51 protein-coding genes, 1 tRNA gene and 1 pseudogene (1 of these 53 only partly in view) are annotated in these 45,039 nt (G+C 67.8%); 9 read left to right on the top strand and 44 right to left on the bottom strand.

Going from position 1 to position 45,039, the window contains the following annotated elements:
- On the top strand, positions 1-346 hold a 346-nt coding region (locus Q8W71_RS17830; RefSeq protein WP_305526737.1), incomplete at its 5' end, for an IS66 family transposase.
- Between the two features lie 1,464 nt (positions 347-1,810).
- Here Q8W71_RS17830 and Q8W71_RS17825 read toward each other — a convergent pair.
- From Q8W71_RS17825 to Q8W71_RS17800, 6 genes and pseudogenes are all read right to left on the bottom strand, one after another.
- Positions 1,811-2,125, bottom strand: a pseudogene (locus tag Q8W71_RS17825) (ATP-binding protein); the annotation flags it as partial.
- On the bottom strand, positions 2,125-3,474 hold the full coding sequence (locus tag Q8W71_RS17820; RefSeq protein WP_305526731.1) for an Eco57I restriction-modification methylase domain-containing protein: 1,350 nt from the start codon (positions 3,472-3,474) through the stop codon (positions 2,125-2,127). The gene Q8W71_RS17820 and the pseudogene Q8W71_RS17825, both read right to left, overlap by 1 nt.
- The gene (locus tag Q8W71_RS17815; RefSeq protein WP_305526730.1) at positions 3,471-4,193 is read right to left on the bottom strand and encodes a DNA adenine methylase; all 723 of its coding nucleotides are present in this window, start codon (positions 4,191-4,193) and stop codon (positions 3,471-3,473) included. Before Q8W71_RS17815 ends, Q8W71_RS17820 begins: the two co-directional genes overlap by 4 nt.
- Positions 4,194-4,244: 51 nt before the next feature.
- Positions 4,245-4,445 (bottom strand): hypothetical protein, encoded by a 201-nt coding sequence (locus Q8W71_RS17810; RefSeq protein ID WP_305526729.1) that lies wholly within the window; start codon positions 4,443-4,445, stop codon positions 4,245-4,247.
- 128 nt (positions 4,446-4,573) lie between these two features.
- Positions 4,574-4,650: transfer RNA gene (locus tag Q8W71_RS17805), tRNA-Arg, on the bottom strand.
- A 107-nt stretch (positions 4,651-4,757) separates the two neighbouring features.
- The gene (locus tag Q8W71_RS17800; RefSeq protein ID WP_305526728.1) at positions 4,758-5,762 is read right to left on the bottom strand and encodes an alginate O-acetyltransferase AlgX-related protein; all 1,005 of its coding nucleotides are present in this window, start codon (positions 5,760-5,762) and stop codon (positions 4,758-4,760) included.
- Between the two features lie 718 nt (positions 5,763-6,480).
- Between Q8W71_RS17800 and Q8W71_RS17795 the strand changes: the two genes are divergently transcribed.
- The 3 genes from Q8W71_RS17795 (at position 6,481) to Q8W71_RS17785 (ending at position 9,159) form a co-directional block, all read left to right on the top strand.
- Entirely contained in the window at positions 6,481-7,455 is a 975-nt protein-coding gene (locus Q8W71_RS17795; protein ID WP_305526727.1) for an alginate O-acetyltransferase AlgX-related protein, read from the top strand.
- Positions 7,456-7,556: 101 nt separating this feature from the next.
- On the top strand, positions 7,557-8,156 hold the full coding sequence (locus Q8W71_RS17790; protein WP_370875445.1) for a LemA family protein: 600 nt from the start codon (positions 7,557-7,559) through the stop codon (positions 8,154-8,156).
- Positions 8,157-8,175: 19 nt separating this feature from the next.
- A complete protein-coding gene (locus Q8W71_RS17785; protein WP_305526725.1) occupies positions 8,176-9,159 on the top strand; it encodes a M48 family metallopeptidase in 984 nt (327 codons plus the stop codon).
- Positions 9,160-9,295: 136 nt separating this feature from the next.
- Here the strand turns inward: Q8W71_RS17785 and Q8W71_RS17780 are convergent, their stop codons facing one another.
- Positions 9,296-9,550: a hypothetical protein gene (locus tag Q8W71_RS17780; protein ID WP_305526724.1), complete on the bottom strand. Its 255-nt coding sequence runs from the start codon at positions 9,548-9,550 to the stop codon at positions 9,296-9,298.
- Between the two features lie 157 nt (positions 9,551-9,707).
- Between Q8W71_RS17780 and Q8W71_RS17775 the strand changes: the two genes are divergently transcribed.
- On the top strand, positions 9,708-10,463 hold the full coding sequence (locus Q8W71_RS17775) for an IS5 family transposase (RefSeq protein ID WP_305526723.1): 756 nt from the start codon (positions 9,708-9,710) through the stop codon (positions 10,461-10,463).
- 982 nt (positions 10,464-11,445) lie between these two features.
- Here Q8W71_RS17775 and Q8W71_RS17770 read toward each other — a convergent pair.
- The 37 genes from Q8W71_RS17770 to Q8W71_RS17590 all read right to left on the bottom strand — a co-directional run bounded on the left by Q8W71_RS17770 (position 11,446) and on the right by Q8W71_RS17590 (position 41,469).
- A complete protein-coding gene (locus tag Q8W71_RS17770; RefSeq protein ID WP_305526722.1) occupies positions 11,446-11,643 on the bottom strand; it encodes a hypothetical protein in 198 nt (65 codons plus the stop codon).
- A 476-nt stretch (positions 11,644-12,119) separates the two neighbouring features.
- Positions 12,120-12,245 (bottom strand): hypothetical protein, encoded by a 126-nt coding sequence (locus tag Q8W71_RS17765; protein WP_305526721.1) that lies wholly within the window; start codon positions 12,243-12,245, stop codon positions 12,120-12,122.
- Between the two features lie 284 nt (positions 12,246-12,529).
- Positions 12,530-12,811, bottom strand: a complete 282-nt coding sequence (locus tag Q8W71_RS17760; RefSeq protein WP_305526720.1) for a hypothetical protein — start codon at positions 12,809-12,811, stop codon at positions 12,530-12,532.
- Positions 12,808-13,167 (bottom strand): hypothetical protein, encoded by a 360-nt coding sequence (locus tag Q8W71_RS17755; RefSeq protein ID WP_305526719.1) that lies wholly within the window; start codon positions 13,165-13,167, stop codon positions 12,808-12,810. Before Q8W71_RS17755 ends, Q8W71_RS17760 begins: the two co-directional genes overlap by 4 nt.
- 1 nt (position 13,168) lies before the next feature.
- Entirely contained in the window at positions 13,169-13,549 is a 381-nt protein-coding gene (locus Q8W71_RS17750) for a hypothetical protein (protein ID WP_305526718.1), read from the bottom strand.
- Positions 13,546-14,040 (bottom strand): hypothetical protein, encoded by a 495-nt coding sequence (locus Q8W71_RS17745; protein ID WP_305526717.1) that lies wholly within the window; start codon positions 14,038-14,040, stop codon positions 13,546-13,548. Before Q8W71_RS17745 ends, Q8W71_RS17750 begins: the two co-directional genes overlap by 4 nt.
- 2 nt (positions 14,041-14,042) lie before the next feature.
- Positions 14,043-14,522 (bottom strand): 3TM-type holin, encoded by a 480-nt coding sequence (locus Q8W71_RS17740; protein WP_305526716.1) that lies wholly within the window; start codon positions 14,520-14,522, stop codon positions 14,043-14,045.
- A gap of 3 nt (positions 14,523-14,525) precedes the next feature.
- Entirely contained in the window at positions 14,526-15,206 is a 681-nt protein-coding gene (locus tag Q8W71_RS17735; RefSeq protein WP_305526715.1) for a phage tail tip lysozyme, read from the bottom strand.
- A gap of 53 nt (positions 15,207-15,259) precedes the next feature.
- Positions 15,260-15,604 (bottom strand): hypothetical protein, encoded by a 345-nt coding sequence (locus tag Q8W71_RS17730; protein ID WP_305526714.1) that lies wholly within the window; start codon positions 15,602-15,604, stop codon positions 15,260-15,262.
- Position 15,605: 1 nt separating this feature from the next.
- On the bottom strand, positions 15,606-16,964 hold the full coding sequence (locus Q8W71_RS17725; RefSeq protein ID WP_305526713.1) for a hypothetical protein: 1,359 nt from the start codon (positions 16,962-16,964) through the stop codon (positions 15,606-15,608).
- 113 nt (positions 16,965-17,077) lie between these two features.
- Positions 17,078-17,962 carry a hypothetical protein gene (locus Q8W71_RS17720; RefSeq protein ID WP_305526712.1) on the bottom strand — a complete coding sequence of 295 codons (885 nt, stop codon included), beginning with the start codon at positions 17,960-17,962 and terminating at the stop codon, positions 17,078-17,080.
- A gap of 3 nt (positions 17,963-17,965) precedes the next feature.
- A complete protein-coding gene (locus Q8W71_RS17715; RefSeq protein ID WP_305526711.1) occupies positions 17,966-19,561 on the bottom strand; it encodes a hypothetical protein in 1,596 nt (531 codons plus the stop codon).
- Positions 19,558-24,075 carry a coiled-coil domain-containing protein gene (locus Q8W71_RS17710; protein ID WP_305526710.1) on the bottom strand — a complete coding sequence of 1,506 codons (4,518 nt, stop codon included), beginning with the start codon at positions 24,073-24,075 and terminating at the stop codon, positions 19,558-19,560. Before Q8W71_RS17710 ends, Q8W71_RS17715 begins: the two co-directional genes overlap by 4 nt.
- 4 nt (positions 24,076-24,079) lie before the next feature.
- Positions 24,080-24,403: a phage tail assembly chaperone gene (locus tag Q8W71_RS17705; RefSeq protein WP_305526709.1), complete on the bottom strand. Its 324-nt coding sequence runs from the start codon at positions 24,401-24,403 to the stop codon at positions 24,080-24,082.
- Positions 24,404-24,423: 20 nt separating this feature from the next.
- A complete protein-coding gene (locus Q8W71_RS17700; RefSeq protein WP_305526708.1) occupies positions 24,424-24,837 on the bottom strand; it encodes a hypothetical protein in 414 nt (137 codons plus the stop codon).
- Positions 24,834-25,055, bottom strand: a complete 222-nt coding sequence (locus Q8W71_RS17695; RefSeq protein WP_305526707.1) for a hypothetical protein — start codon at positions 25,053-25,055, stop codon at positions 24,834-24,836. Before Q8W71_RS17695 ends, Q8W71_RS17700 begins: the two co-directional genes overlap by 4 nt.
- Positions 25,056-25,066: 11 nt before the next feature.
- Positions 25,067-25,996 (bottom strand): phage tail tube protein, encoded by a 930-nt coding sequence (locus Q8W71_RS17690; protein WP_370875444.1) that lies wholly within the window; start codon positions 25,994-25,996, stop codon positions 25,067-25,069.
- Positions 25,997-26,030: 34 nt separating this feature from the next.
- A complete protein-coding gene (locus Q8W71_RS17685; protein ID WP_305526706.1) occupies positions 26,031-26,444 on the bottom strand; it encodes a phage tail terminator-like protein in 414 nt (137 codons plus the stop codon).
- A 2-nt stretch (positions 26,445-26,446) separates the two neighbouring features.
- Positions 26,447-27,097, bottom strand: coding sequence for a hypothetical protein (locus Q8W71_RS17680; protein WP_305526705.1), 651 nt, complete (start codon positions 27,095-27,097; stop codon positions 26,447-26,449).
- A gap of 4 nt (positions 27,098-27,101) precedes the next feature.
- Positions 27,102-27,446, bottom strand: coding sequence for a hypothetical protein (locus Q8W71_RS17675; RefSeq protein WP_305526704.1), 345 nt, complete (start codon positions 27,444-27,446; stop codon positions 27,102-27,104).
- Positions 27,443-28,072 (bottom strand): hypothetical protein, encoded by a 630-nt coding sequence (locus Q8W71_RS17670; RefSeq protein WP_305526703.1) that lies wholly within the window; start codon positions 28,070-28,072, stop codon positions 27,443-27,445. The genes Q8W71_RS17675 and Q8W71_RS17670 overlap by 4 nt, the downstream gene beginning before the upstream one ends.
- 9 nt (positions 28,073-28,081) lie before the next feature.
- The gene (locus Q8W71_RS17665) at positions 28,082-28,420 is read right to left on the bottom strand and encodes a hypothetical protein (RefSeq protein WP_305526702.1); all 339 of its coding nucleotides are present in this window, start codon (positions 28,418-28,420) and stop codon (positions 28,082-28,084) included.
- A gap of 67 nt (positions 28,421-28,487) precedes the next feature.
- Entirely contained in the window at positions 28,488-29,684 is a 1,197-nt protein-coding gene (locus tag Q8W71_RS17660) for a phage major capsid protein (RefSeq protein WP_305526701.1), read from the bottom strand.
- Positions 29,685-29,717: 33 nt separating this feature from the next.
- Positions 29,718-30,386: an HK97 family phage prohead protease gene (locus Q8W71_RS17655; RefSeq protein WP_305526700.1), complete on the bottom strand. Its 669-nt coding sequence runs from the start codon at positions 30,384-30,386 to the stop codon at positions 29,718-29,720.
- Between the two features lie 9 nt (positions 30,387-30,395).
- Positions 30,396-31,691 carry a phage portal protein gene (locus Q8W71_RS17650; RefSeq protein ID WP_305526699.1) on the bottom strand — a complete coding sequence of 432 codons (1,296 nt, stop codon included), beginning with the start codon at positions 31,689-31,691 and terminating at the stop codon, positions 30,396-30,398.
- The gene (locus Q8W71_RS17645; protein WP_305526735.1) at positions 31,688-33,175 is read right to left on the bottom strand and encodes a terminase large subunit; all 1,488 of its coding nucleotides are present in this window, start codon (positions 33,173-33,175) and stop codon (positions 31,688-31,690) included. The genes Q8W71_RS17650 and Q8W71_RS17645 overlap by 4 nt, the downstream gene beginning before the upstream one ends.
- 38 nt (positions 33,176-33,213) lie before the next feature.
- A complete protein-coding gene (locus Q8W71_RS17640; protein WP_305526698.1) occupies positions 33,214-33,702 on the bottom strand; it encodes a P27 family phage terminase small subunit in 489 nt (162 codons plus the stop codon).
- A 90-nt stretch (positions 33,703-33,792) separates the two neighbouring features.
- Entirely contained in the window at positions 33,793-34,041 is a 249-nt protein-coding gene (locus Q8W71_RS17635; RefSeq protein WP_305526697.1) for a hypothetical protein, read from the bottom strand.
- A 12-nt stretch (positions 34,042-34,053) separates the two neighbouring features.
- Positions 34,054-34,383, bottom strand: coding sequence for an HNH endonuclease (locus tag Q8W71_RS17630; RefSeq protein WP_305526696.1), 330 nt, complete (start codon positions 34,381-34,383; stop codon positions 34,054-34,056).
- Positions 34,380-34,652 carry a hypothetical protein gene (locus tag Q8W71_RS17625; protein WP_305526695.1) on the bottom strand — a complete coding sequence of 91 codons (273 nt, stop codon included), beginning with the start codon at positions 34,650-34,652 and terminating at the stop codon, positions 34,380-34,382. The genes Q8W71_RS17630 and Q8W71_RS17625 overlap by 4 nt, the downstream gene beginning before the upstream one ends.
- Positions 34,653-34,850: 198 nt before the next feature.
- On the bottom strand, positions 34,851-35,549 hold the full coding sequence (gene nusG, locus Q8W71_RS17620; RefSeq protein ID WP_305526694.1) for a transcription termination/antitermination protein NusG: 699 nt from the start codon (positions 35,547-35,549) through the stop codon (positions 34,851-34,853).
- Entirely contained in the window at positions 35,549-35,917 is a 369-nt protein-coding gene (locus tag Q8W71_RS17615; RefSeq protein WP_305526693.1) for a hypothetical protein, read from the bottom strand. The genes nusG and Q8W71_RS17615 overlap by 1 nt, the downstream gene beginning before the upstream one ends.
- A 10-nt stretch (positions 35,918-35,927) precedes the next feature.
- A complete protein-coding gene (locus Q8W71_RS17610; RefSeq protein WP_305526692.1) occupies positions 35,928-36,188 on the bottom strand; it encodes a hypothetical protein in 261 nt (86 codons plus the stop codon).
- Positions 36,185-36,922: a hypothetical protein gene (locus Q8W71_RS17605; protein ID WP_305526691.1), complete on the bottom strand. Its 738-nt coding sequence runs from the start codon at positions 36,920-36,922 to the stop codon at positions 36,185-36,187. The genes Q8W71_RS17610 and Q8W71_RS17605 overlap by 4 nt, the downstream gene beginning before the upstream one ends.
- Positions 36,922-39,906: a DUF927 domain-containing protein gene (locus Q8W71_RS17600; RefSeq protein WP_305526690.1), complete on the bottom strand. Its 2,985-nt coding sequence runs from the start codon at positions 39,904-39,906 to the stop codon at positions 36,922-36,924. Before Q8W71_RS17600 ends, Q8W71_RS17605 begins: the two co-directional genes overlap by 1 nt.
- Positions 39,903-41,021, bottom strand: a complete 1,119-nt coding sequence (locus tag Q8W71_RS17595) for an ATP-dependent DNA helicase (protein ID WP_305526689.1) — start codon at positions 41,019-41,021, stop codon at positions 39,903-39,905. Before Q8W71_RS17595 ends, Q8W71_RS17600 begins: the two co-directional genes overlap by 4 nt.
- A 70-nt stretch (positions 41,022-41,091) precedes the next feature.
- Positions 41,092-41,469 carry a hypothetical protein gene (locus Q8W71_RS17590; protein WP_305526688.1) on the bottom strand — a complete coding sequence of 126 codons (378 nt, stop codon included), beginning with the start codon at positions 41,467-41,469 and terminating at the stop codon, positions 41,092-41,094.
- A gap of 377 nt (positions 41,470-41,846) precedes the next feature.
- Between Q8W71_RS17590 and Q8W71_RS17585 the strand changes: the two genes are divergently transcribed.
- From Q8W71_RS17585 to Q8W71_RS17570, 4 genes are all read left to right on the top strand, one after another.
- Complete coding sequence (locus Q8W71_RS17585; RefSeq protein WP_305526687.1) at positions 41,847-42,146, top strand: hypothetical protein; 300 nt, start codon at positions 41,847-41,849, stop codon at positions 42,144-42,146.
- A 338-nt stretch (positions 42,147-42,484) separates the two neighbouring features.
- On the top strand, positions 42,485-43,207 hold the full coding sequence (locus Q8W71_RS17580) for a helix-turn-helix transcriptional regulator (RefSeq protein ID WP_305526686.1): 723 nt from the start codon (positions 42,485-42,487) through the stop codon (positions 43,205-43,207).
- Positions 43,208-43,435: 228 nt separating this feature from the next.
- The gene (locus Q8W71_RS17575; protein ID WP_305526685.1) at positions 43,436-44,218 is read left to right on the top strand and encodes a phage antirepressor N-terminal domain-containing protein; all 783 of its coding nucleotides are present in this window, start codon (positions 43,436-43,438) and stop codon (positions 44,216-44,218) included.
- Positions 44,219-44,220: 2 nt separating this feature from the next.
- On the top strand, positions 44,221-45,039 hold the 5' portion of the coding sequence (locus Q8W71_RS17570; protein ID WP_305526684.1) for a KilA-N domain-containing protein. The gene runs 24 nt beyond the window's last position; the window shows 819 of its 843 coding nt (coding positions 1-819); its start codon is at positions 44,221-44,223; the stop codon falls past the right edge of the window.

Below are 45,039 nucleotides of genomic sequence, written 5' to 3'. Positions count from 1 at the left end.
TCGATCCGACCTGGCCAAGGCGTTGCGCTACATGCTGGCGCGCTGGACCGCGCTCACGCGCGCCTTCGACGACGGGCGCATCGCGCTCGACAACAACGCGGCCGAGCGGGCGCTGCGCGGCGTGGCGGTGGGGCGCAAGAACTACCTGTTCGCCGGCTCGGAGCGCGGGGCCGAGCGCGCTGCCGCCTTCTACACCCTGATCGAGAGCGCCAAGCTGAACGGGCTCGACAGCGAGGCGTACCTGCGCGACGTGCTCACCCGCATCGCCGACCATCCGGCAAAGCGGCTGGCCGACCTGCTCCCCTGGAACTGGACGCCGGCCCCGCCCGTCGCTCACGCTGCCTGACCGGAAGGCCCGCCGCCGAGCGCTTACCGTTAGACGAGGCCGGGCAGGGTAGGGCTTAGCGGGCGAGCCGCGCGCCCCGCGCACGTAGAGCTCCGAGTAAGCAACGAACGCCTCGAGCCGTGCGATGTGCTTGACGAACCGGTCCGCCTTGGCTTGGAAAGTCTGGTTTTCAGCGGCCAACTTCAGAAGTTCCTTACGGGCCTCCCGCAGCTCGGCAATGGCCGTCCCGAACTCGTGCGTCATGAACCCGCCGACCACGCCGAGAAGGCTCATGACCTCCAGCTGTTGCTCCCTCTCGCGGCTGCCAATCTCCTGCTTCTCCAGCCGCGCCTGGCTCTCCGCCAGCATCGCAACGACGCGTTCCTTCTGTGGCCGCGAGAGCGTGGGGTCCGCAATGATCTCGTCGATGCCAGTCCGCGTCTCCCGCCGGCCGGCTTCCACGAACTCTCTCTGCTTGCGAGCGTCTTCGTCCTGCTGAAGTTGCCGGTCCGCGACCGCAATCATCTCGACCGCGCCCCGGACTATGTCGATCAGTTGCCCGAATGCCTCGTTGGCCACGAACCCTTCGCGGTCCGCCGCTGCCACCAGCCCACGTTGCGCGCCGGTCCTGTGTCGCCGTCCCCTTACCTCGACCACGCCGATGAGCTGTGCGGACTCGGGTAACCGCAGCATCCAGTTCAGCTTCGGGGTAGCTTGGACCTCCCGGCTCATTGCAAAATGCGTCGCCGTGACGGTCGATTGCGGATGGCGCTCGTTCCGGGCCGCGTCTCTAACAAGGTTGAGCCAATCGTCGCCTTCCTCACCGTAAGGTTGTACTTGGAATCCTCGATCGAATACTTTTACGCCACTATTCTCGCGTACCCAAGTGTATGCCGTACGCCCATCGACCGGCGCCCCCTGGAATGTGCCAGGCCTTCGCGGGAAGAAGCGGATGTCCGCGCGGACCCTGCCGGCATCCTGCTCGTACGCATCGTTCATAAATAGACAGTGTCGCCGCTCTCCCTGCTTGAACACCCTGATGACGAGGCGTTTCCCGTCTGCCCGTACCTTTGCGCGTAAGACGTGCTTACTCAGCAATTCGTGGGAGAGATTGCTGTCGTCCTTCTGTCGCTCACCTTCCCGCCTGGATAGGAGCTCAAAACCCGGATCCTGTCCGTACCGCCCATCGTCGCGCCGTGAAAGGAGCGTTCGAACAGCAGAGACAACACCGATGCTGCCGGTCCTAACCTTCTTCCAGTTGAGCGAGCGAGCGCCGGCACGGAGCTCCGTGATGCGCAGTGTCGTGCCGGTGGGCACGCGATCGCCGACGGCCGAGAGTGTAAACGGAACTTTGATCGTTCCAAGGTCCGAGGCCTCGTCGAAGGACTTCCAATTGAAGCTCGCCACGAGGCAAGTGCGTCCCCGGCTGGCGTCATCGTCGGCGACCGTAGTCAGTTCCAATCCCTGCCCCAAGAACCTGACTGCCAAGCGCCCGATACCTTTTTCTCCCGTTATATCGCGTCCGTAGAGGGGCGACGTATCCTCCCGCTCCTTCGAACTCGTGCCGATCCGCATCCAGGCGGAGGTGAAGGTGAGGAAGGTCATCCCCGAGCCGTCGTCGCTCACCGTGATCCCGTCGTCAGCCTCTTCGATCGTGCAGCGACGGGCGTCAGCGTCATAGGCGTTCTTAATGAGTTCGAGCAGGGCGACTTCCGGCTGACGGACCAAGCGCTCGCCTAGCTCGCGCAGGATACGGCTCTCGATCGAGAAGGAGACCTCTCCCTTAGTAACTCCCTGCATCATGTGGAGGCCAGTAGGGCGTTCAGCTGGTTGATCTCGATCTTCCGGAGGCCTTTCGCGTGGGCCACCACCCTGTCGCTGAGATCGCGCTCGGCCATCATTGTCATGAAGCGGTGCCGCCGATCTGGGTCGAGGCCGAATATACCGGCCACGCCGCCGACCGCCTTCGCGCCCGCAGAGTTGGCGCACACCTTCGGGCGGAATCCCTTGAAACTGGTAGCCACGAGCAGACTCGGCGTTGCGGGCATCTTGAACTTCCACCATACTGGGCGGCCTAGGCAAGTGCTGGTTGCGTAATCGTCCTTGGAAAAGGTGCTGAGGTAGGCCAGCACGCGGTCGCTCGGCGAGGCGTCGCTACGGATCAGCCAGCAAGCTTGCCCGGACGCCCGGAAGAATCGGTAGAATGCGTCCTGATCCAGGTCGCTCGTCGCTTCGGGGAGTAGACGGAGACTAGTGACGCAGGGGACGACGTCCTCGCCGATAAGTAGTCCCATGCGGGCCCGCTCCGGCTCCGTCAACGTGAAGATGCGTTGCGTACCGGGGCTCAGCCCCCTCATGGCACGGGCGCTGTCGCTGCCTGATGCAGGCTCAAAGGGGATAAGACCTTCATCCGAACCACTTTCCGAACGCAACGCTCGGAAGTCGCCCGCGCCGTTGTCCGAGAAGTACCGCCAGCGCCCGTTGCGGCTCCGCTTGTCTACCAGCGTGATGGACGAGGTTGTAAGGACGCCTCCGAACGTCGAGTCCGCTACGCGGTAGACGTCAACGTCCCATCGGGCGGCCAGGATAAAGCGGCGTATCCCCGCGGCTGACGGACGCGAGACCCACTCGTACGGGATAACCAGGGCGCACAGCCCATCCGGTGCTAGGCTGACTAGGGAGAGGAGAAAGAAGTACTGCCAAGCGTTCGCCAAGCCGGACAGCCGCACGCCCGACCGGGCCTCGAGCCGCTCGGCCACCTTCTTACGCCAGCCCGCCGGCAGATCCTGATTACGGACGAACGGGGGGTTTCCAATGCAGACGTCGGCGTCATTGATTTGCTCGGAGAACGCGCAGCGATGGACGATGGTCGCCCGTTTTGATGGAGCGCCGTCCCCGCAGCGGCGCCAGTCGATCTCGTAGCCTACATAAGCAGAATAGTTTCCGCCCCTCGCGAAGCGGCCATCGCCCGCGCCGAAGTCGACGACCTTGCCGATTGCCTCGCGCCGGGCGGCGACCTCGCGCCAAGTCAGGGCTACCAAGTCGTCAGGCGTGTCGACCTGACACCGGCCGAGGTAGAGCGAGAGATCCTCTCCCCTCCAGTCTTGGCTGATCGCACCGGCCTCCGCCACGCCGCCGTACGGGATCATGAATGCACCCGTTCAGCGGCGGCGAGCACAGCGCTCGGCCGCGTCTCGGCGAGAACGGCGAGCGCGGCGTTCAACTCGGTATCGTCGGCGCGCCGCAGGCGTTCGGCCAAGGCAGAACTGCGCCGCCGGAAGCGCTCGCGACCGCGAAACGTGCCGCCGACGAAGCGATAATCGTGGAGCAGCGATCCGGGCGTGAAATTGGTCCACGCCGATTCCGTCACCATGCCGCTGTGCGTAGACGCGACGTAATCGGTGCGTATCCAGTTCGCGAGCAGGTCGTCGTAGAGTTCGCAGCGATAACCGCTAACGATGACCATCGCGTCCAGACTGAGCAGGAGGTGGAGGAGTTTGCGATGATCCTCCTCGTTGTAGTCATGCCGATAAAGGCGGGCGGTGCGTCGCAACGCCGGCAGGTACGGGGGATCGGCGTATATGAGGTCGTGAGGGCTTGGATTCAACCTCGGCAGGACGTCTAGGACGCAGCCTTCGACAATGGCAACAGTGGCAGGCCGGCGGGAGCGCCATCGCGCGATCACCCGTGCGTCGACATCGATGCCGACGTTCTCGCGGGCCGGCAACTTCCGCCTCATCACGGCGCCGCCACCGAGGTGGGTCTCGATGTATCGTTCGTGCGGCGGCATCAGGCTGATGAGCTGCCGGAACGAATGGCCCTTGCCGCCCGCGAAATGTTCGACATCGTGCTTGAATGGAGACCTCATCCCACGATTATCGCACGTTTCGGCGATGCCGTCCAATACGGTCAAGCTTGGTCAGCCGGGAGAAGTAGGCGCCCGTATCAGATTGAGGGCGATGCGCTGCTCCAGCCCATGACGCGCCGCGTGTGAGCCGCTCAGCTCCCTCTCAACCAGCTTCTCCTCGGCATAGAACGCTTCGGGATCTGCCTCCTGACAAGCAACAGAGTCCGTATCGGGCGCTATTCTTCCGCTCATGGTCACGGCCTCGCTCAGCACCCGAGCTCCGCGACACAGAGACCGCTGCGCGACCCTACCTGGAACCCCAAGGTAACCACGGGCCTCGGAGCGCCCTTCCGACCCACACTCGCGGTCTCTTAAAGCTCTCTTCTCGAAGGGAAAAAGGGTGGCGACCCCGGCAGGGCTCGAACCTGCGACCTGCCGCTTAGAAGGCGGCTGCTCTATCCAACTGAGCTACGGGGCCTGATCGGAGGACGGGGTCAGAAGACACGGGCGCCGCACTCGGTCAAGTCGCCGTGCGCCCGGCGGACGGAAGGCCTCCGCGGGCTTCGGAGCGCGGCGTGCGGCCTGTCAGGAGGCCGCGGCCCTCAACTCGTCGCCGAAGCGTTCCCGGACGTAGGCCTCCACATCGTAGTTCGCGTCCGGCAGGCGAAACATGAAGCGCTCGGCCATCTCGGTGAGCACGATGTCCGGCTTGACCCGCTCGACGTAGCCCCAGTCGACCGAGGTCGACCAGATGAAGTGCAGCTCGTGGAAGGTCTCGGCCAGCATGATCGAGAGCATGATCGGGATGAAGTGCGAGTAGCTGTCGCCGAACAGGACGACGCGGCGGCGATCCCGGGCCTTCTCGTTCCGCCAGACCACATGCGAGCCGAGGTGCAGGGTCTGATAGGTGCCGAGGCACTCGCGATGCGCGACGATCGCGTTGGCATGCACGCGCTCCGAGTCGCGTTCGACGATCTGGATGACGGCGCTCTCGCAGCGCGGGGGGGTGCAGGCCGACCCGAGATCGCCCGCATAGGCGTCGAAATGCATCTCGCGCCGCCCTTCGAGATCCTCCACGGGCGCGACGTTCAGAGATCGGCAGATGGCCCGGTAGGCGATCTGCCGACCGGCGAAGCTCCAGTGACTGTCCGTGCGCATGAAGAGTTGCTGCCTGTCCCGCTCCGCCCGCATGGGCGTCACGAGATCGACCAGGATCCTGTTCCAGCGCCGCCGCCTGTCGAAGTACTTGATGACATTCAGGGCGCGCCATGGAGAGTTCTCGTAATATGGATCGATCGCATGGCAGCGTCGGGCGATCGATCTTTTGTAGTCGACGGACATGCCGTCGAGATAGTGGTCATAGATCGTCTGCTTTTCCGGGATGATGATGTGGCGGTAGTCCACACCCATGGCCCGGAGCTTTCGGGCACGCTCGGAGATGTGGTGGCGCCACTGCCAGTGCAGGGCCTTGTTGAGGTCGGTCTTTTCGTACAGACCTTGCGCGTTGTTGCTCCCGGAGCGGATGAAGAGATAGCCATCCTTGCCGACATGGATGTAATTCGGAACCCCCTCTTCTGAAGCTTTCATCATGTATCTCTCGCGCCTGCGATATCATGAACAGGAGAGTCGAAGCTCGGTCGACGGCGGCGGCAATCGCGGTCTTATACCAGCGCTGTTCAGGTTTCCGATATGCCTGTCGCGCCGTCGCGGCCCGATCGCGGGACGGCGTCCGGATCGGGCGGATGACGGCATGACCGGGCCATGACCGATGCTCCCGGGCGACGGATCCGCGCGGGCGAGCCGCCGCCCGGCCGATGGCGTGTCGCGCGTCCTCCCGTGGGGCGGTCGTGCCGAGGCGGCCCACCGCCCGTTCGCCCGCGATATAGCCAAGACGCCGGCGTTTCGCCTATCAGTTGGGGCGTCCCCGCATCCCACGCGGAACGCGCTTCATGCCGGCCACGCGGCCGTTTCCGGTGATGGATCGGCGCCCCTGGGTTGTTGTCCCTTGCCACCGACGGAACGGCACGGCGCCGGCATCGGAGACCGCGACGGTGATCGGAGATCGAGAGATGGCGGGCGACGGATCGGGCGCGCTGCGAAGCGTCGCGGGCCGGGATCGCGGGCCCGGGACCGCGCCGGTCGGGGCCACGCCGATCGGGTCCACGCGTCCGGCCGGCGCGAGCCGGCTCGGACCGGCGGGATCGATCTCCCCACGGCACGGACGGCGACGATCCCGTGAGCACCCCGTCGATCTCTCTGCGTTCGGAAACAGGCCGGTCTTCAGACAGGTCTTCGAAGTGATGGCGTGATGGATCAAGCGAGCGCAGACCACATCCACGTCGGGCATGACGGGTGGCTGTTTCTCATCAGCGGAAGCAACAATGTCGTAGATCAGTTCAATAAATCCGATTACATGACGTTCCAGGTCGAGTCGTGGCGCAAGATCATCCTCCGGCGGCGGCATCGGCTCGCACGCATGGGCATCGTCTACAGACATGTCGTCGTGCCGGAGAAGCTGACGATCTACGAAGACAGGCTGGACGGCATCTCCATCGAGGTGGCGCTGTCGCCGGCCCGTCGTCTCCCGCGGATGTTCCCGCGCAGGCCGAGGCGCTGGCACCATGTCGGCGGCCCGCTCGACGCCCTCCGGCTGCGCAGGACGTGCGTCGACCTGATCGAGCCCATGCGGGCGCAGCGGGCGGGCGCGGACCTGTATTTCCGAACCGACAGCCACTGGAATCTCGCGGGCTGCCTCATCGGCTACCGGGCCGTCTGCCGGGCCTTCGGGGCCCGGCCGCGCGACGACTTCGATCGGCGGCCGTCCCTGATCGTCGAGCATGCGGGCGATCTCGGCAGCGCCCTCGATCCGCCGCGGACGGAGACGGCCCGCGTGCACGCCCTGCAACGCGACGCCGCGCGCAGCTACGCCAGCCCGATCGTCCTGACGCGCGAGCGGGCCGGGCTCTCGCACACGCTTCATGTCGGCGCGCACGTGATCTACGCCAACGCTCAGGCGTCCGATCCGAGGGTGCTCGTCCTGTTCGGCGATTCCTACGCGCACTTCGCGCCGTCGGCGCTCACGATCATGCTCGCGGAGACGTTCCGCGAGGTGCACTTCATCTGGAGTACGTCGGTGGATTGGGCCTATGTCGAGCGCGTCAAGCCGGACCTCGTCCTGACGGAGATCGCCGAGCGCTTCATGTTCCGCACCCCCGACGACAGGTTCGATCTGGAGCGCTACGCCGCGGAGCGTTTCGGCGACGAGATCCGGGGCAACGCCTGAACGCAAGGGGGGCCCGGTAACCGTGCGGGCGGTGCCAATCCAGATTTCGCGCCCCGGCCCGTCGCAATGCGGGGATCTTTACGCGGCGCCCCCGTTCATGGATGCTGATCTCGGGTTTTGCCGCAACATCGGGACGCCGTGCCGTGAAATGGATCGCCGTGTTCGCGGCCGTCGCCGTGCTGATCTGGCTCGTCGTCACCTACAACGGGATCGTCGCGCTGCGGCAGCGCACCGCCCAGGCCTTCGGCGACATCGACGTGCAGTTGAAGCAGCGCCACGATCTCGTCCCGAACCTGGTCGAGACCGTGCGGGGCTACGCCGCCCACGAGCGCGGCACCTTCGACGCGGTGATCCAGGCCCGCAACGCGGCCGCCGCGGCCCGTGACCCGGGACAGGTCGCGCAGAGCGAGGGCGCGCTGCAAGCCTCGCTCGGGCGCCTCGTCGCGCTGAGCGAGGCCTATCCCGACCTCAAGGCGAACGCCAACTTCCAGGCGCTCCAGGGGCAGCTCACGGACATCGAGGACAAGCTCGCCGCGGCGCGGCGCTTCTTCAACAACGCGGTCGCCGAGTACAACGCCGCCATCGCCGCGGTGCCCGCCGTGTTCTTCGCCGCGCCGCTCGGCTTCGCGCCGAAGCCGTTCTTCGACGTCGGCGAGGGCGCGCGCGCGAGCCTCGACGCGCCGCCCCGGGTCGCCTTCTGACCGCGGCCGCGGCCGTCCGATGCTGCCCGCCTACGGCCTCTACACGCATATCCGCAGCAACGAAGTCCGGTCGCGCGGCCTCGTGCTGGGCCTCTTCGTCCTCAACGTCGTGCTGGCCTACGGGCTCGCCCTGGTGGTCCGGGCGACCGGCGGCGCCCTGCCGGCCGGGGCGGTGCCGGGCCTGCCCGCCTACCTGCGCGCGGCCTGGCACGACCTCCTCTGGGCCGGGCCGCTGGCGGTCGCCGCCACGCTGGTCTGGCTGTTCGTCGCCTTTCACACCCATCAGGCGCTGATCGCCGGCGTGGTCGGGGCCCGGCCGGCGACGCGCCTGGAGGCGCCGGACCTCCATCGCCTGCTGGAGACGCTGTGCATCGCGCGCGGGCTGCCGATGCCGGCGCTCCAGATCGTGGACGACCCGGCCCTGAACGCCTACGCCACCGGCCTCAACGCGCAGCAATACGCGATCACCGTGACGACGGGGCTGATGGCCGCGCTCGAACCGCGGGAGATGCGGGCGGTGCTCGCCCACGAACTGACGCACATCCGCAACGACGACGTGCGCACGATGATGCTCGCCGTGGTGATCGCGGGCATCTTCGCCTTCGCGGCGGACGGCGCGTGGCGGGCGGACCTCCTGCGCGACCGGATCCAGGACGGGAGCAGGCGGGCGGGCGCGCTGCCGGCGATGCTGATCGGCGCCGCGCTGATCGCGCTGGCCTGGGGGTTCTCCCAGGTCACCCGCTTCGCCCTGTCGCGCACGCGCGAGTACGTCGCGGATGCAGGCGCGGTCGAGCTGACGAAGGACCCGGACGCCCTGATCGCGGCGCTGCTCAAGATCTCCGGGCGGGGCGACCTCGCCCGCGCGCCCGCGGGCGTCATGGAGCTGTGCGTCGACAACCCGCGCCGCGGCTTCCTCGGCCTCGACGCGACGCACCCGCCGATCGAGCACCGGATCGACGCGCTCGTGCGGTACGCGGGCGGGCGGCTCCCGTGGGGGGCGTAGGGCGCCTCAGGAGGAGGGGGGGCTGTTGGGATCCGCGGGGCTGCACCCCGGACTGCCGTGTCCTCCGCGCAGCGCGGTCGGGAACAGCGCGGATCGGGATCGGTGCGTCCGGCGCAGGCCCGCCGCCCGAACGGAATCAGCCGCCCATGCTCGCCCAGAGCAGGAAGAGGATCGCGAAGCCGACGAGGTTGTAGGCGAGCGCCCACAGCCACACCCCGCCGTAGGCCCGGCTCGGCCAGCGGGGCCGCGGGGCGCCGGTGGTGATCCGGTTGCGGTCGTCCGGCGTCGGCCAGATCGCCGCCCGCGGCGCGGAGAGGTGGCGCGTCAGGCTCTCGGGCAGCGGGCGCTCGGGAAGCGGGCGCTTGGGCAGCGGGCTTTCGGGGGGCGGCATGGTCCGTCATCCTGAGAGCCTGTTTGAGATCCTCCGCCGGCCGTCCCCATCTGTCTTGTGTCACGAACACGCAATCCGTCTGGCAGGACGGAAGGGAGAGCAGATGTGGACGGACCGACATCGGGCACGTCATGAGACGCGCCTGAAGGATGTAGTGATGCAGGCAGGTCTGGACGAGGTGGCCCGCTCCCTGGCGCGGGCAGACCCGCCGACCCGGTCGACCGCCAAGTCCGCGCGTGCGGTGATGACAGCCTTTGCTTGGCACCTGCGTACAGGCGGCGGATGGCGGGCGCTGCCCGAAGGTTTCTTGCCCTGGCGCACGGTCTACGGCTGGTTCCGGCGCTGGGTGGAGAAAGGTCTGTTCGAGACGCTGATGCGGGCGCTGGCACGCCGTCAGCGCCGACGCTGCGGGCGACACCCGACACCGACCCTGGCCATCATCGATACCCAGAGCGTGAATTGCATCAGCGTGCGAGGGCCGCGCGGATATGACGGCGCCAAAAAGGTCGTCGGCCGCAAACGCGTCTTGATGGTCGATGCCGAGGGGCACATCCTGGCCATGGCCGTGGTCCCGGCCGACGTGCAGGACTGTGACACGCTGCCGACGCTGGATGAGGACAAGCCGCTCTGGCCGAGCCTGCGTCTGGCGGTTCTTGATGGCGTCTTCCGGGCCAAACACTGGGAGGCGTGGTGTCACTTCCATGGCATGCGCTGTGAGGTCGTCAAGAAGGACCCGGATCAGAAGGGTTTCGTCGTGCTGAAGCGGCGCTGGATGGTCGAGCGAACCTTCGGCTGGTTCAGTCACTGGGGCGGCCTGCTGCGTGAGCGGGCCGGCCGCCTCGATGTCGCGACCGGCCGTCTCGCCTGCGTGGCCTGCCTCATGGCCGCCAACGCCCTCAACAAGCCAGCCTAGCATTACAGTTGCGTTTTTTAATTTTTCCCGTCGATGGTCCGTTCTGCTGGGCTTACCCCGTCGAGGTCCCCTTTCGGCTGATGCACGACGTTTGAGATGGGCGTTTCGGGCAGCCGCCTGATGCGCCCATCGCCAGAGCGACAGCGCGGCCAGGGCAATGATGGTGGCTACGGTGACCATCGCGGTGAGGACCACCGCCATCCCGCGGATCAGCCGGTGAGCGCAATGGACGGCGGCCCAGTGCGCGTCCGTGGTGGCGTGCCGCGCCCGCCCCTGGTTCTGGGCGGTCGCGGTCGACAGGGGCACGAGCAGCGCGAGTTCGAGGGAGAGGTCGTTGACGACGAGCAGTTGCAGCCCGGCGACGCAGGCGATGGCGGCGCGGGCGAGCTAGAAGTCAGGGCTGCTGGTGCGCACGCGATCAGGATGAGGGGCTTGGTCCATGAACGCATCCTGCCGCTAAGCAGCTTCCATCGAAGCCGTCCGGGTCGGCCCCAGCCACGATGTGAAATGGCACCCTGTTCTGGGCGAAGCACCTAGGGCGGAAGCCTGCGGGGTGATCGGGTCTTCCGGACACGTCCAGGGCGAGCTGGTTCAAGCCACCAGGGATGTGGGGCGAAGGACTCGGTCTTCGCCGAAAACTCATCTACGACAAAGACTTAGTCAAAAATTCTGGCGGAGAGGGGGTCATTACAACCCCACCGCATTTCGATATAAGATATTGATTATAAACGACAATAAATTCCGACAGCAACTCGATGTTGGACGTTTTGTTGGACGTTGCCTGCTAGAGCCGTAACGGGCATTGGGCGGACGATCGCGAAGCCGAACCCCAGCGCCGAGCAAGAAAAAACCCGCCAGCGGCGCGGGGCCAGGCGGGTTCAGGTGGTCTCTTGGGAGGAGCCATCGTTGTAACCGTGGCTGGGCGCTTGAGCTATGCGCTGGCGCACGGGGCAGATGCGCAGGGCGATGGTGAACGCGCGCTTCAGACCGACGCCCAGTCCGCCGTCATTTGCCGCTTCGCCCGCGCGGCGCGCTCCCGCTCGGCATTCGCGGCTTCGGTTAGCGCCGAGTACGTGCACCACGCCCCCAGCGCCCGCATCCGCTCGGCCAGGATCAGAGCCTCGGCGGCCGTAATCTCGGCACGGATGGCTCGGCGGACGATCGGGGCACGGTGGGGCATGAGGGTATCGCGCTGCGGTGTCCTCAGGTTGCGGTGCGGTGGTTAAAGAGCGGTTGCTGGCAAGATTGAGACCGAGACAGAAAATCCCCGCGCGGCAGTGCCGGCAGGGCGTGGATAGGTCAGAGGTGTGAGCTGAGGCAGTTACCAGGTCCGGAGGTCGCGCGGCTCGGGTACCTTCGGCAGATCGGTCATTTCTCCAGCGACATAGCCCGCCCAGAGGACGGCCGCGACGGCAGTAACGATCGGCGCGGATAAGCTGAGAACGAGAGTGAGCGTCAAAGCGAGCCGCCTGTCTGGAAAGGATCTAATGGCTTGGACCCTGGAAATGTGGCAGCAAAAGGTGAAGGATCTGGTTTGGGGAATCAGTCTGGCGGACGGCCGGCCGCAGAGACGAAAAAACCCGCACGGCGTGAGGGCCAGCGGGGCTGAGGTGGTCTCTTGGGAGGAGTTGGGGCTGTAGCCTCTAGGTCGAGGGCCTAAGCCCTCCTCGCCTTGTACCGGACTATCCCGGAGGAGTTCAGGAGATCGACCCGCTTGTGGGCCTCATGCTCGCTCGCCTTGGCGATGACCTTGTTGGTCTTGGTGTCGATGATCTGGAACATTTGCTGTCTCCGTCTCTGCCTGTTGTTGTATGTCTACAGTTCAATACTTGAGACGTCAACAGCAGAGAGGAGTATTTGCGAAGATTTTTTGGCGCTAAGACAGAAAAAGCCCGGACGCAGCGCTGGGCTGACCGGGCTCTAGTCGCGCAAGAGGGGGGCGGTCAGTCAGGTGGCGGTCGGTGGCTTTCCTCGATGTGCTTGACCAGCATCGTCACCAGCGCACCGATGATCGCGCCGACCCACAGGCCCATCTGGAATCGGTGATCGAGCCACATCGCGCGGCCTCAGTCGTCGTCCGGTGCCGGTGGCATGTCGAGCCCGGCGCCGAGGCACAGCCGCTCCAGCTCGCGGGCGTAGGCGCGCCACTCATCCCGCTCGCGCTCGGCGTTGGCGAGCCGCACGCCGCTGCGGCCAGCCCGGTCGGCCATCGCAGCGAAATCCTCCGCCCGCTGCTCTCGGAACTCCGTGACCAACTGCGCCAGCTCCGATGCGGTCTGTTGCGCGGCCGGGATGGCGGTGGGGATCGCCGGCACGAAGGCGTGCATCACCTTGCTGAGCAGGCTCATCGACGGTTCCTCCGCTCGACTGGAGGGGGCGCCGGCTCACCCCGCCTCCACCGGGCCAGGACATCGTCCAGATCCTCGCGGACGGCCGCCACCTCAGCGCGCAGCGCCTGGATCTCGCCGGACTGCCTCTCGATCTGCCCGGCTTGCTTCTCGATCACCTCAGCCAGGTGCACGCGCTCCTGCTGAAGCTCGCGGATCAGGAGTTGGAACCCCGACAGGCTGGTGAGCTGCGTCTGCGCCTCGGCCGCGCCGACCTCCGCCCGGGTCTTCGGACGGGTCGCCAGCCACGTCAGGAACGAGGCGACGATGCTGCCGAAGACGGTGATCGCCGTCGTGACGAGGGGGCCCCAGTCCACGCTACTCGCCTCCACGCTGCGCGCCGTAGATCCGCCCGATCGTGACGATCGCCGTGGTCACCATCACCGCGGCCGTGATCCCCAACACCAGCACCTTCAGCCGGTAGACCGCGATGAACACGGTCGTGGCGCTCATCAGGAAGTCGAGGCCGAGCAGGATGAACAGCGCGCCGTAGAAGCGCGCCGCCCCGGCGCTCATCGTGATCTCGGCCCAGCGCCGCGCCATCAGCGCGACGCCGACGGCGATGCAGGCCAGGGCGGTCGCCGCCCAGCCCGACACGAAGAGCGCCATCATCACCGGGTCGGACGCCAGCGCGTAGGCGCTGGGCCGGTAGTGCCCGACGCCGAGCAGGTCGAGCAGTCGCGTGAGCCAGCAGGTCATGAGCCTGTCACCTCGATTTCGAACTCGGCGATCGGGTCGGTCCACTCGCGGTTGGCGCAGTGCGAGACGAGCGACACCGTCATGCGCCAGCGCCCGGGCCGGACCGCATCGGGCAGCGGGTTGTCGGGGGCGACGTTCGGGTACGCGCGCACCTCCTCCAGCACCGCCGGCCGGCGCGTGGTGACGACGGCGGGAGACACGAACTCGGCGCTCTCGAAGGTCGTCACGACCTCGCCCGGGCAGGCTTCGTGGCGCTCCAGATCGTAGACGTAGCTGTAGCGGCCCCGGTACGGGATGCGGGGGACGGGGAACGGCGGACCGCCGGAGCCGGCGACGCGCACGTTGCTGGCGGTGACGACGGCCGCCCGGCCGGACAGGGCCTGCACGAGGCCCACGCCGATGCCGAGCGCGATCACGCCGATGCCCGCGGCGTGCGCCCAGATCGTCCAGGCGCGCGCCAGCGCGGGGAGGATACGCTCGATGCGGGACATGATCAGCGCTTCGCCCCCAGGTCGCTCGCCGCCGTGCCCTTGAGCTTGTCGAAGGACCGCAGGCCCGCGATCCCCAGCATGCCGGTGAGCACGGTCATCAGGGCCTCCGATGCCGGGATGGGTGGCATGGGGATGCCGATGGACAGGGCCGCGTTGACGATGCCCGTCAGCCACGCGAGCAGCGGCTGCACGAGGCCGGCGTAGAGCAGGCCGATGCCGCAGCCCCAGCCCACGAAGGGCCGCCAGCCGCCGATGAACAGCGACGGGCTCTGCGCCTCCACCGTGTTCGTCTCGGCCTGCGCCTTGGCGATCTCGGCGACGGCGGTAGCGGCGGCGGCCTCCCGCTCGGCGACAAGCTTCTGCATCTCCAGCGCGAGCTGCGCCTGAGCGGCGGGATCCGGCACGAAACGGCCGATGATCCTGGTGATGCCCTCGATCACCGCGGGTGCGGCGGTGAGGGCCCCGATGATGCCGGCAGCCATGGATCAGCCCTCCCTCTTCGGCGGCAGGTTGGTGCGGAGGTTCTGCAGGATGCCGGCGAGCCAGCCAGGCTTCGGCGCGGGCGGCGTGGTGATCACGACCGTGCCGGCCCGCGGGGCTGGTGGCGTCTCGGTCGGCCCGCCCTTCGGCGGGGTCGGGACCGCCACCGGGACGACCTTCACCGGCACGACGGGCGGCGGCAGGTCGAGGGCGCGGTTGAGGTTCGCCCGCTCGGCGAGCGCCGCCTCTAGGACGTGCAGCGCCTCCAGCGCGAACGCCTTGCGGCGGTCGAGGTGCGGCGTGCCCGGCCGCTCGTAGCCGAGCATGAACGCCTCGGTGGCGCGGTCGAGCGTCGTGGTCGCCCGCAGCTTGCCGAGCGCCACGGCCTCGGGCCCGCGCAGCTCGACGAGCATGTACTGGTAGAACGCCTCGGGGTCGTCGAGCTTGAAGTGCTTGGCCGCGGCCCAGGCTTCGAACTGCCGGCGGCGCGGGCCGGTCCACTGCGGCCAACCCCAGCCGCCGCGCGAGCCCGACACGACGGGCTTGTACTCCTGGAGGGCGCGGAACTGATCGCTCTCCACGGCGAGATTGCCGAAGATGCCGGCGGTCTCCAGCTTGTCGAGGCCGAGATCGGCCATGAAGCGTGGGCCATAGGCGGTCACGGCCGCACGGAATTGCGGGGTCATGTCGTCCTCACGATGTCAAAGAGCGGTGGAGGGAGCGCGGATGCGCGGGAGGGTCAGGCGGTGACGCGTTCGGCCTGCCGGAACAGCTCGTCGGCCTGCGCGTCGGTCACGCCGTAGCGGGCCTGAAGCAAGCCGGTGATGCGGCCGCGGCGCTCGTAGGTGTTGGCCTGCTCCCAAGCCTGCCACGCGAGATCCGCCTCGACGCGAGCGTCGTCGAACTCGGACAGCTCGCGGGTCGCTTCGACGGCCGCGCGCAGGTCGGTGTCCACCGCGGTGAACAGCGACACGGCCGCATCCTTCGGGTTGGGAAAGAGGCGCATCACGGCGCGCCCCTGGTAGTTCGTGACGCTGGACGGGACGGCGTCCGGCGCGCGTCCGATAGTCTCGAACCTCAGCATGTCAGGCTCCGTATCCAAACTCGACGGCGTCGATCGCGACGCTCAGTGAAGCCGGGCAGGTGAGGCCGTACATCGGACTAGCGCCGGCGGGGTTGCCCGATAAATCCAGTCCATCAGCTTTCACGAATGTCCAGCCGCCAAGCACTGGACCTTGCTGAAGCGAGAAGGCGGTCGCGTCCGCAATACTGCCAGTGCGCGATGCCTTGGCGGTCAAGGCCCCCGTACCTGAAAGAACCTTGTAGACGACAACGATACTGGCCTTGTTTACCTGCGCGCCGGCCGCGACTGGAAAAACGATAGAGCGCGCGTCGAGCGGGCCGGATGAGCCATATGAAAACTCCGCGGTGGATGCGGGGTAGGAAGCTGTGTGCCTCGCGATGCCCTTCGATACGCGCACTTCATCGATCCACCCTGCCGCCTTCGCCAAACCGCCATTCGGGAAATACCCGATCGTCATTTGGTTCGACGTGCCATAGTCCTGAGCGGCAGCATTCCCCAGCAGTACGCCGTTCGCGAAGACATAGACGCCGCCACTGCCGTTGTTGACGACTTCAACTTCGGTCCACGTGTTTGCCGTGAACACATTTGGGTAGGACTGCCCAGACGCGATACCATTGGTGACGGACAGGGCGGCTCCATTCTGGAAGATATGCAGTCCCTGTGCGCCGTTTCCATTCGTAAAATCGAGGATCGTGCGCAGCGTCCCAATATCTGAGGGACGGTACTGAAAATCGACGGTCCAAGCACCGTTCTGCGTCAGCGCGAAATCGGAGCTGACGTTCGAAGTGAGATGGCTGTTGCCGTCGAGAGCGAGTGAGGCGGTCCCGAATTTGAACTGCGCCGTCGAAATGACCGGCGCCCCGGTCGCTGTGTAGGTCTTCCCAGCAACATCGGTGAACGTCGTGCCGTTGTTAAACCCATTCAAGTGCAAAAGCGATACCGCGTAAGTATCACTGCCCTGATTGACGAGCTGTCCACCCTGAACTGTAGCGTTTGTTGAGTCGACGGTATTGAGACCTGAATTGTCAAGAAATTCGTCTATTGCTAAAGTGCCGGTGGTGATTATTGTTCCGGTTGATTTGGCAACGTAACGGGCGACGCCGGCGAAATCTGCATTACTCACCGCGCCGATGTTCAACCGGAACATCGCCTGCTGAGCCGGTGTCATTGCGAGGTACGTGTTGAGCAGACCGAGATTGGCGATGCCCTGGAGCATCTCCGTGGGGGTGAACGCCAGCGCGCTGTCCACCCTTACGGCCTTGGGTGAGTTGGCTGCTGCGGCGAGAGCGTCAGCGATCAGGGAAGCGATGCCCTGTCCGGCGAGGGCAACGTCCTTCAGCGCAGGCGGAAAGTTGACCACGTGGCCGCCCTGGCGAAAGCCGCCCGGGTTGGTGGTCGCGTTGTAGGCGTTGTCGCCCTCGTAGTAGGTCGCCAGCCGATTGAGGGCGGCCTACTGTGCTGCGGTGAGCGGCATCAGAGCGATTCCTTTACGACGAACTCGGTGGCGATGTTGGGAGAGGCCATGCGGCGCAGGCTCGGGGGCGTGCCGAGCGTCCCGAAGAATGCCTCGCGCAGGTAGGTGCTGGGATCGGCCGGGTTCGGGACCACGAACACCTGGTTGTGGATCCCGGAGCGGACGATGATCTGGTAGATCTCGCGGTACTCAGCCTGCGGCAGGTAGCCGAACCCAAACTTGAACGACCGCCGGATGGCGCGGGGGTTGAAGAACCGCGTGCCGCTGCGGCCCTCCTCCTGATCGGTGACCGGTTCGAACTCCAGCGCGTTGCCAGCGTCGTCGTAGTTCTCCGGCGGCCGCCACGAGCGGCTGACGAACAACCTGCCGATATCGATGTATCCGGCGAGGTTTCCCTGATCGAAGATTTCGACTTTGACGTAAGTTGCAGCGAAGCGTGCGGGTGGCACGTAGAGGAAGCTCGCCCCCTTGCCGATGCCCTTGCCGATGTCGTCGAACTCTTGAGTGAGACCTTCCCAAAAGCCGAGGCTTTCCCAGGGCAGGGTGACGCTGTCGACCTGCCCGCTCGGCAGGGCGATCTGGCCGCTGTCGTCTATGAGGGTCGTCAATCCGGGATCGAGGTACGACCGGAAGCGCACCAACGCGCTCGGACGTAGATTGGTCGGCCCGAGCGCGATCCCGCCGATGCTGTAGGGCTGCGGCAGAGCGCACACGAACTGGGTGTCGGCCGGGTCGGTGCTCATGGAGCGCGCCACCTCGGCGAGGTAGGGCGTGCGCAGGTTGGCGAGCCCGAGACTGCCGGTCTGCCAGGAGCCTCCGGAGAACGCGACCCCGTCGAGGTCGACGCGGTTCTCGTAGAGCAGGACGAGGTTCGATTGCGGCATCCGTCAGCCCCAGGCGCTGAACTCGATGGCGTCGGCGACCGCATCGTCCACCCGGCCGATGATCACCAGCGCCTTTGGCGCGGTCAGGAAGCGGCCCAGCGTCAGCGTCACGACGGCACCCGGGCGCAGGCTCGGCGCGAACACATCGGCCGCCCCCTGCGTCGGCCGGTAGCTCGGCCCGATCACGCTCACCCGGAAGGTCCACACGTCCCGCCGGACCCGGTAGATCGCCAGCAGCCGGGCGGCCTCGGCGGCGGCGTCGGCCGCTTCCGTCAGGCAGGTGTCGAAAGTCAGCTCACGGGCGAGCAGGTGCACCGCCTGCACTGAGGTGTCCTCGACCTTCGCCGAGATCCACTGCTGTTGCAGAGCGGCGCGCCGCGCACCCGTGACCGATCCGGCGAGCTGGTCCTCGGACAGGACGGTCGCGAGCTGGCCGTAGCGCACCGTCACCCGGTAGGCCGGCACCGCGCCATTGGCCTCGCTCGGCGCGACCCGTTTGATCTCGCCCCGGCACTGCCATTCGAGGAAGGCGGCGGCCGGCGCGCCCGACGGCGCATCGAGCCGGCCGAACGTGAACGCGCCCAGCCCGTTCGGTACGATCCACCCGCCCACCGAGGCGAGCAGGCTGCTGATCGCCGCCAGGGCCGTGCGGTCGTCGCCGACGTACAGCCCGCAGCTCGCCCCGTTCAGCGCCGTCAGCGCCGCGATCGAGGCGGCGTCGATGTCGCCGGCCGCGATCCCGAAGTCGAGCAACACCTGCCGGGCGAGGCTCGCCGCGTCGCGCGCGCCGGTGGCCTGCACGTCGGCGGTGACCACGAGGGCCGGCGTGCCGCCGAGGCGGATCAGCCCGAGCGCGAGGCAGGTGGCGTACTGCCCGGCCGAGAGCGTTGCCCCGGTGAGCGCCGCGATCGTCGCGAAGTCGCCGTTGAGCGTCAGCGCCACCCCGCCGTCGTAGACCGTGATCGCCGCGCACGCCCGGTCCGAGACCTGCCGGATCAGGTTGAACGGGTTCACGTCGACCGGGGTCACATTCCGCACGAGGCCGTAGACCCGCGGCTTGATCGCGTCCTTCAGGTTCGCCGCGCCCTCGGCGGTGGCGCCGGCCGACGCCGTGGTGCCGAGATAGCGCGTGGTCAGCAGCGGCTTGTCGAGGTCCGCCAGCCGGTCGTGGATGCGCAGGCGGATCGTCCTGAACGCGTCGGTGATGTCCAGGCTCTCGACCGTGCCGCGGATCATGATCGGCGCGTCGCGGTAGAGCCCCCGGGGCTCGCCATAGTTGTCGGTCGGCACGGCGCGCACGATCACCGGCCGGCCGTTGAACGCGTAGTCCGCCCAGGCGTCGTAGCGCCCGTGCGCGTTCGCCAGCACGATCTCGCCGAACGCCACGCTCGACCCGCCCGAGGTGGTCGACGTGCCCTCCAGCGCCCCTTGCGAGAACAGGTGGCGTTCGAAGTTGGCCGGCGTCTCCAGGCTCGGGTGGAAGTGCTGGTTGGCCGGCGTGTCGCCCGGGCCGGTGTTGAGCCGGGCGGAGGCGGCGTACAGGGTCTGCACGCCGCCCGCGCCGGTGTGTGCTTGCACCTCGACCGCGTAGATCGTCACGCGGCGACCTCTCGCCGGGAGGCGACCCGGTTGCCCTTGTCGATGCCGGCGCCGACCGCGCGCGTGGCCGAGGCCGTGCCGAGGTGCCCGGCCTCGGCGATGTCGTTGCCCTCACGGACATCGCCGCGCAGCGCCGCCACCTCGTCGCGCAGGGCCCGGACTTCCGCGATCAGGTCGCCGTCGCCACCGGAGGCAATCGCCGGGCGCACCGGTGCCGCCACGGTCACCGGGCGGTCATCGTTCATCGCCTCCAGCAGCGGGCCGTACCGGCTCGCGGCGGCGGCCGACATCACGAACTCGCCCGCCGACAGGCGCGCCACGACGCTGTCCGAGGTCGAGGTGCCGGGCCCGTTCACCCACCCGCCGGTGGCGTACTTCATGAACGCACCGACCCCGACCTGCCCGGGCAGCACGGTGAGCTGGCCGACCACCTCGGCGAAGGTGTCCTGGAAGGTCTCGCTCGACGCGTAGAACGCCTTGCTGGCGTCGAGCAGGGCCTGAGCGTAGCCGGTGATGCCGCCGAGCGCGTCGGTGTTGCCGGCGCGGGCCGCGGCGAGCTGCTGATCATACTGCGCCTGCGCCGCGGCCAGCCGGTCCTCGGGCGAGAGCGGCGAGTTGGCCCCCGCGGTCAGGCCGTCGAGGAACTTCTTCAGGTTGCTGGCGAACTGATCGAACGCCTCCTGCGCCTGCCGCCAGAACTGCTGGACGATCCGGGCGCGCTCGGCCGCTAGCGTCTGCTCCAGCAGAAGCAGGCCCTCGCCGCCGGCCTTTACCTCGTCGAGGCGTTCCTGACCGGCCTGATGGTCGAACGCCGCCAGCGCCCCGCCCAGCGTGCTGGTGTCGACGCTCGCGGCGAACAGCCGGTCCTGGTAGCCCTTCAGGCGGCTGGCGAGGGCATCGGCGGCCTTCTGGCCGAAATCGGCGATGATGTTGGCGCGCTCGGCCGCCTGCGCCGCCTCCAAGTCGACGAGCGCCTGGCCGCCGGCCTTTACCTCCGCGGCGCGGTCCCGATCCGACTGCCGGTCGAAGATCGCGAGCTGGTCGGCGAGCGAATCCGAGCGGTGCTGCGCGGCGAACAGCCGGTCCTGATACCCGCCGGCGCGCTGGTTGGCGGCGTCGATCGCCTCGGCCGTACCGGTCACTGCCGTGCCGAACTCGTGCAGAAGGCCGTTCAGCTCCGGGAACTGCGCCACGAGGGACTGGAACGCCGCGCCGGTGAGCTGGCTCGAATCGACGATCTTCTGCGCGGCGGCCTGGAAATACGCCTCGACCTGCCCGAGGTCCGCACCGACCGCGCCGGCATCGATCCGCATGCCGCCGACCTCCTTCACCAGATCGGCTGCGTCGTTGAGGTAGGACTGCCCGCGGGCGTCGTTGATCTTGCGGGTCAGGTCGGTCGTGAACTTGTCCCGCAGCGCGTCGATCGCCCGCGTGGTGCGCTCGGCGATCACCGACGCCGTCTGCTCCGCCGACAGGCCGAGATCCTTCAGCACCTGGTTGAGGCCGGCCGCGGTGCCGGCGATCCGCTGCATCTCCGCCTGCGTCGAGGACAGCGTCTTCGGCGCGTCGAGGCTCGACAGGGCGCCCTCGACCGCGGCGGTGCGGGCAAGCTGCACGGCGTTCGGATCGGAGAGCCGGCCGGCGTCGGCCACGAAGCCCTTCAGCGCCTCACCGAGGCCCTGCACCGAGGCGACGGCCTGCGAGAACGGGCCGTTGGTCCCGAACCCGGCCTGCACCTCCGCCAGCACCCCGTTGAAGGCGTCGGCGAAGGTGGCCGTCATCCGAGCGACGTAGGTCTGGTAGTCGCGCATCAGCCGGTCGGCGAGCGCCTGGTCACCGCCCTCGCTGGCGGTCTTGGCGGCCTGCCGGAGCTGCGCCTGCGCGTCGGCGATCTGCTTCCCGACGTTGCCGATCGAGCCGCCTTCGAAGGTGATCGCCAACTGCTCGATCTGCGGGCGCGCCTGCTCCAGCGCCTCCTTCCGGGCCTGGATCTCCTGCTGGAGCTTCTTCTTGGCCTCCTTCTTCGCCTGGGATTCGCCGAACAGGCCGCCGAGCAGGCCCGCGCCGGCGCCGACGAGCGCCATGACCGGGTTGCCGGTTGCGAGGCCGGTGAGCGCGCCGCCGGCCGCGCCGATCAGCGGCGACTGCGACGAGTAGCCGATCGCTGCGCCCGCGCCGGCAGCGGCCAGTCCACCGCCCAACGGCGACGACAGGATCCCGCCGCCGGCCTTCGACGGCGTCAGGGCGGACTTGAGCGCCTTGCCGATGCCGGTCTCGGCCCCCATCCCGAGGGCGTCCGAGATCTTATCGGTATCGAACAGGCCGCCGAGGTTGATCTTGCCGCCGAGCAGACCGCCGATCTGGCCACGCTCGGTCGAGGCGGTTCCCAGAAGGCCGGCCAGCGGCCCCTCGCCGCTGATCACCGCCTTCAGGGCGTTGCTGCCCAGCGTCTTCGCCAGCGACGCGAACGCCTGCTCCATCTTCTGGCCGCCGAGCACGATGTCGTCGACGAACGTGGTGAAGTTGTCGGCCAGCTCGCGCTGGCCCTCCTTCATCAGCTCGAAGGCGCGACGGCTGTCCTGGAGCCGCGAAGTGCTGGCCGCGAGCTTGTCGCCGAGCTTGTCCCACTCCTCCCGCATCGCGGCCGTGACCTCGACGCCGGACTTCTGCGCGGCGCGCGCCAGCTCGTTCTCCAGCTTCAGCTTGACCACCGCGTCGGTGTTCTTGCCGATCGTCTGGGTTTCGAGATCGAGCTCGGCGATGCGGTCCTCGGTCCGCTTGATCAGCAGCTCGTAGGAGGAAGCCGCCTGCTGGGCCGCCTGCTGGGCCTGCTTCGCGCCCGTGTTCGCCTGCTGGAACGACGGCGCGGTCGGGCCGAACACGTAGGGGAACGAGCGCCCGGTGATCTTCGGCTGGAACGGCCCATACTGCTCGGGCGGCCCCTGGACCTCGGGCGCGGCCTGTTGCTTGGCGATGATGCCGAGCTGCGAGAGCAGCGCCGTGGCCTTGTTGCTCACGGCGTCGAAGGCCCCGCCGATGCTGGTGGCTACCGCCGAGCCGAAATTCGTCGCGGCCTCGATGCCGCTGTTGATCAGCTCGACGACCCACTGCACGGCCTGGAGAATCTTCAGCCACGCCTCGTTCAGCAGGAGCGCCGCGCCGGACCAGTCGACCGTCACCGCCCAGGCGTCGCTGATCGCCTGCTTCGTGTCCGCGATCTGGCGGCTGAGGGCGAGGGCACGGTCGACCTGATCCTGCCGCACCAGATCCTTCTGCGCGGCCGCGTCGAGGTCCGAGCTGATCTGCGCGATCGTGGTCTGCCCGGTGCGAAGCCGTTCCACGAACTCGGGGCCGAACACCTTCTCGCCGACCTGAAGGCTGGCGAGGTGCAACCCGAGCGCGTCGAGTTCCTTCATCGCCTCCAGGGCTGCCCGGATGCGCTCCTCCGTGGTCGTCGCGGTGTCGGCGAGCGCCGTCGACTGGAGCCCGTTCGCCCCGGCGACACCGGTGGCACTGATCTCGCCGAGCATCTTGGACAGGGCGTTGCCCTGGCCCCACTGATCCCGAAGGACGTTGGAGGCCCGCGACAGGGCCGCGTCCATCTCGTCGGCGGTGGCGCGGACCTTCGATCCCAGCGCCTCGAAGCTCTTCAGGAAGGGTGCGCCGACATCAAGCTTTTCCGCCCGCTGGCCGAGCTGCACCAGCCGGTCGAGGTCGTTGTACGCCTTGCCGAAGACGGCCGAGCCCGCCTCGAACACGACGAAGGCCGCGGCGATCGGCAGGAGCGCGGGCGGGACCAGGGACAGTCCGCGGGTGAGCAGGCTGGTGGCGGTGGTCAGGCCGGCGACCTTCTCGGCATAGGCGCCGAGCCCGCCCGCCGCCGCGGTCGCGGCGGTCGAGGCGAGGCCGAGCCCGCGGGCCGCCACCGTGGCACCGCCGACCACCGCCGCCCCCATGCCGGTCGCGCCCTCCGCGAACGCCGCCGTGGAGGCGGAAGCGGCCCCGAGGGAGCCGGCGGCCGAAGTCGCGAGGCCGGACAGCGCCCGCGCCGCCGCCACCGATCCCGCCAGCACGAGGATCGGGTGCTCCAGCGCGAACTTGCCCGCGGCCTTGAACGCCTCGCCCTCCAGGCCGAGCGCGCGGGCGTTGTCGTTGGCCGCCCGCTGCTGTTGGGCGGCGGCCTGCGCCGCGCTCTGGGCGGCGCGCATCTGCGCGTCGGCGACGCCGCCCAAGCTCTGATCGTAAACCTGCGCCGCGGCCGCGGCCTGCATCATGGCCGCTTGGTTCTGGCGCTCGGCGCGCTCCAGCGTGGACGCCATCTGCGCCTTGGCCTGGGCGAGCTTGTCCGCCGCCGCGGCGCCCTTGCCCTCGGCCTCGATCGCCTTGCTCTGCGATCCGGCGAGCCGGTCCAGCGATCCGGCCAGCCGATCCGCCTGGGCGCGCGTCTGGTCCACGCCCTGCGTCGTATAGACGAAGCGCGTCTCCTGCACGGCGATCTGGTTGACAGCGACCATGCGGTCACTTCCCCTTCCGCTCTAGCTTCTTCGCTACGTCCGCGAGGTAGATCCGGTCCTGTGCGCGGATCAGCCGGCCGAACCGTTCGAACTCGTCGAGGTCATCGAGCCCGTAGCGCTCGGCGTAGCCCGCGATGGCCGTCCACGGGATCGGTCCGCACCCGCCCATCGCGCCAATCGGGCGATCTGTGGACAGTTCGCTGAAGGCGGCGCTGACGAAGGCGAGGTGCGGCCAGAGTTCGGGGCGCTCGCGCAGGGCCGGGGGATCGAACGTCGGGTCCTCCGCCGCCTCCGCCTCCAGCCATTCGAGGTCGCCGCTCCACTTCAACGACCACGCGAGGTGCGCCGTCAGTTTCCCGCGTCGGCCTTCTCGGTCTCGGCGCCGGCATCGCCGACCACGGTGGCGGCGTAGAGCACCGCGTCGCGGAAGCGCCGGAAGGCCGGGTTGGTCAGGAACTCCGTCGCCGTCTCCTTCGAATAGGGCAGCGGCGCGCCGCCCTCATCCTCCAGCCCGGCCCAGTCGAGCAGGACGGTCGAGGCGAGGCAGGTCGAGGTGATGCGGTCCAACTCGTCGGGATCGACGCGACCGCCCTGCTTCTTCGAACGCGGCACCGCGTCGATCAGCCGGGACTGGAGCCGACGGTACCCGGCGTTCTGGAGGCCGCGCACCCGCAGCCGGAGATCGCCCATCTCGGGGATGTCGCCGACCCACTCGCCGGCCTCGATCTTGTCGGCGTCGACCTTGAGGGCTGAGAGCTTCACGCGTCCTGGTCCTTCTGCACGGCGGGCTCGGCCGCCTCCGGCTTCGATGCGGCTCGGCCGGCGCCCTTCTCGCGCGCCAGCCCCTTGCCGATGATCAGCTCGCCGAAGGCGTCGGAGACCTCGATCTCCTGGCCCTCGGTGTAGGTGGTCCGCCGAGAGCCTTCCTTGGCCCCCTGCGGGTAGCCGTCGAAGGTCTCGGCGATGGTGACGGTCTTCATGGCGACCTCGCTCAGGCGACGTTGCGGGTGACCTGGATCGAGCAGGCGGTGACGGGGTCGAAGATCGCCCGGAAGGGGATGTTGACCATCACGTCGTCGGTGTTGCCGCCTACCGCGCGCTCGCCGTCGCCGAACCGGATCTTGGGCAGCACGAAGCTGTAGCGCTTGCCCGCATCCACCCCGAGGGTGAACGACAGCGCCGCCGAGCCGTGGGCCAGCACCGCCTGATAGAGGGCGTTCGATTCGAAGTAGGCGGCGATGCTGCCCGTCACGTTGCAGCGGTCCGCCCCGAAGATGCTGCTGTAGAGGGACCCGACCTCCGGCCGCTGGCGCAGGCCGTTGTTGACCTCCAGCGAGAGCGTCTTGATCCGCGGGGCCGGGTTGATCGTCCCGACGGTGAGCGCCGCGACGTTGTTCGACGCGTTGGCGATCGGGTCGGTGCCGGGCGCGGTGTAGGTCGCGCCGGTGACGATCGAGGTGGACAGGATCTCCTTCTGCGACAGGAGGGCGACCGAGCCCGTGACCTTCTCGCGCGCGCCGATGCTGAGCGAGAGCGTGTTGACCATCGAGCCGGGGAAGCGGCTGAAGCTGTCCGTGGCGCCCAGCTCCAGCGTCTCCTCGATCGTGAGGCTCGGGGCCAGCACGTCGTTCTTCAGCACGTCGGAGGCCCAGGCCCCGCGCAGCGCGCAGGACAACAGGGTGTCCATGAAGTCGCCGGCCGCGAACTCGAAATTGTAGGTGCCGCCGGCGCCGAGGCCGGTCAGGATCTCGTCGCGAACGTTGCGGTCGGCCTGCCGCTCGTCGGATGTGACGGTCGTCTTGTTGGTGCGCAGGCCGCCGCTGGTGACGCGCCCAGTCTTGAACGCGGGCGTGGCCGGCGTGACGCCGAAGTCGGTCTCGGGCACATAGGCGACGCGGACGCCGCTGCCATCAGCGAACATGATGCTCTCCTGGGATCTACAGAGGAACGGCCGGTCAGCCGAAGTAATCGTGCTCGAACGGCACCGCGAAACTCAGCAGGTAGTACCGGCCGTCGTCGTTGCGGTCGTCGATCACCGGGGGCGACGGGGCGAACGTGCACACGCCGTCGAAGCTCTTGCCGCGGAACAGGGCGCGCAGCTCGTCGATCCAGGCCGCAGCCTCGTCGATGCCCTTGCCGCGCACCACGTTGAGGACCAGCCGGATCGCGCCCTCGTCGCGGTAGCGGTTGGCCCCGGGCGCGCCGATGCTGATGCGGGAGGCCGTCATCACCGGGTACTGCACCTCGACGAAGGGCTCGTCGGCCGCGGGCGTGTTCCTGCTCTTGGCGTTCGGCCCGCGCACGGGGCAGCGGGTCCACTCGGCGGCGAGGCGGCCCGAGACGGCGGCGAGGACGGCGGCGAGGGCCATGGTCAGGCCAGCACCACGGTGATCGCCGGGACGCGCGTGGCGCGCTCCAGGCGCATGCCGGCGACGCGGGTGGGCTGGCCCCGCAGGCGGGCGCGGGCGCTGCGGCCGGTCTCACCGGCGATGTAGTCCAGCGTGGGCGATTCGTAGCCGAACCCGACGTGCACGCTGTTGCCGAACCGGCGGTCGGCCAGCACGGCCACGGCCTGATAGACACCGTCCCAGCGCTCGACCTTCCGGGCGTAGGGGCGGGTGTTCAGGAAGATGTAGCGCGCGGCCGGCGGCGGGTTGGCGGGGTCGGCCGGCTGATCGTCCGCGAGCAGGATGTGGGCGGCCGCGTAGGCCCCGGTGAGCTTCGGCGACTGCGCGACGAGCTGGGCGTGGATCCACGCCAGCGCCTCGCTGGCCCGCGCGAACCGGAACGCCACCTCACCCTGGTCCGGATCGAGCCCGGTCAGGCCGGTGGCGGCGCGACCGTCGACCGTGACCGCCGTCTCAGGGACACGACCGAACTCCTGCTGATAGGCCGCCTCGGCGCGGGCCTGCGCCTCGCGCGCGGCCGCGGTCACGACGAAGCGGCGGCGCTCGGGCGAGAGCGCCAGGGCTACCGCGGCGCGGATGTCGGCCGGCGTGCCGCCGGTGTGGGTGACAGGCATCGGCTCAGCCCCGCACGGCCACGTTGATGCGCACCGTGATCCCGGCGATCTGCACCGGGTCGACGTACTCGACGTTGAGCGACCGGCCGGCGACCACGATCCGGTCGTTGCCGCCCAGCGGCTCGATCACGAAGGCCGCCGGCATGCCGGTGGGCGAGAGCACCACGAGGCTATCGCCCTGCTGGATGCCGCCCGTCAGCTCGTCGGGCCGGTAGCCGCGCACGAAGGCGCGCACGCCGGGCGCCTCGGTGTCGGGCGCGTCGGTCCCGATCCGGCGCAGGGTCACGTCCTGGCCGACGCGCCGCAGTTCGTCGTCGAGGTCGGCGATGGCTTCAGCCGCCTCGCTCACGTCAACACCCGCAGGGGTGACAGCAGGTCGTCGACCGCGCGATGGATCAGCTTCTCGGCCGCGTCCGAGACGGTCCACGTCCGCGAGCCGACGCCCTCCGTCTGCCGACTGCGCAGGTTGAGATCCTGCGTCGACAGCGACCGCAGGTGGGTCGCGGCCAGTACGATCGCGTGCCGGACCTGCACGACCTCCATGTCATCGACCGCGTACCCGGCCTTGAACCGGACGCGCACCGCCTCCGGCCCGAAGTCGGTTGCGGGCCACCCGGTGGAGCCGCGGGGGGAGATCGAGCCCGTCGAGGTCCCGACGCCCATCACGCGCAGGGCGGCGGGGGCGATGATCTGATCCACGCCCGCACCGTCGCTGTAGGTGACCGACACGACCTCGCGCAGGGGCGGGCACGGCAGGAAGAGGCACGGCCCGCGGAAGGCGTCGAACCGCGCCTCCAGGACCTGCATGCCGAGCGCTCGGCCGAGCCAGCCGTTCGGCGGCTCGATCGCCGCCTGTGCCGCCAACAGGAGCGCGTTCACCCGAGCGTCGTCGTCGTCCTTGAGCACCGGTGCCCACGCCTTAGCCTCGGCGGCGGAGACGAGGGCCGTCGGCGGCGTGACGACGACGACGCGCACGGTCGGCACCTACTGGGCCGCCTTGTTGGCGACGGACGGGGCCTTCTTGTTGGCGACGGGCGGCGCGGCCTTCCCAGCGCCCTCCGGGGCGGGCGGCGCGTCCTGCGCCGCGACCGCGGCGGCGATCTCGTCGGGGGTGCTGCGCGAGGCGTACCCCTGGGGCGGGTAGTTCGCGGCCCGGTAGCCGGCCGCCACGTATTCCTCGACCGTCGGACCGTCGGTGCGGGGCTCGCCCGCGCGGCGCACCGCGCCCATCCGCTCCAGCGCCTCGAAATCCCCCTTGTCGAACTCGCGTTCGGTCCCCTCGGGAAGACCGTCGAGGGGCTTCGTCAGAATGGCCTTGATCATCGTCCGCACCTCCGGTTCGGGGAGCCGGCGGCACCGAAGCGCCGCAGGCATGGATGACGGGCGCGGCCTACGCCACGCGGCCGAGGTCGCCATAGACGATCGCCGCCGGGCGGTAGATCGCCAGCGCCAGCCGCTCCTCCGCGCGGATGGTGACCTTGTTCTTCACGAAGTTGTCCTGGTCCTCGGTCGAGACATCGACCGTGGCGTCCTGGCGGTCGAAGATCTGCGCCGCGAGATTGAAGGCGCCGACCAGCGACTTGTCGACGCCCATCGCCTGCGTCGGAACCACCGGCAGGCCCCACAGCGTGGGCGAGATCGTGCCCTGCGGGTTGCCGATGAGGTATCGGCCCTGGGTGTCCTTCGCCATCTCGATCGCGGCCCAGTCGATCGGGTTCAGCACGATGCCGTTCGGCGGGTACTCGGCGAGCGCCGCCTGGAGGATCATCAGGCGGATGGTGTCCACCGGCGTCGTCGCGGTGAGGCTCCCCGGCGCCACGAAGGCGGCGGCGGCGGTCACGAGGCCGAGCAGGTTCTGCCCGGTGCCGGAGCCGTTGAGGAGCTGGTTCTCCTCCGCGAGCCCCAGGCCGTAGCGCAGGCGCTGGTCGATGATCGAGCGCAGGCCGGGGGCGTCCGCCAGGATCTGGACGGAGGTCCGGATCCAGTGCGCGATCGTGCGGACGTTCGCGGTCTTCTCCTCGAACTGCAGTTCGGACTGCGGCTTGAGGGCGCCCTCGGCGACCATGGCGGCGTTGTTGGTGAACAGCTTCTCCTGGTCGTACTCGATGGAGTTGCTGGCCGTCTGGCCCGGCAGCAGGAGCGAGCGGATCGTCAGGCGGCGCTGCGGCAGCTCCACCTGCAACCCGCGCCGATCCGCCGGCACGAGCGCGCCGGCCGAGCCCGGGGCGTCGGTGGTGAGCGAGGTGATGTCCTTCACCTCGACGACGACGCGACCGCGGGGGCGCGTCTGGCTGGCGAAGCTCTTGAGCCCTTCGTCCTCGACGACCCGCTCGCCGGCCGTGAGGTGCCGGTCGCCCGGCTCGCCTCGGCGCGCCATCTTCTGCTCGACCTCGTCGAGGCGCGCCTTGGCCTCGTTCATGCCGGAGATGGCCTGATCCGCCAGCTCCTTCGCGGTCGAGGCGAGCGGCGTGCCCTTCTGCGCCTCGGCGAGCGCCTTCTCGGCGATGGCCTTGACCGCGTCGTGCTTGGTGTCGAAGTCGCGCTTGACCTCCGCGGCCAGCTCGGCCGCGCTCTTCTGTTCCGCCACGGGAACCTCCTGATGTCCGGGTGATGAGGGCCGTCAGGCCCGGAGGGCGCGCAGGAACGCGAGCCCGTCGTCAGCCGCGTCGGCAGGTTCCCCCTGCCCCTTCAGGTGGACGCGCGCGGCGCGCTCCGCCTGCGAATTCGAGAAGCCCAGCCCCTTCAGCCAAGTCTCGAACTCTCGCTCGGTGAGCCGGTCCCCGGCCCGTAGCTTCTCGGTGAGATCGTGCGCGGCCTTGGCCGCCTTGACGCTCTGCACGACCGCGTTCTCGTTCGCGCCGACCGACACGATGCTGACCTCGACGAGGTCCAGCTTCTCCAGGGTCCAGACGCCGGAATCGGTGTCGACGCTGTACTCGCGGATGCGGTAGCCGATGGACAGGCCGTCGATGTCGCCGGCCTTCAGCAGAGCGTGCGCCTCGCGCCCGCGCTGCACGTCCATGTTCAGCTTGCCCTGCATCAGCAGGCCGTGCCCATCCTCCCGGGCGCCGACCCACTTCCCGATGGGCTGATCCGCGTCGTGCTGCCAGAACAGCTTCGGCATGGTGCCCTTGGCCTGATGGGCCGCGAGGCTGGCCGTGTAGGCCCCGGGCGCAATCACGTCGCCGTAGGCGTCCGGCTCGCCCCCGAAGGTGGAGCCGTAGCCTTCGAACTCGCCCGTGTCCTTCAGCGCCTTCAGGTCGAGAACCGGCGCGGTGATCCTGCTCATCGCGAACTCCTAGACGGGCGGGACGGCGAGAGGGTTGGTCCCGCCGCTCGCGCGGCCGCTGCTGATCGCGGCGGCGAGCGGGATGTCCTGCATCTGCACCGTGATGACATCGCCGCCCTCGACTGGCGGCAGGTTCTCCAGGGCGCGGCACTCGTTCCGGGTGGCGATGCCCATGCCGATCGCCTTGGCGTAGGCGTCGTACCGGCTCGCCGTGTCGCCCCGCAGGAGGCCGTCGAGGTTGAACTCGATCGTCAAACCCTGTGCGCGGCGCTCGGCCAGAGGCACGAGCTGCTTCACCAGGGCCTGCTCGATGCGCTTCAGGCGCTTGCGCAGGGTGAACTTCTGGAACCCGAGGACATCGACCTCTTTGCCGGTGCCCCAGTTCGACGCCTTGTCGCCGAAACCGACCATCCCGGGCGGCACGCCGAACACCCGGCAGATTTCTTCGCCGCTGAACTTGCGGCTCTCCAGCATCTGCGCATCTTCCGGGTTCATCGATAGGGATTGCCAAGTCAATCCGCCGTCGAGAACTAGGGGCGTACCATTGCGGATCGCGCCCCGGTACTTCTCGGCCAGCAGCGTCTCCAGCTCGGCACGCTGATCCTTGTTCAGCCGAGTGCCGGCCGGTGCGGTCAGGGTGCCGCTCGGGTTGACCCCGTTGCGGAAGACCGCGGCCGCCGCCCCGTCCGCCGCCGCAGCCCCTTCGAACGTGGCCCGGCACGCCGACAGGGTCGAGGCGCCGGACAGCGCGTCACCCAGCGGGCCCCGGATGTGCAGCACGTCCTCGCCGCCCTTCACGATGCGCCGGCCGCCTTCCGACCACGCGTACTCGATCCCGCCGTCCCCGCGCCGCCGCGCCTTCACGATGTCCGGGCGCACCGGCACCAAAGCGTTCAAGGCGCCGCCCGAGCGCCGCTCCATCACAGCGTAGGCGTTGCCCTGCAATTCCAGGCCGGCGGCCATGATCTCCCAGAAATCGACCGCAGTCTGATCGTAGTTCGGGCTGTCGTGCAACACGAAGTACAGCGGGTGATCGCGCGCTGCGCGTCGAATGCCATTTGCGTCGGTGCGGTAGACCATCAGCGGCAGCGAGCCGATCGTGCCGGCGATGAGCTGCACGCACGCCCAGGTCGCCGACAAGCCGACGGCGGCGCCGAGCGAGCCGGCGCGCGCGTCCTGATAGTCGGCCGTCGTGACCTGGTTGGTGACGAAGTTCGACCCGTTCTCGGTCGACGCCTGCCCGCCGCGCCACGGCGTGATGTCCTTCCCCCCGTCCATCCGCAGGAGGCGGCGGAGCCAGCTCATGCGTAGCTCGCGATCCAGTCGTCGGCGTCGAAGGTGGGGTCCATCCGGTCCCTCGCTTTCAGGCCCAGCAGCATCGCCAGCGCCACCGCGCCGTCGATCCGGAACCGAGCCTTGGCCTTATCGATCTTGCGGTTGCCGGCCGGGTCGGTGGTGACCACGGCGTTCGCCACGTTCCAGGTGAGCACAGGGTGGCCCGGCTGCTCCAGCGTCCGGTTCAGGACCCCGGCCTCCAGCGCGTCGACTGCCGGGGCCATGTCCTTGAAGCCCTGGCCCCACGGGATCAGCCGCAGCCCACCGCCCGGCTCGCCGTCGAGGTGCGTCTCCAGGCCGACCCGGTCCAGCTCGCGCCGCAGCACGTCCATGCGCCAGCGGTCGTAGGCCAGCCCGCGCACGTCGTAGCGCCCGCACAGCTCGGCAATCCGCAGCGCTACCGCTGCCGCGTCGATGCTGCGCCCGTCGTGCGCCTCCAGGTGCCCGGCGTCGCGCCACAGCACGTACTGCTGGTGCCCCGACCCGAAGTCCCGCCGGCTGTGCTCGACGAGCAGGTCCCCCGGCTTCCAGAAGTGCGCCGCGACCCGCGTGGTCGCGCCGTCCGAGCCCATCACCAGCGCCGCGAGGTCGACGACCGCGGCCATGTCGAGGGCGAGGTAGACCGGCTCGCCATCCGCGAACGCAGCCGCGCCCTTGCACGCTGCCCACTCCGCCCGGGCGATCAGCGAGGCGACCGGCGCGACCCGCTGGTTGAGGTAGAGGTTCCGGAACTTCGGCTCCTCTGCCGGCATCCGCTGGGCCTTGTCGGCTATCGCCTTCAGGTCAGCCAGGGATCGGAAGTCGCCCAGCGCCGGATTCGCCCGCCGCCACACCTTCGGGTCGAAGATGTCGGGGCAGTCGAGCGTCACCTCGTAGAGGTGACAGACGATGGTCGGATCCACCCCGGACAAGCCGTCGTCGATGAGCTGCGACAGGATGTGCTGGGGGTCGTTCGACTGCGTCGAGATTACCACGAACAGCGGTTCGGCCCGGGCGCCGAACGACGTGTCGAGCACGTCGTAGAGGTCGCGGTTCCGGGCCTGCGCCAGCTCGTCGAAGATGACGAACGTCGGGTTGAGGCCGTGCTTCGTGCCGGCCTCCGCCGACAGGGCGCGGTAGACCGACCCGTTCGAATAGCACACCAGCGTCTTCGTCGAGGGGATCGGCTTGATCAGCGAGGCCAGCTCGGGCTCCGCTTCGATGATCTGCCGAGCCACCTTGAAGACCTGGGCGGCCTGCTCCCGGTCGTTGGCCGCCGAGTAGATCTCGCCGTTCGGCACCGCCTCGGGGCCGACGAGGTGGACCAGCACCAGGGCGGCAATCAGCGCCGTCTTCCCGTTCTTCCGCGCGATCGAGAGGATGGCGCGGCGCACCCGCCGTAGCACCTGACCCTTCTCGTTCCGCGCGTGCGGGGTGTAGATCGCCCGGATGAACCGCTTCTGCCACTCGCGCAGCCGAAAGGGGCCGCCCTGTCCCTCGCCCGACGGTACGGTCAGGCGTTCAACGAAGGCGATGACCCGTTCTGCCCGATCAGGCCGTCGAATTTCGACTGAGGCTTTGCGGCAGGCAGCTTGAGATCGGCGCGCGCCTTGGGGTTGAGCCCGAGCCGGTCGCCGAGGGACGCCATCACCGCCGCCTGACTGTTGAGCGTGCGCAGCCATGGATTCGGCGACTGACTTCCCTGTCCGTTGACGACGATCCACTCGAATTCGGGATCGGCGATTGCGTGCGAGGCCCGCTTGTGGACCGCCCAGGCCATCGCGAACGCCGAGAGCACGAAGGTGTCGAGCGCCGCGTAGATCTTCGGCGGCATCGAGCGCTTCACGACCTCAATGCAACCTCGCGCGTCGTCCGGCAGATGCTCCGGGACGAACGCCTCGCCGAACGCCTCGACCTGGGCGTTGAAGATCGGCCGGTTGCTAGGGTTGCCGTCGAGCTTGTCGATCTGCGCTAGCTTTTTGCGGGGGCCGCGAGCACCCATCCCAGAATTTCCTCAAAACTTGCAGAGTTTCGCGTTCGGGTCCCCATTCGGTTGCTGCTCCCCAACCTGGAGACTTTTGACCCGCCCCCCCTACCCCTGAACGTTGTTGGCCGGATCCAGCGTCTCGACGATCTCAACCTTGGCCTTTGTTCCAATCCTATAGGACGGCGACCCGGCAGTCTCGTCTTCGAAGGTGACCTTGACCTTGAGGTTCGGAGCGTCGGGCGCGTAGCCGGCTTGCTCCAGGGCATACCGGCCAACCAGAGCCTCCAGTTCAGCCTTGCCGATGAAGCAGCGAACGTCCTGACGGTGGATCACCTCGCGTCGAATGTCCGGCATCGAATCCTCCCCCTACCCGGTGATCGGCCAGCCATCGGCATCGAGGGTCTGCCGCGCCTGACCACCGCGCTCGATGCGGCCCTCGTCGATGTCGTGGCAGTCCGCACAGGACGATGCGAACGGCCCAGCCCAGAACAGCGCTTCGTCGCCCCGGTGCGGCACCACGTGGTGGCACACGGTGGCGGGAGTGATCACACCGTTGCCCAGGCAGCGCTCGCACAAGGGCTGGCGCTTGAGCTGCCCGGCCCGGATCCGACGCCACCGTGCCAGGTGGTAGAGCCTGCGCCAGGGCTGATCGCGGCGACGGCGCTCGTCGTACTGACGGCGCGGATCGAGCTTCAATAAACGCCCCAGTTGCTCACGATGTAGGTGGCAGCCGCCCAGATCATGCTGACAACCGGGACTATGATGAACAGCGCGGTGATGACGTTGACGATCCAGTCCTCGAAGTTGATGGGTAGCCGATCTGCCACAAGCAGCAAAAGCCCGAAGCCCAACACGGCGCCGACGCCTCCGAACAGGACTGCACCTCCCTTACCATAGAGGAACAAGCCGCCAATCGCGCTGGGCACCCCCACGAGGGCCATGAAGAGCACCGACGTGTAGAACATGCCGGATCGTATGCGCTAACGAGGCAGATCGTCCACAGATGAATGCGTTCAGACCGCCCGATCGTGCCACGCCATGGCACGGTTCGCTGCTCGCGTGGCCATTGTAGAGGAGCGGGTCCCGCCGTCTCCGTCGCGGCTCCACTCAACGCACGATGGCGGAGTTAAGCGGCGACAACGCCTGAAGATCGAATGGATATATTACACGCGCTGCACGTCGGCAATCCCGAGTTCCACTGGCGAGGGACGGCCGAAGATTGAAACCGCGACCTTGATTCGGTCGCCGGGCAGGATCGCCTCGACGACGGCCGGGAAGCTCGCGAACGACCCGGTCATCACCACGACCTGCTCGCCGACGGAGATGCCGACCGGGCGGACAATCTCGCCGGCCGCCAGCGCAATCATGAAGCCCTGAAGCGCCACAGGATCGAGGCGGGCGGGTCGCATCACGACCCCGGCGACGTTGCCCTCGGCGTTCCCTTCGTCCTCCGGATGCGAAACGATCTCGGCGACGCCCGGCAGGGCCGCCACCGTGTCGAGGTGATCGCGATCCCGGACGCCGATGATTAGAGTGCGGATCAACAGCGGCACATGCCGAACGACGCGCCGACCACGCCGCACGACGACCTCGGAGGCCCGGGGCCGGTAGGCGCGGACCTGGCCCTCCTTCAGGGCTTCGTCGAGGTGCTGGCGACCGAGCGGCCCAAGAAGCGGTTTGGTGCGTGCCAGATGCCAGCACAAGGTGTCGTCGATCACAGCCGCGAAGGCGCCCCTGACGGGCTCCACCGTGGCCGCGGCGGCGTCCTGCGGCGGGGCCATGCCCGCGGCCGCCTGCGCCCGGCGCTCGGCCTTCCGCTGCCGACGCTCGCGCTCGCGTTCACGCTTGCCGGGGCGGGCCATCAAGCCATCCACACGTAGCCGCCGGCCGAGATGCAGTCCCAGGACTTGTCGATCATGTCCCGGCGCATCTCGCCGCGTCGCGGATCAAGACCGGCGGCCTTCTGGCAGATCGCCCGCATGCCACGGACAGAACCGGTCAGGCGGGCTGCGTCCATGCCGTAGGGGCGCAGGAATGGGACACACTCCCAGGAACCACGGTCGGCGATGACACATCGTGACAGTTCAGAGCCGATCGCGGCCACGAGTTCAGCGATCGGACCCTCATCTGGCAATGACGCAGCGTCGCGGTCGAGCGCGGCCATGGTCTCCCGGTAGGTGCTCGGTTCGCCGAACTCGTGGGGAAACTCGAATGCTGCGACCTCGGACATGGCAAAAGCCTCAAACTGCGGGGCGGTGAAGGGCGGCGAACGAGCAGAGCACCGACCGGCGGTCGAGCGCGGCCAGGGCGTCGAGCTGGCGCAGGGCGGGCTCAAGTTGATCCAGATCGGTCTCGGCCTGGCGCAGGGTCTCAACGAAGGCGTGCCCGCGAGGCCCGAGCGACAGGCGGGTGATGGCACGCAGGCTGCGCAGCCGGGCGACGCGCTCGGTGCGGTCGAGGCCGTCGGCCCACGGGCCGAAACGGTCAGACGCGGCGATCATCGGCCGAATTCCCAGATCGGCGGCCCCGGCGTCTGGCCGGGCTTCTCACGGTGGGTCAGGTGGCCAAGCGAAATTTCCGTCGCCGTGATGGCCCGGACCGGGCCACCGATCGGCAACACCAGCGCCCCGCAGCAGTCGACCCGGACGATACCAATCTCGAAGTGCACGCCGAACAGGCGCGGAGCGGTCCAGCCCAGCGCCTCAGCCTGCGCCCCGAACTCGTCGAGGAAGGCCAACGCGCGCTGGTAGACCCGCGGCCACTCGCCGGCCCGGTAGCCGACCTCACGGGGCGACCGCTCGGGGTCGATAGCGACGAGGCGGGCGAGTCCGGCGCGCCAGAGCGCGAGCCCGTCGGCGGCCAGCAGGGGCACAGCCTCGGGGGGCGACGCCTCTTTTCCCACCTTTCCCAATTTTGAAGAATCTAGTGGGAAAGAAAGACCGTTGTTTTGATTGGCATTTCCCACCTTTCCCACGTTTCCCACCCCCTGCGGGGAGTACTCGCGTGCGGGCGCCCCCGCGCACACGTGCGCACCCGCCTGAAAGCTTTCCGCGTCAGGCAAACCACGGTCCCCACTTTGCGAGTGGGAAAGGTGGGAAAGGTGGGAAATGCTTTGTTTTTCAGATACTTGACCGTTCCCACTAGGCCCCGCCGGATTGGGAAAGGTGGGAAATTCGGCGGTCTTCATGAGGTCGACCGAAGCCGCGGTCTCGGCGAAAAAGGCGGCCAGATCCATCAGTACCGCCCCCCTTCGTGGACCTTGAATACCGGGGGCTCCAGCGGGTTGTCTCGTCCAGTGTGACCAAACTCAGATCGACTAAGGGCGTATGCCTTAACACTTCCGATTTTCGGAATGTAATCAATGTAAAGATGTTTTTCGCTCTTCGTTTGACAGATCAACCCACGCGTTTTGAGGACTCTTGCAATCTCACTTTCTTTCAGGGCGCCGCCTGCGGCGGCTACTATGTTTCGGGTCGGAATGAAAACGGCTTTGTCGCTATACCAGCCATCAGCACGTTGATTTGGCCGACGGTCACCCTGCGATGTGTCGAGATCGTTGCGGTGGATGCTGGTGTCCCAGCGTTCGGCGATCCAAGCCTGTAGTCCGTGGATCGCCTGCGCCTCAGGGTCGAGGGCGATGGCATCCGTGGAGGCGCCGAAGCTCTCCCAGGCCCATTTGATGGCGCCCTCAATGTCCATACCGGCCGGCAGAAGGCCGAACTTGTCCCTGGCCATGCGGCCGGCCGTGAGCATGATCGCGAATGGCAGGGCAGCTCGCTTCCGTGCGCTCTCCGCTCCGCGGCCAGCGAACCGGCTGGCCGTGTTGTCGATGCCTTCCCGGATCGCGGCCGCTTCGCGGTGGAGCCCGTGGGAAACCAGCGCCCGCACGAAGGCTGGACCGGCATGGCCGAAGTGCTGATCGACGGCCTCGATCCTGGCCATGATGGATCGATCTACAGAGCGGTCGACGCCGTCGATGTCGATGTCGGGGATCCGCGCGGCCATGCCGCCGGTCCACTCGCCACCTTCGCCCCGGACCTTTTCTTCCAGCGATTTCTCGGAGGACAGGATCACGAACGTCGACCAGACGTAGGATGCTCGCATCTTGGCGTCGGCGGTCATGCGACCTTTCCCGACGCCGCTCGACAGCGAGTAAATGATCCGGCCCAGCTCCTTGCCGTGGAGGTGTCCCAGGTCGTCCAAGGCCAGAATGGTGCCGCTGGCGCGCGACGCCATGCCTTCTAGGCCGTTCGCAGTGGCGCGGGCGCTCTGAAGCAGGCTGTCGCGCTGGTCGAGCGCGGCTCGCGACCAGACAGATACGGCGAGGCGCTGCGACGTGGTCTTACCGCCGGATGTGTACCCGGAGAGATTGATGCCGCAACTCGCGTGGTCGGTGAGGGAGATCAGGACGGCCGCAAAGCCGGCCAGCGTTCCGATCGTCCAGTGAGGGCAGCGCGTGACTTCAGCCGCCGCTGCGATGGCCGCCTTCCACCCCTCCAGCGTCCCGCCTCGCGCGATGACCTCGCTGATGCGCGATCCGTTCGATAGCTCCAGCGCGCGACCTGGCGGTAGGCCGATGATCTCCCCCGATGGGCAGACGAAGAACTTGTCGCCCCCGTCCTCCAGGTCGTGCCACCCGGGGCGGCGCACCACCGCGATCTCGGCTTCGGGGTCGGCCGCCTTGAGCGCCTTGACGGCGATGTGCTCACCGTCGCCCTCGGCGCGCATACCCGCACCATAGAGCATGGCCCGTGTCTCGGCCGCGCCCTGCTTGGCGAAGGTGGCCCGGTCCACGTCGATCTCGCGGCGCTTGCCGCCCATGTCCTCGACCACGAGCCGCAGGCCATAGGCGTCGCCCTGATCGACGTACCGTAGGCGCGCCGTCACGCCGAAAGGGGAGGCGACCGGCACCGGGACCGGCACGCCTTCATCGCCCTTGACCCAGTGATGTACGCGCACGCGACCCTTCCGGGTGCGCTCGTAGGATAGAGACAAGCCCTCCAGATCCGGCAGCGGGTAGTCGCGCTCGACGCGCCGCAACTCGTCCAATTCCTCCGTCCGGCGCTGCTCGTCCTCGACCTCCTCCGCCGTCGCCGTGAACGCGACGGCCGCCAGGATGCCGGCGCGGACCGCCTCAACGCCTTGCTCGACGTGCACGTCGAGCCAGTCCTTGGAGCAGCCCGGCGACCCCGCCAGGGCAAAGCTGATTGCGATGCGCTCGTGGTGCCGGATGCCGAACCGACGCGCCGCCGTCTCGCCTCGCCGCGAGGGATTGGGGCTGGTGATCTTCACCGCCTCATCGCGATCGGCCGCGACCGTCACCCGCGCCGTCTCGGGCCACGGGATGAAGCTCTCGATGCCGCCCGCGTTGATCCCGGCAGCGACGTAGACCGCTCCAGCTTCGACCTCCGGCCGGAATGCGTGGGCGACGGCGGCGGCGGTCTCGATGCCTTCCGCGATGATGCACCAGGGCGCGCGGTGCGCGTCGCCCCAGATCGCGGCGCGACCGGCCGTGCTCTCCTCGCCGACGCGCTTGGCCGACTTCTTGGCGTCGCGCATCGTACCGTTGCCGGCCATACCGAGGTCGGCCTTCCCGGCGCCGCCGGGGGCGACGTAGATCCGATGGGCGTGCCGTCGGGCTTCGGCGTCGATCTGGCCGAACACGGCGCAGGGGAAATCGCCGACGTGGATCGGTTTGCCCGTCCCCTTGCCCTTGGGCGGATCGAAGTACCCCAGCGCGCGCAGGCCGACCGTGGGCGTGGTCGGCATCAGCACCGCATCGGCTTCGATCCCAAGACGGTGGGCGAGGTAGGCGCGGGGTAGAGCGTCGTCGCGGCGCTCGGCCGGCGCTCGCATTAGGCTCTCGGCATCGGTTGCCTGCCCCGCTCCGGCGCCCGACTTCGTGCGGATCAGGTCGGTCCGTCCGATGATCTCGACGCAGCGGATCTTGGCCTGCTCGGCGTCCAGGCCCTCGACCTTCATCGCGATATCGAAAACGCTGTCCGTGTGTGGCTGCGTGCAGGTGCAGATACCGCGACCCTTGCTGTTGAGCCGCCAGTCCTTGGCACCGCCGTGACCGGGATACGGGCAGGTGATGTGATCGCGCTGGCCGGCCTGCCACGCGATGCCGAGCGCTCGAACGATCTCGACTTCGTGCCCCTCGACTGCCGGGCGCGCGAGCTTCCAGGAAACGTAGCGCTCGCCCGCCCCGTCGCTCAATGCTGCACCACTGTGACGGCGTTCGCCGCCCGTGTGAGGGCGGTATAGAGATGCCGGCTCCGGTTCTCTCGGAAAGCGAAACTCTCGTCGTAGACGAGGACGCGATCCCACTGCGACCCTTGCGATTTGTGCACGGTGAGTGCGTAGCCGTAGGTGAACTCGTCGGTGTTGCGCCGCTCGTTGTATTCGAGCTTGTCCTCCTCGCCGTGGAAGAACTCTCGCCGGACGTAGACCCGAATCGGATCCCGGTCGGGATCGTCGAGAGACTGGACCATTAGGCGAACGCCGTCGTCGTCGAAGCCCAGGACCTCGTCGACTTTCCACAGGCCGCCGTTGAGCAGCCCCTTTTGATGGTTGTTGCGGAGACAGACGAGGCGGTCGCCGACTTCAGGTCGGTCAGGATCGAACCCGCACTCGGTGCGCACCATCGCGTTGAGCGTCCGGCGCGACCGGTTCATCCCGCACAAAATCTGGTTCGAGCGGCGACGCTCGTCATCGGGCAGGTCGCGCTGCCCGATGACGGCGCTGTCTCCATAGGCGCCGCGCCGGAGCCGTCGCCCCTCGCGAACGTCCATGGACATGCGGATGATGGGGTTTTCTGCCGCTTGCCGGTGGATCTCGGTGAGCATGAAGTCGGGCGCACCGGCAGTGAAGAAGCCCTCGCCCCGCACTGGCGGGAGCTGCGCCGGGTCACCTAGCACCAGCACCTTCGTCCCGAACGAGAGGAGGTCCCGCCCAAGACGCTCGTCCACCATCGAGCACTCGTCCACGATCACGAGGCTCGCTAGGGCTACGTCGGCGAGGCTATTCAGATCGAAGGTGACGCGCGTGACCCAGGCGCCGTTCGGTCCCTTCTCCCGAACCTCGCGGGGCTTGTAGAGCATCGAGTGCAGCGTCGAGGCGCCATCGCACCCCTTCTGCCGGAGCACCAGCGCGGCCTTGCCGGTGAACGCCCCGAACATCACTTGGCCGGACACCCCAGCGGCGATGTGCTTTGCCAGCGTCGTCTTTCCCGTCCCCGCAAAGCCCGCGAGGTAGAAGACCTGTTCGCCATGGGCCTCGTGCCAGTCCTCGATCGCCTGCAAGGCGGCTGATTGCTGCGGAGACCACGACATCACGCACCTCCAGCGGTACGGTGGCGTAGGGTGACCCGGGCGCGCTCAGTCGCGCTTTGCCACGTCCCGGTCATCGGGCGGCACCCTGATCCAGGGCGCGATCAGCTCCGCGAGCCACCCCGCCCAGTCGACGATCAGCGCTGCTACCTTCGACCGGGTACGGTACGCGAAGGGCCTCCTGGGCGGCGGCGAGCCGGGCGAGATGGGCACGATAGGCACGGTCGGCTTCCTCGCGGGTTCGGTTGTCGAGGGCGACCTGCCGTAGCCGGTCCATCTCGTCTGCCCGGATCGCCCGAGCCTCGTTGTTCCAGATCGCCCGGACGCGGCGATCGCCGAGCCCCGTGACGACCGACACCCGCGCGAGCGCGGCTTTGACGTTGTCGCCGAGCCGCAGCGGGCCGGCAATCAGCTCGACGAGGCTCCGCGCCTCGGACTGAGCGGTGGTCATGCCGCAGCCTCGTTGCTTGGGACGATGTCCCACGGGCGTGGGTGATGTTGCCGACACCTTGGGTCTCCGACGTGATCGATTGGCGGTCGACCACGGGACACGGAGGGACAGCGGTGAGGACGAAGGGTGGCATCGACGGACAGGTCGGGCGCGGAGAGCTGGCAGGCACGAGCGCGCGGCAGGTCGGCGGTGCTGAGAAGGTAGGCGATCACGGGCGGGCCTCGGTTGGCGCCGAGGCTGCCCGCCGCTTCAGCGGGATAAGGTCGGGGGAACGCACCGCTCCCCGGGTGACGATGTCGATGCGGGCGGCGGTGCGAAGCGACGCTCCGCAGGCCCTGAACCGGAGCTTCCGGACAAGCTCGGCGGAGACCCCGCCGATGGCGACCGCCATGACGGTGTCGCTGACCCCTTCCGACTTCATCCAGTCTGCCAAGAGCATAGGGCTACCCCCCGCGCCGACGGCGAAGGTGGCGCCCGAACTGCCGCCCGCAGGGCTGAGCGAGGTCCTGGCGGTGCTGGTCAGCGAAATCGTCTCGGCCCTGCCGATCCCCGACCGCGAAGGCGCGCTGGTCCGGATCGCGAACCGCCTCGATGACCTCGGCCGGCTGCCCGGCGGGAACGAGGGCGCAGCGATGCTCGGCGCGGTCGCCGATGTGTTGATGCGGCTTGAGGGGTGACCGACGGATCATCAGGCGTGAGCTTCCTGCGATGTATTCGTCAAAGAATCCAGTCTTTTCGCCGGAGCATCAGGGCACAACCGGCGCCATTCTACGCCAGTTGCAATTTCGATATTCATGGCGAGGCGGATTGAAACGCGCCCTAATCTAAGCGCTTTCGAAATTGCAGACTGACTAACCCCACATTCGGCCGCCAATGCTGCCTGCGAACCGCGGGATTTGATCGCCGATTCTAAGTGATCGCGAACGCTCATGCCTCTACTAAAACCAAAGTGATCGCGCCGTCAACAACCAAATTCATAGCGACGGCCGAACGAGCATGACGTAGGTTGTAAGCCATGCAGTGGTTCGAAAAAATCAAAGCTCGCCGCGAAGAGCTTGGAATATCGCAAGCCGACTTAGCGAAGTCTGTCGATATTTCTCAAGCTGCCATCAATAAAATTGAAAAAGGAACAGTGCTGAAATCTAGATTTTTGCCTAGAATAGCACGAAAGCTCAATCTTAAGCTCGAAGATTTAGATCAAGATTACAAGTCGACGTATGCTGATGCAATAGATAAAATAGAAGGTATAGTTGAGCTGGGATATAAGCTCCTTTCTGATGATAAAATTTCAGAGACGGATGGTGATACCGACCTTTTTCTTGTCACCGGTAGAGAAGACGGATTTGCGTATTTATACAATAGAACGTTCGGTAAGATTGACAGGCCTCCTTATCTTAAAAAATTGAAACACGTATGCGCTTTTCTCTTAGATCAGCCGCATATGTATCCTGAATTAGAAAATGGCGACATCATATTTGGAACGACTGATCTCGATCCTGTAGAAGAATCTACATGCCTATTTGTGAGCAAGGATTTTCGCCTGCCTGATGCCGCGTTGTGCAAAATTAGGCGGGTTACACACATAAACGACGACTCTTGGGCAACTATGCAATGGGATGCAAAAAAGAGGGACGAAAATACAGAGATATTCCTCAAGAAAGAATGGTTCGTAGGCTTTCGCATTGTGGCCAAATACTATGGTCGCTTCACGGCCTGGAAAGCACAGTTACCTGACTAAGGTTGGCCAAACCGCACGCGTGAGCCGCAGCCCTCAACGAAGCATGCCATCCCCGGGTCGGGCTTTATAACTTTGGTGCTTGACACATAAAACCAAAGTTGTAGCCTGCTCCCCATCGCCTTCAGCGAAGGGGCCGCCCATGCTCGCGCACCTCCTCACCTACGGTCCGTTTCTCGGCGCCTGCCTGATCTGGGCCGCCGGGCACTGTCTTTATGGGCGCCCGGTCTGATGGGCGCGCTGATCACTGTCCCGTTCCGCGGTGACACGCTGTTCGCTATTCGCGAAGGCGAGACTGTTCGCGTCGCACTCAAGCCGATCGCCGATCGGCTGAGCCTGGATTGGGGCGCTCAGCTCAAGCGCGCCAAGCGCGACCCCATCTTAGCGGGCGAGCTGGTCATCATGACCATCCCTTCGCCGGGCGGTCCGCAAAGCACCGTCACCCTCCCATTGAACGTACTGCCAGGATGGCTGTTCGGGATCGAGGCGAGTCGCGTAAAGCCGGAGGCCCGCGCCCTCGTGCTGACCTACCAGCGCGAGTGCCACGAGGTCCTGTTCCGGCACTTCTTCGTGCCGCGCGAGGCCGAGGGGGTCCACGAGGCGGACACCCCGGACCCGGCGCTCGACATGCCGACAGCCGGCACGAAGATCCAGATGGTCGCCGAGTGCCGGCGGCTTTTCGGTCTGTCGGCGGCTCGCGACATGTGGCGCGATCTCGGCCTCCCCGACATGGCGGAGCCAACCCCGCAGCCGGCGCAGATCCCGCCTCGGGAGAGCCTGTTCGAGAAGACCGAGCGGCTGATCCGCCAAGCGCCCAACGGCCGGATCTATCGCGCCGAGCTGTACCGGCGCTTCGATCGCGGTGTCCGGTACGCGCAGCTCGACGCCGTCCTCAACGCGCTGATCGCGGAGGGCCGCGTGATGGTGGTCGACATCCCGCGCGGCTCCCGCATCGGTCGCCCGCCGGTCGTCTACCAGTGGGCGGCCGACCACCAGCAGTACGGGAGAGCATGATCATGGCCGCGCGCCTCCCCGCCCTGATCCTCAACGGCGTCACTGTCCACGACAAGGACGAGATGCTGTCCCTCACCGACCTCTGGCGTGCCGCTGGTTCGGTCGACACAAAGCGGCCGGCCGACTGGTTGGCTCTCGCCAGCGCGATCGAGTTTCGCACCGCCGTCGAGGCCACGCTCAATGCCGGGATTTCCGGCATTGACACCGTCCGGGGCGGCACGGCTCCGGGCACCTGGGGGCACTGGCAGATCGCCCTGGCCTACGCGAAGTACCTCGACCCGCAGTTTCACATGCAGTGCAATGCGGTGATCCGGGAGCGGATGCAGGCGCCTCGCCCCGCTCCAGTCGAGATCCCAGCGTTCGCCTTCACGGATTCTGCCGCACGCGAGGCCCGCCTGCTCCACAAGCATGCTCTGTCGATCGGTCGGTTGGCCGGACTGAAGGGTAATCAGCTCCTCATCGCCGCCAACCGGGTCACGAAGCGCGGGACCGGCTTCGACATGCTGGGCTTGATGGGGCTCGGACATCTGATCGCCCCGGTCAACGACCCGCTGGTGGTGCCGACGAAGCTCGGGCAGGACCTCGGCGGCGTTCACGCCATTCAGGTCAACCGGATGCTGCTGGCGATCGGCCTTCAGGTCCGCGAACGCGATCACAAGGGGCGGCCATTCTGGAAGCCCTCGCCACGAGGCGAGGAGATCGGCGCCCGCATGGTCGATGTCGAGCGCGACAACGACACCGGCGCGGCGCAGCAGTTAAAGTGGCCCCTGGGGGCCACCCTTGAGCTTCTGCGGGCGGCCCAGCGCGCTGAGGGCGCGGCT

The sequence above is a fragment of the Methylobacterium amylolyticum genome, assembly GCF_030700245.1.
GTDB lineage: Bacteria > Pseudomonadota > Alphaproteobacteria > Rhizobiales > Beijerinckiaceae > Methylobacterium.
This window is presented reverse-complemented; position numbering and strand designations above follow the sequence as displayed.

What these genes read in the sequence shown, in the direction of transcription:
- Q8W71_RS17615 (WP_305526693.1), bottom strand. Translation starts at nt 35,917, where the DNA reads ATGTCCGAGGTCGCAGCATTCGAGTTTCCCCACGAGTTCGGCGAACCG.
- Q8W71_RS17710 (WP_305526710.1), bottom strand. Translation starts at nt 24,075, where the DNA reads ATGGTCGCTGTCAACCAGATCGCCGTGCAGGAGACGCGCTTCGTCTAT.
- Q8W71_RS17750 (WP_305526718.1), bottom strand. Translation starts at nt 13,549, where the DNA reads ATGACCTGCTGGCTCACGCGACTGCTCGACCTGCTCGGCGTCGGGCAC.
- Q8W71_RS17800 (WP_305526728.1), bottom strand. Translation starts at nt 5,762, where the DNA reads ATGATGAAAGCTTCAGAAGAGGGGGTTCCGAATTACATCCATGTCGGC.
- Q8W71_RS17575 (WP_305526685.1), top strand. Translation starts at nt 43,436, where the DNA reads ATGGGCGCGCTGATCACTGTCCCGTTCCGCGGTGACACGCTGTTCGCT.
- Q8W71_RS17680 (WP_305526705.1), bottom strand. Translation starts at nt 27,097, where the DNA reads ATGCCTGTCACCCACACCGGCGGCACGCCGGCCGACATCCGCGCCGCG.
- Q8W71_RS17790 (WP_370875445.1), top strand. Translation starts at nt 7,557, where the DNA reads ATGCTGATCTCGGGTTTTGCCGCAACATCGGGACGCCGTGCCGTGAAA.
- Q8W71_RS17605 (WP_305526691.1), bottom strand. Translation starts at nt 36,922, where the DNA reads ATGGATCTGGCCGCCTTTTTCGCCGAGACCGCGGCTTCGGTCGACCTC.
- Q8W71_RS17785 (WP_305526725.1), top strand. Translation starts at nt 8,176, where the DNA reads ATGCTGCCCGCCTACGGCCTCTACACGCATATCCGCAGCAACGAAGTC.
- Q8W71_RS17655 (WP_305526700.1), bottom strand. Translation starts at nt 30,386, where the DNA reads ATGAGCAGGATCACCGCGCCGGTTCTCGACCTGAAGGCGCTGAAGGAC.
- Q8W71_RS17770 (WP_305526722.1), bottom strand. Translation starts at nt 11,643, where the DNA reads ATGCCCCACCGTGCCCCGATCGTCCGCCGAGCCATCCGTGCCGAGATT.
- Q8W71_RS17745 (WP_305526717.1), bottom strand. Translation starts at nt 14,040, where the DNA reads ATGTCCCGCATCGAGCGTATCCTCCCCGCGCTGGCGCGCGCCTGGACG.
- Q8W71_RS17610 (WP_305526692.1), bottom strand. Translation starts at nt 36,188, where the DNA reads ATGATCGCCGCGTCTGACCGTTTCGGCCCGTGGGCCGACGGCCTCGAC.
- Q8W71_RS17815 (WP_305526730.1), bottom strand. Translation starts at nt 4,193, where the DNA reads ATGAGGTCTCCATTCAAGCACGATGTCGAACATTTCGCGGGCGGCAAG.
- Q8W71_RS17795 (WP_305526727.1), top strand. Translation starts at nt 6,481, where the DNA reads ATGGATCAAGCGAGCGCAGACCACATCCACGTCGGGCATGACGGGTGG.
- Q8W71_RS17775 (WP_305526723.1), top strand. Translation starts at nt 9,708, where the DNA reads ATGCAGGCAGGTCTGGACGAGGTGGCCCGCTCCCTGGCGCGGGCAGAC.
- Q8W71_RS17585 (WP_305526687.1), top strand. Translation starts at nt 41,847, where the DNA reads ATGGCGACCGCCATGACGGTGTCGCTGACCCCTTCCGACTTCATCCAG.
- Q8W71_RS17580 (WP_305526686.1), top strand. Translation starts at nt 42,485, where the DNA reads ATGCAGTGGTTCGAAAAAATCAAAGCTCGCCGCGAAGAGCTTGGAATA.
- Q8W71_RS17740 (WP_305526716.1), bottom strand. Translation starts at nt 14,522, where the DNA reads ATGGCTGCCGGCATCATCGGGGCCCTCACCGCCGCACCCGCGGTGATC.
- Q8W71_RS17625 (WP_305526695.1), bottom strand. Translation starts at nt 34,652, where the DNA reads ATGTTCTACACGTCGGTGCTCTTCATGGCCCTCGTGGGGGTGCCCAGC.
- Q8W71_RS17765 (WP_305526721.1), bottom strand. Translation starts at nt 12,245, where the DNA reads ATGTTCCAGATCATCGACACCAAGACCAACAAGGTCATCGCCAAGGCG.
- nusG (WP_305526694.1), bottom strand. Translation starts at nt 35,549, where the DNA reads ATGGCCCGCCCCGGCAAGCGTGAACGCGAGCGCGAGCGTCGGCAGCGG.
- Q8W71_RS17595 (WP_305526689.1), bottom strand. Translation starts at nt 41,021, where the DNA reads ATGTCGTGGTCTCCGCAGCAATCAGCCGCCTTGCAGGCGATCGAGGAC.
- Q8W71_RS17730 (WP_305526714.1), bottom strand. Translation starts at nt 15,604, where the DNA reads ATGCTGAGGTTCGAGACTATCGGACGCGCGCCGGACGCCGTCCCGTCC.
- Q8W71_RS17820 (WP_305526731.1), bottom strand. Translation starts at nt 3,474, where the DNA reads ATGATCCCGTACGGCGGCGTGGCGGAGGCCGGTGCGATCAGCCAAGAC.
- Q8W71_RS17665 (WP_305526702.1), bottom strand. Translation starts at nt 28,420, where the DNA reads ATGATCAAGGCCATTCTGACGAAGCCCCTCGACGGTCTTCCCGAGGGG.
- Q8W71_RS17640 (WP_305526698.1), bottom strand. Translation starts at nt 33,702, where the DNA reads ATGGGTGCTCGCGGCCCCCGCAAAAAGCTAGCGCAGATCGACAAGCTC.
- Q8W71_RS17780 (WP_305526724.1), bottom strand. Translation starts at nt 9,550, where the DNA reads ATGCCGCCCCCCGAAAGCCCGCTGCCCAAGCGCCCGCTTCCCGAGCGC.
- Q8W71_RS17760 (WP_305526720.1), bottom strand. Translation starts at nt 12,811, where the DNA reads ATGAGCCTGCTCAGCAAGGTGATGCACGCCTTCGTGCCGGCGATCCCC.
- Q8W71_RS17590 (WP_305526688.1), bottom strand. Translation starts at nt 41,469, where the DNA reads ATGACCACCGCTCAGTCCGAGGCGCGGAGCCTCGTCGAGCTGATTGCC.
- Q8W71_RS17635 (WP_305526697.1), bottom strand. Translation starts at nt 34,041, where the DNA reads ATGCCGGACATTCGACGCGAGGTGATCCACCGTCAGGACGTTCGCTGC.
- Q8W71_RS17735 (WP_305526715.1), bottom strand. Translation starts at nt 15,206, where the DNA reads ATGACCCCGCAATTCCGTGCGGCCGTGACCGCCTATGGCCCACGCTTC.
- Q8W71_RS17685 (WP_305526706.1), bottom strand. Translation starts at nt 26,444, where the DNA reads ATGGCCCTCGCCGCCGTCCTCGCCGCCGTCTCGGGCCGCCTCGCCGCC.
- Q8W71_RS17720 (WP_305526712.1), bottom strand. Translation starts at nt 17,962, where the DNA reads ATGCCGCAATCGAACCTCGTCCTGCTCTACGAGAACCGCGTCGACCTC.
- Q8W71_RS17650 (WP_305526699.1), bottom strand. Translation starts at nt 31,691, where the DNA reads ATGAGCTGGCTCCGCCGCCTCCTGCGGATGGACGGGGGGAAGGACATC.
- Q8W71_RS17690 (WP_370875444.1), bottom strand. Translation starts at nt 25,996, where the DNA reads ATGTTCGCTGATGGCAGCGGCGTCCGCGTCGCCTATGTGCCCGAGACC.
- Q8W71_RS17695 (WP_305526707.1), bottom strand. Translation starts at nt 25,055, where the DNA reads ATGAAGACCGTCACCATCGCCGAGACCTTCGACGGCTACCCGCAGGGG.